At 60.5% G+C, this 42,781-nt stretch carries 38 protein-coding genes and 4 pseudogenes; 25 read left to right on the top strand and 17 right to left on the bottom strand.

Translation table 11 applies throughout. The annotated features are described in order from the left end of the window. Positions 1-649 (bottom strand): calcium-binding protein (locus tag SM764_RS21620; RefSeq protein WP_369002751.1); only part of this gene is annotated, 649 nt, incomplete at its 3' end. Positions 650-1,522: 873 nt separating this feature from the next. Next, positions 1,523-2,413, bottom strand: a complete 891-nt coding sequence (locus SM764_RS21615; RefSeq protein WP_369002750.1) for a LysR family transcriptional regulator — start codon at positions 2,411-2,413, stop codon at positions 1,523-1,525. 112 nt (positions 2,414-2,525) lie between these two features. On the opposite strand from SM764_RS21615, the gene SM764_RS21610 reads away from it, so the two are divergent. The 8 genes from SM764_RS21610 to SM764_RS21575 all read left to right on the top strand — a co-directional run bounded on the left by SM764_RS21610 (position 2,526) and on the right by SM764_RS21575 (position 11,530). Further along, on the top strand, positions 2,526-4,076 hold the full coding sequence (locus tag SM764_RS21610; protein ID WP_369002749.1) for a proton-conducting transporter transmembrane domain-containing protein: 1,551 nt from the start codon (positions 2,526-2,528) through the stop codon (positions 4,074-4,076). Positions 4,077-4,090: 14 nt separating this feature from the next. Further along, the gene (locus tag SM764_RS21605; protein WP_369002748.1) at positions 4,091-6,496 is read left to right on the top strand and encodes a YbcC family protein; all 2,406 of its coding nucleotides are present in this window, start codon (positions 4,091-4,093) and stop codon (positions 6,494-6,496) included. Between the two features lie 298 nt (positions 6,497-6,794). Then, on the top strand, positions 6,795-7,271 hold the full coding sequence (locus SM764_RS21600; RefSeq protein ID WP_237028426.1) for a polyketide synthase: 477 nt from the start codon (positions 6,795-6,797) through the stop codon (positions 7,269-7,271). A 205-nt stretch (positions 7,272-7,476) separates the two neighbouring features. Beyond that, on the top strand, positions 7,477-7,860 hold the full coding sequence (locus SM764_RS21595; protein WP_369002747.1) for a DUF2946 family protein: 384 nt from the start codon (positions 7,477-7,479) through the stop codon (positions 7,858-7,860). 146 nt (positions 7,861-8,006) lie between these two features. Further along, entirely contained in the window at positions 8,007-8,633 is a 627-nt protein-coding gene (locus tag SM764_RS21590) for a Crp/Fnr family transcriptional regulator (RefSeq protein WP_369002746.1), read from the top strand. A 25-nt stretch (positions 8,634-8,658) separates the two neighbouring features. Beyond that, positions 8,659-9,741: an ABC transporter substrate-binding protein gene (locus tag SM764_RS21585; RefSeq protein WP_369002745.1), complete on the top strand. Its 1,083-nt coding sequence runs from the start codon at positions 8,659-8,661 to the stop codon at positions 9,739-9,741. Next, complete coding sequence (locus tag SM764_RS21580; RefSeq protein WP_369002744.1) at positions 9,738-10,781, top strand: FecCD family ABC transporter permease; 1,044 nt, start codon at positions 9,738-9,740, stop codon at positions 10,779-10,781. The genes SM764_RS21585 and SM764_RS21580 overlap by 4 nt, the downstream gene beginning before the upstream one ends. Next, entirely contained in the window at positions 10,778-11,530 is a 753-nt protein-coding gene (locus SM764_RS21575; protein ID WP_369002743.1) for an ABC transporter ATP-binding protein, read from the top strand. Before SM764_RS21580 ends, SM764_RS21575 begins: the two co-directional genes overlap by 4 nt. Positions 11,531-11,769: 239 nt before the next feature. On the opposite strand, the gene cueR is transcribed toward SM764_RS21575, so the two are convergent. Next, positions 11,770-12,192 (bottom strand): Cu(I)-responsive transcriptional regulator, encoded by a 423-nt coding sequence (cueR, locus tag SM764_RS21570; protein WP_369002742.1) that lies wholly within the window; start codon positions 12,190-12,192, stop codon positions 11,770-11,772. A gap of 12 nt (positions 12,193-12,204) precedes the next feature. Next, positions 12,205-14,712 carry a heavy metal translocating P-type ATPase gene (locus SM764_RS21565; protein WP_369002741.1) on the bottom strand — a complete coding sequence of 836 codons (2,508 nt, stop codon included), beginning with the start codon at positions 14,710-14,712 and terminating at the stop codon, positions 12,205-12,207. Between the two features lie 163 nt (positions 14,713-14,875). Here SM764_RS21565 and SM764_RS21560 point away from each other — a divergent pair, with 163 nt between their 5' ends. Next, a complete protein-coding gene (locus tag SM764_RS21560) occupies positions 14,876-15,076 on the top strand; it encodes a heavy-metal-associated domain-containing protein (RefSeq protein WP_065271053.1) in 201 nt (66 codons plus the stop codon). 39 nt (positions 15,077-15,115) lie between these two features. On the opposite strand, the gene SM764_RS21555 is transcribed toward SM764_RS21560, so the two are convergent. From SM764_RS21555 to SM764_RS21515, 9 genes and pseudogenes are all read right to left on the bottom strand, one after another. After that, a complete protein-coding gene (locus SM764_RS21555; protein WP_274832323.1) occupies positions 15,116-15,847 on the bottom strand; it encodes a DsbA family protein in 732 nt (243 codons plus the stop codon). 1 nt (position 15,848) lies between these two features. Continuing rightward, the gene (locus tag SM764_RS21550) at positions 15,849-16,316 is read right to left on the bottom strand and encodes a c-type cytochrome (RefSeq protein WP_490363092.1); all 468 of its coding nucleotides are present in this window, start codon (positions 16,314-16,316) and stop codon (positions 15,849-15,851) included. Next, positions 16,313-16,420, bottom strand: a pseudogene (locus SM764_RS21545) (multicopper oxidase domain-containing protein); the annotation flags it as partial. The pseudogene SM764_RS21545 and the gene SM764_RS21550, both read right to left, overlap by 4 nt. A 14-nt stretch (positions 16,421-16,434) precedes the next feature. Continuing rightward, entirely contained in the window at positions 16,435-17,337 is a 903-nt protein-coding gene (locus SM764_RS21540) for a c-type cytochrome (protein WP_369002740.1), read from the bottom strand. A 2-nt stretch (positions 17,338-17,339) separates the two neighbouring features. Further along, complete coding sequence (locus SM764_RS21535) at positions 17,340-17,945, bottom strand: c-type cytochrome (protein WP_369002739.1); 606 nt, start codon at positions 17,943-17,945, stop codon at positions 17,340-17,342. 61 nt (positions 17,946-18,006) lie between these two features. Beyond that, on the bottom strand, positions 18,007-18,465 hold the full coding sequence (locus SM764_RS21530; RefSeq protein WP_369002738.1) for a c-type cytochrome: 459 nt from the start codon (positions 18,463-18,465) through the stop codon (positions 18,007-18,009). A 375-nt stretch (positions 18,466-18,840) separates the two neighbouring features. Next, positions 18,841-19,152 carry an SHOCT domain-containing protein gene (locus SM764_RS21525; protein WP_237028427.1) on the bottom strand — a complete coding sequence of 104 codons (312 nt, stop codon included), beginning with the start codon at positions 19,150-19,152 and terminating at the stop codon, positions 18,841-18,843. Continuing rightward, on the bottom strand, positions 19,149-20,540 hold the full coding sequence (locus tag SM764_RS21520) for an ATP-binding protein (protein ID WP_490363093.1): 1,392 nt from the start codon (positions 20,538-20,540) through the stop codon (positions 19,149-19,151). The genes SM764_RS21525 and SM764_RS21520 overlap by 4 nt, the downstream gene beginning before the upstream one ends. A gap of 14 nt (positions 20,541-20,554) precedes the next feature. Continuing rightward, positions 20,555-21,277 (bottom strand): response regulator, encoded by a 723-nt coding sequence (locus SM764_RS21515; protein WP_274829666.1) that lies wholly within the window; start codon positions 21,275-21,277, stop codon positions 20,555-20,557. Between the two features lie 170 nt (positions 21,278-21,447). Between SM764_RS21515 and SM764_RS21510 the strand changes: the two genes are divergently transcribed. Further along, positions 21,448-21,999, top strand: a complete 552-nt coding sequence (locus tag SM764_RS21510; RefSeq protein ID WP_369002736.1) for a calcium-binding protein — start codon at positions 21,448-21,450, stop codon at positions 21,997-21,999. Between the two features lie 428 nt (positions 22,000-22,427). Here the strand turns inward: SM764_RS21510 and SM764_RS21505 are convergent, their stop codons facing one another. Then, the gene (locus SM764_RS21505; RefSeq protein WP_369002735.1) at positions 22,428-23,273 is read right to left on the bottom strand and encodes a transporter; all 846 of its coding nucleotides are present in this window, start codon (positions 23,271-23,273) and stop codon (positions 22,428-22,430) included. Between the two features lie 674 nt (positions 23,274-23,947). Between SM764_RS21505 and SM764_RS21500 the strand changes: the two genes are divergently transcribed. The 4 genes from SM764_RS21500 to SM764_RS21485 all read left to right on the top strand — a co-directional run bounded on the left by SM764_RS21500 (position 23,948) and on the right by SM764_RS21485 (position 30,940). Further along, positions 23,948-25,735, top strand: coding sequence for an amidohydrolase (locus SM764_RS21500; RefSeq protein WP_369002734.1), 1,788 nt, complete (start codon positions 23,948-23,950; stop codon positions 25,733-25,735). A gap of 309 nt (positions 25,736-26,044) precedes the next feature. Next, a complete protein-coding gene (locus SM764_RS21495) occupies positions 26,045-27,712 on the top strand; it encodes an alpha/beta hydrolase (protein ID WP_369002733.1) in 1,668 nt (555 codons plus the stop codon). Between the two features lie 400 nt (positions 27,713-28,112). Further along, positions 28,113-29,039, top strand: a complete 927-nt coding sequence (locus SM764_RS21490; RefSeq protein ID WP_369002732.1) for an ABC transporter transmembrane domain-containing protein — start codon at positions 28,113-28,115, stop codon at positions 29,037-29,039. 377 nt (positions 29,040-29,416) lie between these two features. Further along, complete coding sequence (locus SM764_RS21485) at positions 29,417-30,940, top strand: amidohydrolase family protein (protein WP_369002731.1); 1,524 nt, start codon at positions 29,417-29,419, stop codon at positions 30,938-30,940. A gap of 450 nt (positions 30,941-31,390) precedes the next feature. Here the strand turns inward: SM764_RS21485 and SM764_RS21480 are convergent, their stop codons facing one another. After that, positions 31,391-32,215 (bottom strand): flagellin N-terminal helical domain-containing protein, encoded by an 825-nt coding sequence (locus SM764_RS21480; RefSeq protein WP_065271064.1) that lies wholly within the window; start codon positions 32,213-32,215, stop codon positions 31,391-31,393. Between the two features lie 479 nt (positions 32,216-32,694). Here SM764_RS21480 and SM764_RS21475 point away from each other — a divergent pair, with 479 nt between their 5' ends. Further along, positions 32,695-32,958, top strand: coding sequence for a hypothetical protein (locus tag SM764_RS21475; RefSeq protein ID WP_274832312.1), 264 nt, complete (start codon positions 32,695-32,697; stop codon positions 32,956-32,958). 761 nt (positions 32,959-33,719) lie between these two features. Then, positions 33,720-34,067 (top strand): annotated as a pseudogene (locus tag SM764_RS21465) (transposase); the annotation flags it as partial. 133 nt (positions 34,068-34,200) lie between these two features. Here the strand turns inward: SM764_RS21465 and SM764_RS21460 are convergent. Then, complete coding sequence (locus SM764_RS21460; protein ID WP_369002730.1) at positions 34,201-35,568, bottom strand: aminotransferase-like domain-containing protein; 1,368 nt, start codon at positions 35,566-35,568, stop codon at positions 34,201-34,203. Between the two features lie 292 nt (positions 35,569-35,860). Here SM764_RS21460 and SM764_RS21455 point away from each other — a divergent pair, with 292 nt between their 5' ends. From SM764_RS21455 to SM764_RS21420, 8 genes and pseudogenes are all read left to right on the top strand, one after another. Beyond that, a complete protein-coding gene (locus SM764_RS21455; RefSeq protein WP_274830929.1) occupies positions 35,861-36,343 on the top strand; it encodes an MSMEG_0572/Sll0783 family nitrogen starvation response protein in 483 nt (160 codons plus the stop codon). 89 nt (positions 36,344-36,432) lie between these two features. Next, positions 36,433-37,413: a Nit6803 family nitrilase gene (locus SM764_RS21450; protein ID WP_369002729.1), complete on the top strand. Its 981-nt coding sequence runs from the start codon at positions 36,433-36,435 to the stop codon at positions 37,411-37,413. Further along, positions 37,406-38,527, top strand: a complete 1,122-nt coding sequence (locus tag SM764_RS21445; RefSeq protein ID WP_369002728.1) for an MSMEG_0568 family radical SAM protein — start codon at positions 37,406-37,408, stop codon at positions 38,525-38,527. The genes SM764_RS21450 and SM764_RS21445 overlap by 8 nt, the downstream gene beginning before the upstream one ends. Beyond that, positions 38,524-39,075: an MSMEG_0567/Sll0786 family nitrogen starvation N-acetyltransferase gene (locus SM764_RS21440; RefSeq protein WP_369002727.1), complete on the top strand. Its 552-nt coding sequence runs from the start codon at positions 38,524-38,526 to the stop codon at positions 39,073-39,075. The genes SM764_RS21445 and SM764_RS21440 overlap by 4 nt, the downstream gene beginning before the upstream one ends. Next, positions 39,072-40,034: a sll0787 family AIR synthase-like protein gene (locus SM764_RS21435; protein WP_369002726.1), complete on the top strand. Its 963-nt coding sequence runs from the start codon at positions 39,072-39,074 to the stop codon at positions 40,032-40,034. Before SM764_RS21440 ends, SM764_RS21435 begins: the two co-directional genes overlap by 4 nt. Next, positions 40,027-40,314, top strand: coding sequence for an MSMEG_0570 family nitrogen starvation response protein (locus tag SM764_RS21430; protein WP_274832306.1), 288 nt, complete (start codon positions 40,027-40,029; stop codon positions 40,312-40,314). Before SM764_RS21435 ends, SM764_RS21430 begins: the two co-directional genes overlap by 8 nt. A gap of 11 nt (positions 40,315-40,325) precedes the next feature. Then, positions 40,326-41,606, top strand: a complete 1,281-nt coding sequence (locus SM764_RS21425) for an MSMEG_0569 family flavin-dependent oxidoreductase (protein ID WP_369002725.1) — start codon at positions 40,326-40,328, stop codon at positions 41,604-41,606. Positions 41,607-41,659: 53 nt separating this feature from the next. After that, positions 41,660-41,875: pseudogene (locus tag SM764_RS21420) on the top strand (IS5/IS1182 family transposase); the annotation flags it as partial. Positions 41,876-42,225: 350 nt separating this feature from the next. On the opposite strand, the pseudogene SM764_RS21415 reads toward SM764_RS21420, so the two are convergent. After that, positions 42,226-42,548: pseudogene (locus tag SM764_RS21415) on the bottom strand (HupE/UreJ family protein); the annotation flags it as partial. Positions 42,549-42,615: 67 nt separating this feature from the next. Between SM764_RS21415 and SM764_RS21410 the strand changes: the two are divergent. Then, positions 42,616-42,781 (top strand): transposase (locus SM764_RS21410; RefSeq protein ID WP_369002184.1); only part of this gene is annotated, 166 nt, incomplete at its 3' end.

Here is a 42,781-nt window from a genome sequence, read left to right as displayed (position 1 = left end):
TATCGGACCCCTCGCCGCCACGCAGCGTGTCATTGCCATCATCGCCGGAGAGCTGATCCGAGCCGCTTCCGCCAATCAGGCTGTCATCGCCCGATCCGCCGAACAGGAAATCCCCACCAGAATCGCCCGCAACCAGCGTGTCATTGCCAGCATTGCCATAGAGCTGATCAACACCACCGTCGCTGCCGACAATATAGTCATCCGTTGCAACACTATAGCTGTCCCCGACGATGGAGAAGCTCCCGTCGAACGTCCCGTTCTGCGGCAGAAACGAGCTGTGCAGGTGATAGTTCTGCAGCGTTACCGTGCTCTCATAGGAGGTGCCCGCCCCAAGGGTCAGGATCGTGTCGTTGCCCACATGCTCGAGCGAGATCGTCACGGCAGCACCCGGACCAAAGCTGTTCAACTCCAGCACATCGCCGTCAGAGAAATCCGTAATGACTTCGGCGCCAAACCCGTCGTAGTCCATACCGTTCCAGAGAAGATCCGCCTGGAAGGTGTCATTCCCGGCTCCGCCCGTCAGCGTGTCGTTTCCTCCGGCGCCGTTAAGGGTATCGTCAAACAATGACCCTTGGACTAGGTTGTCACCTTCGTCTCCAAACGCTGTGCCGCCAGCAGAAGGTGCGGTTACGGTGTTGGGTGATGTCATTAGTATCTCCAGAATTTAACATTTTGCAATCCAGGGTTGAACAACCCAAATATTAACAAATAGTTAAATCCTAAGCGCGTGCGTTAATATTTTCCGTTAGCGCTGCGCTCGATGCGATTAATTAAATGTAAAGTAAGATCATCTTTGCGTTAGGAATGCTCTGGTCAAGACGCGCATTGCGACAGTGCGCAACGCGCTCATTCATGTTGATCGCACAGTCGTTTTGTCTTTCCGCACTTGGTCAATGCAGCGGGATAAGTCAAAGCACTGCGCTTCGGGATGTCATGATCCCACATTGCAATGAGTACTGCCTCCCGCCGTTCTTCCGGTACCGTCAGGTTCGGCCTCCCTCTCGCAGCAATGGCGGGTCGGTAGCCTCCTTTCCCAGCAGGTCTTTCAAAACGACGTTGTCGAGCACTGTGTCTGCCTCATCTAACTGATCCAAATTGACTTTCACGGGCGTCCATCGCATCGCCAGATCCATCGACTTTTCACTTGGTGCGTCCTGCGCAACGCTGACCTTCAAGCCAAACGCACGTGTCCTTGCTCGGTGTCGCTGATCCGAAGGTCCGCTTCCAGAAAACCCAGCATGATCTATTGCGCCTGCGGCAGAACCTTCGCTGAACCTCTCATGCATGTCGTGGATGGGCGGGCTGACGCCATCCGGCGAAAAAGTCTGCCCGGTTTTATCTGCGATCGGGCAGCCGCGCCGCCGCACGTCCGATCTGCCCCTGCAGCGGACATGCTACGATCTCTCATTAAGAAAAAGCAGCCGTCTTGTCGACAAAACCAATGAAATCGAGTTTCCTGGAAGCATTACAAAAACAACCCTAGGAAGTTCGAAAGTCCGCAGATTGCACGCATGTTTGCACTTCAGGACAAGGCTGCGGAACCGGCATTCCTTTCGAGAAGATCCTGAACCAGAGCATTCGGAAACCGCCGTCGCTGGGTGATGGCGAAAAAGGTTTCCTTGATCCGGGGATGTTCTTTGGCCTCGACAAGCCGACCCGAGGTCAATTCGTCTTTCACGACGATCGGTGCGACCAGCGCCAACCCGATGTTTTCCCGGGCTAGAAGACGCATCATCGCCATATCGTCGACCTCGGCGGCGATCTGCGGACGTACGGACAACCGGCTGGCCATCGCGTCAAATGCGGTGCGCACGCTGCTGTCGGTGGTTGGCAGAATGAACGGTTGCTCGGCGAGCAAATCGCGGATCGGGCGCTCCGGATCAAGCCGCTCGGGCGCGCCGACGATGCTGACCTCCTGCTCTCCGATCTGATGGGTTTCGTAAGGCGTCAGACTGTCGTCCGGGGGCGGGCGGTTCATCAGCACCAGGTCAAGGTTTAGCGTTCCCAATCCTTCCAGCAATTCGGTCGGGCTGCCTGAACGCAGAATGACCTCGACATCCAGACGTGACAGGATCGGCCTAAGAAAGCCGATCTGAAAGTTGCGCGACAGGGTTGCAAGCGCGCCGACGCGCAGCGCCTTGCGATCCCGCACCGTGCCTTCAAGGGTCGCGACAAGTTCCTGTCCCGTCGAGAAAATTGCATCCGCGTGATCCAGCGCGATCCGCCCAGCTTCGGTCAGGTGCAATTGTCGCCCGCGCCGGTCGAACAGAGCGTGACCAAGCCGTTCTTCCAATTGCTTGATCTGAACTGACAAAGCGGATTGCGAGAGGTTCAGCCGCTGCGCCGTGCGCGTCAGGTTGCCGTCGTGCGCGACGGCCCAAAAGTAACGGAGATGGTGATAGTTCAACGGCATTCGTTAGATTTTATAGAACATACAATAAAAAACAATGAATTTTTACTATCAAGCAGACTCCCCTAAGCCATTGCGAAAGGTCGCTGACCGCGAATTTCAAAGGAGTCCGATGATGGCTTATCTGTTTTTACCCCTTCTGAGCCCGCTCGTCCTGCTGGTGGCCGCGTTCTATGCGGCGCGCCATCCCGGGAAACGCCCCAGACGGGTGCCTGCCCTGACCGAGGCCGCTGCATTCGCAGCATTCGCGATGGCGGCCGTGGCTGCAACGCTCCTTGTGGTCAAAGGCTCCGGCACCTCGGCCCTGATCGGGTTATTCGGTGTTGGACTGTCGGTGCGGCTCGATGCGGTGAGCGCGGTGATGCTGGTTCTGGTCAGCTTCATCGGCTGGATCGTGCTGCGCTATTCCAGGACCTACATGGACGGTGAGGATCGGCAAGGCGCCTTCACGGGCTGGATGTCTGCGACATTGGCCGCCGTCCTGCTGCTGGTCATGTCAGGCAATCTCTTTCAGTTGTTCGCGGCCTGGACGCTGACCAGCCTGTCGCTGAACCGGTTGCTGCTGTTTTATCCTGAACGCGCAACAGCGCAGCGCGCCGCCCGCAAGAAAGCCATCGTCGCACGGTTGAGCGAGGGCGCATTGGCCGGTGCCGTGATCTTGCTGATCGCGGCAACCGGGACCACTGATATCGAAACGCTTCTTGCCAGCGCTGAGGCCGATTGGCTGACTATGGGAGCAGCTCTCCTGCTTGCCCTGTCGGCCGTATTAGCCTCGGCGCAATTCCCGATACACGGATGGCTGACCGAGGTGATGGAGGCGCCCACGCCGGTTTCTGCCCTGCTGCATGCGGGCGTCATTAATGCGGGCGGCTTCCTGTTGATCCGCTTTGCCGACGTGATGCTGCTGGCCCCGGGTGTTATGGCGCTTCTCGTCATGCTAGGAGGGTTCACCGCACTGTTTGGTGGTCTGGTGATGCTGACCCAACCGGCGGTCAAGACTTCGCTGGCCTGGTCGACCATCGCGCAGATGGCTTTCATGATCATGCAATGCGGCCTGGCGCTGTTCCCGCTGGCTTTGCTGCATATCGTGGCGCATTCGCTCTACAAGGCGCATGCCTTCCTCAGCTCCGGTGAGGCAGTGCGCAATGTCGCGGCCATCGCCCGCCCTGGCCCGATTGCGGTTCCGAGCGCCCGCAACGTCCTGCAAGCCTTTGTCACTGCCATAGCGATCTATGGTCTGGTTGGCGTCGTTATTGGGTTTGATGGCAAGTCGGTTCAGGCCATCGCCCTGGGCGTCATCCTGATCTTTGGTGTCGCCTACTTGCTGGCGCAGGGCTTTGCCGATGCGGCGCCGCGCGCGCTGACGCAGCGCATCGTGGTCTACGCGCTGGTGACGTCGGTGAGCTATTTCGCCCTTCAGGTTATCGCCCAGTCTCTGACCGCTGGCAGCCTGCCTCCGACCCCAAACCCCGGCCCGCTGGAATGGGCGTTGATCCTGCTCGCTCTGATCAGTTTCGGAGTGGTCGCTGTGGCACAGGCGACCTTCCCCCTGTGGGCATCGCACCCGGCCGCAACAGGTCTGCGCGTGCACCTGACCAACGGCCTTTATGCCAATGCAATCTTCGACAAGCTTCTGGACGGATGGTCCAAGCGGTCTGCAGCCTGAAAGGAACCGACCTCATGTTTGCCAAACTCGAGACCTACCCCGCCGCCCTGCTGGAGCTCGTCGCAGAGGCCAACACGGCTGCCAAGGCGATCCCGCCGTTGTTCCCTCTATCTGCCAATGTCGCAGTGAACCCGTTTCTGGGTCAGAGCGATGAGCCGCTTGCAGTCACCGCCGCGCGTCTCGCGCGGGTCGGGGGCGCCCGGGCGATCCCACCACGTACGCATTGGGCAGGCAAAATCAACGCGGGCGAAATTTGCGACACAGATCTGAAGGAGGCATTGGCTTCGATCAAAGGCCAGTTCAACGTGCCAAGCCTGCAGGAGCTGAAAGCGTCTCTCGACGATGAGAGCCCCGCGCCCAAAGCCCTTCCTACCGTGGCAGAACTGGCAGCGGATGTCTCCGGCATCGACTGGCCCGGGCTTATTGATGACCGCATCGGCGTTTGGGCCGCCAGTCACTTCGATCAGGGGCAGGCACTCTGGAAACAGGCAGGCAGCGGTGGCCCCTTCAGGGCTTGGCGCGACTTCGCCTCGCGCGATCTGACGCCCGAGATTCAGGGGCTTACGGGCTTTTGCACTTTTGTTGCTGACACCAACCGTTCGCATTGGCGCGCTATTGGCCGCGCTTCGGAAAGGCTTGGCGTCACCACTGCTGCTGCGCCCACCGCGTTCCACCGCTGGCTGATGACGTTGGGCGGATGGGCGCAATATGGGCGCTATCTATTGTGGCAGGCGGAACTGGAAGGCACAGCGGACAGCAGCGTGACCGAACTTCTGGCCATCCGCATGGTCTTCGACGAAGCACTGTTCGAGCTCTACGAAGACCAGATTGCAGCACGTTGGGCAGATGTGGTCGCGGCCCATCAGAGCCCAGTTACTCCGCCCCGGGATCTTGTCATCGATGCGGTGCTGCAGGAGGCCGCAGAACGGGCCGAGCAGCGCGTGCTGGCCGACAGGCTGTCCTGCGGTTCAGCGCGCAAGGGCGAGGCGCGCCCGGCCGTGCAGGCGGCCTTCTGTATCGATGTGCGTTCGGAAGTCTTCCGCCGCGCATTGGAAGCGCAGGATGAAAGCATCGAGACGATCGGCTTTGCCGGTTTCTTTGGTCTGGCCAGCGCCCATAAGGCGGCCGGATCGGATGTGACAGAATTGCGCGGTCCGGTTCTCTTGCAGCCGGGGCTGAATTCACAGGCAGCCGAACCCGAAACGGCAAACCTGAACCGCCGCTATGGCGCCCGGGCCAAACGCGCCTGGGGCCGGTTCAAGCTGGCCGCAGTGTCGTCCTTTGCCTTTGTCGAGGCGTCGGGGCCGCTTTATGCAGGCAAGCTTGTCCGGGATGCTCTCGGCCTCGGCAATAAAACCGCGGAAGACCCTGCGCCGGTGATGGATCCTGCGCTTGATCTCGAAACCCGTGTTGGAATGGCGAAATCGGTGCTGACCGCCATGTCTCTCACGGATGAATTTGCGCCGATCGTATTGCTGGTCGGCCACGGCGCCGATGTCACCAACAATCCTCATCAAAGCGCCCTGCAGTGTGGCGCTTGTGGCGGTCACGCCGGGGACGTGAATGCCCGCCTGTTGGCGAGCCTGTTGAATAATCAGGACGTCCGGACTGGGTTGCGTGACGACGGGATCGATATCCCTTCGGATACGGCATTCCTGCCCGCGCTGCACCATACGACCACCGACAAAGTGACCCTGTTTGAACAGGATCTGTCGCCGGAAACGCCCATTGACCTTACCCAACTGAAGGCCTGGCTTGCCGCCGCCGGAGCGCTCGCCCGGGCGGAGCGTTCCCAGCGCCTGCCGCGCGCCGCGGGCGCAGCACATGTCGCGCAGCGGGCGCGGGACTGGGCCGAAACCCGCCCCGAATGGGGCCTGGCCGGATGCCGTGCCTTTATCGCCGCGCCGCGCCACCAAACCGATGGGGCAGATCTGTCCGGGCAGGCTTTCCTGCATAATTACGACTGGCGGCGGGATGATGGCTTTGGCGTGCTTGAATTGATCCTGACGGCGCCCGTCGTGGTCGCCAGCTGGATCAGCCTTCAGTATTACGGTTCAACCGTAGCGCCGGGCTTGTTCGGTGGCGGCAACAAGCTGCTCCACAACGTAGTGGGCGGTATCGGCGTTCAGGAAGGCAACACGGGCGCCCCGCGTCCGGGTCTGCCGTGGCAGTCAGTGCATGACGGCTACGGCTTTCAGCACGATCCGCTACGCCTGTCGGTAATCGTAGAGGCTCCGCGCGAAGCAATGTCCGAGATCCTGCGGCGCCATCCCGGCGTCCGCGCCTTGTTTGACAATGGCTGGCTGCACCTCATCGCAATGGATGACGAGGGCAAGCTGGCTTGGCGCTATTGCGGCGACTTGGAATGGTCACGCTTCAAGGATCAATCCGCCGACGCGCGCGCAATAGCAGCGGAATAGTCTGTTTCCCCCCGCCTGGAAATAGCTTTGGCGCACCTTCGTTCTGCTTCATGCAGAATGAAGGTGCCTCGCATTGGTTCTTATCGGTAATTTCAGGGGTCTAAGACGCTATAGGTACAGAGATGCAGCGAGCCAATAACTTCCCTGCACGCATTTTCCTCCATCTTGCCCCGCTGAACGGTCCATCTGACATGTTCCAAGGCCGCATGTGCGACGAAGGGCGCTTTTTTGATGCCGCCACGCGCCGAATAGGCCCGGCTTCAACCGGCTGAAAGGCTGAGTTTGCAAATGACGCTGTATGCGCCAAAGTTACCCCGGCGCACGGATCCGGGTCGCCCCTCGTGCCGATGTCCGCATTGTCGCAGCTGAAGTTGCGCGGTTGCGATTTACACCGGTTCTGCTATCGACCTTTGATATGAAGGTAATGCACTCCATCTGGTGGCTCCGCACGCTGGCCGTGCTGCTGACAGTTGCCTTGGCAACGTCGGGTTTTGCGCATCGCTTTGCAACACCGGAACAGCAGGCTGCACTGGATTATGCCCAAACCTATGGGCTGGACATCTCGTCGATCTGTGGAGATTTCGAGGATGCCGACAGCACGCAAACCTGTGACGCCTGCCGACTGCATTCGGCTATCTCCCTGCCAGAGCCAGCTGTTGCCCTCATCCTTGCCGAATTGTCTTGTGATCCGGCCGATTGGGTGCCGCAGCCACCTGTTCTGAACGCCCTCACCGCCGAAGCAGCACGCCCGGCACGAGCGCCTCCGACCGTCTGAATTTTCCCGACCTATTGGTGAAAAATCCGGCCCGTGCGCCGGAGCAGACTCTGGAGACATCCATGAATATCGCTCTTATTGCGGCTCTTGCCGCCACCTGTGACGTCACTGCGCGCTCTACGGGAATAAGGTAGAACCGGCGTTCATGGGCGATCCCGCCGACAGGCTGGGTCGTTCCTGAATGGACCATTTCGGCCCCTGATCCTTGTTCTTTCTCAGTCTCATAACACGCGCGCTGCTGCTCTTGGCGTTGCTCGGCTCGTCCACCGTGCCGGACGGGCTTATGCGCGCTCAAGGCCCCGAAGGCATGCGGTTGGTGCTTTGCACGCCCGACGGCACGCAGGAGGTCTGGCTCACCGATGCGGGCGAGATCATCCCTGCTGAGGATGATCAGCCTGCCCAGGACGATCACGGCGGGCCGCATTGCGTCCAAGTCAGCATCGCCGGGACCATGCCCTCTTCGAACGTCGGTCTTTTGATCCAAATGCCGCTTCGACCTTTGGCGCTGCCAACAGGTTCGGCGCAACGTCCAGTTTCGCTAGATCTTCCAAATCAACATCGCAGCCGCGCGCCGCCTCTTCCCGTCTGATCCTTCAGCCGGGGCCCCGCGCCCCTTGCCCGACAGTCAAAGACAAGGAAACCAGCATGACTGCGATGATACACCCGTGGCCTGACCACAGAGCCTTCAGAATTGCCTCAAGACTCGCCCTGTTCCGGGGAATGAGGTCTGCCGAGATGCGCAGTATCCAGCGCAAATTCACAACCGAAAATTACCGTGATGGCGAAGCACTGGCCTGCAAGGGCGTGGATGCGCCCTTCATGGGGATCGTCCGGTCCGGCATGCTGCGCGAGGACAGGCCGACGCCGCAGGGTCGCACGCATCTGCTGGCCCTGACCTTTGCCAACGAAGCGCTGGCGCCGCAGGGCTGCGTCCGTGCCAAATGCACGCTGACCGCCGTCGGTGAGACCGAGGTCATGACCTGCGACCAACGCACATTCGAGGAACTGGCCAGCGCCATTCCCCGGCTGCAGCTGAACCTCTTGCATCTGATACAGGACCAGTTGGCACAGGCGCAGGACTGGCAGCTGCTGCTGGGGCGCAAGACTGCCAGCGAACGCGTGGCCTCAATGCTGGTCTCCTTCCATCAGCGCCACGGGCGACCGGACGAGATGCACCTGCCGATGAGCCGCGCTGATCTGGGACAGTTGACCGGCCTGACGCTGGAAACCGTCTCGCGGCAGATGCGGGCGCTGGAAAAGGCGGGGCTGATTGCCATGCCGCTACCGACCCGCGTCCGCGTTCTGGATGCCGTAGCCCTTCACGAGCTGACCGGCGATGCGCCTGCACGCGTCGCCGCCTGACCTTTTCATGACACAGGGAGAAACCATGAAACTTGCACTGACAACCTGCATCGCCACGCTGCTGACCACCGCCGCATGGGCCGAGATCACCATCACCGACCTGCGCGACCGCACCCTTACGCTCAACGCTCCGGCGGAACGCGTGCTGCTGGGGTTTTACTACGAGGATTACCTCGCTGTCGTCGGCGACGGCGCGGTGGACAAGCTGGTCGGCCTGTCGCGCGGGCCTTGGGCCGACTGGCGCCCGAAACAATGGGACGCCTACACGCAAGTCTTTCCACAGCTGGCTGAGCTGCCCGATGTGGGCGACACAGAAAACAGCACCATGTCCATCGAGGCCGCCATCGCCGCAGACCCGGATCTGGTGATCCTTGCGGGCTGGCAGTACGACGCGCTTGGTGAAAGCGCGGCGCAGTTCGATACGGCGGATATTCCCGTACTCGTACTCGATTACAACGCCCAGACGCTTGAGGCGCACCTGGCCTCGACCCGCGCGCTGGGGATGGCGATGGGCACTGAGGAGCGCGCCGAGACGCTCGCGACGCTCTATGCCGAGATGACAGCAGACACTGCTGCGCGGGTAGAGCAGTCAACTGAGGCACCAAAAGTTTATGTCGAGCTGGCGCAGAAAGGGCCGGACGAGGTCGGAAACTCCTATGCAGGCGGCATGTGGGGCGGAGTTGTCGACCGGCTCAAGGGGCAGAACATCGCCAATGGCCAGATCGAGAACTGGGGGCCGCTTTCCCCGGAATACGTGCTGTCCCAAGCGCCCGAGGTGATCCTTCTCTCCGGCTCTGAATGGCTGAACCGTCCTGCCTCGGTCCCGTTGGGCTTTGGCGCGGACAAGGCGCTCGCGAACGAACGCATCGGTGCCTATCTCGGTCGCCCCGGCTGGTCAGACCTGCCCGCAGTCGAAAACGGCAAGGTCTACGGCATCTATCACGGCGGCTCGCGCACGCTGTCTGATTTTACCTATTTCCGTTTCCTTGGAAAGGCGATGCACCCGGCGACCTTTGCCGATGTCGACCCGCAGGCCGAACTGGCGAAGTTCTACGCCGACTGGCTGCCGATCACGCCCGAGGGCACCTTCATGATGCAGGCAGAATGAGTATCGCGGTAAGTGAAGGGAGCGGTTTCGACCGCACCCGCATCACCCGGATGGGGGCGGTCTGTGCCGCCCTCACCATCCTGGCGGCCCTGATGGTGGTGGACCTTGTGACCGGTCCCGCCGGTCTGCCTTTGTCCGATGTCCTGAAGGGCCTGCGCGATGGCCCGGATGCAGAGAACCGCCGCCTCGCGACTATCCTGTGGCATCTTCGCATGCCGCAGACCCTGATGGCTGCACTGGTGGGGGCTGCCCTGGGGATCGCCGGGCTGATGATGCAGACCATCCTTAATAACCCTCTGGCCAGCCCCTATACGCTGGGCTTTTCCGCCGCTGCCGGTTTCGGCGCAGCACTGGTGATCCTGTTCGGCACGGCACTGCCGGTGGCGATGTGGATCGGCGTACCGCTCGCGGCCTTTGCCGCCACGCTGGTCGCAGCTGGACTTGTCTACCTCGTCGCGCACCTGCGCGGCGCCTCGCCCGAGATGCTGGTACTGGCGGGCATAGCGGTGCTCTTCCTGTTCCAGTCGCTGCAATCGCTGCTGCAATTCATGGCGGCCCCCGAAGTGCTGCAACAGATCGTCTTCTGGCTGTTCGGCAGCCTGCTCAAGGCGACCTGGACGTCGGTTCAGGTTTTGTCCGCGATCCTTGCCGTGACCCTGCCATTGATTGCCCGTGAAGTGTGGAACCTGACCTCACTGCGCCTTGGCGAAGGCAATGCTGCAAGCCTTGGCCTGAACGTCGAAAGGTTGCGCCTGCGGGTGCTGGTGATAATCGCGCTTCTGACTGCCGGTGCCGTCAGCTTTACCGGCACCATCGGTTTTGTCGGCCTGATCGCCCCGCATGTCGGGCGCGCTCTGGTGGGCGAAGATCACCGTTTCGGCCTGCCGATGGCAGCGATCATGGGCGCTGTGGTGCTGGTCGCCGCCTCCGTACTGGGCAAGGTCATCTCGCCCGGTGCGGTCATTCCGGTGGGCATCATCACCGCCATCGCGGGTATTCCGATGCTGCTTGCAATCATTCTGCTGAAAGGGCGCACATGAGTTTGGTTCTGAAAAACTTCACCGTTGATGCCGGGCGCCGCCGCTTGCTGCGGATTGACAGGCTCGAGCTGCCCTCAACCGGGCTCGTTGCGGTAATTGGCCCAAACGGTGCAGGCAAATCCACCCTGCTGAAGGCTCTTGTCGGGGTTCAGCGCCACGGCGGCAGCAAGGCGCTGGACCAGAACTGGCCTGCGCCTGAACGCATCGGGTTCATGCCACAGGATTTTACCGTGAAGGCAGCCATGAGCGTCGCGGAATGTGTGCTGCTTGGGCGGCGCGAAAGGCTCGGTTGGCGCATCACAGCGCGGGAGCGCGCCGAAGTTGCCCAGATGCTGGAGATGTTAAACCTGTCACACCTCGCCGATCATCGGATGGATAGTCTGTCAGGGGGCCAGCAACAGCGCGTTCTTCTGGCGCAACGCCTGATCCGCGATCCCCGCCTGCTGATCCTCGACGAACCCACCAGTGCGCTGGACCTGCACCACCAGCTCGAGGTACTCGAACAGTTGCAAAGGCTTGCGCAGAGCAGACTCGTGCTCGCGGCCTTGCACGACCTGACCTTGGCAGCCCGTTATGCGGATCAGACGGTATTTCTTGAAACCGGCAGGCTGGCCGAGGCTGGACCAACCTCACAGGTTCTGCGGTCGCCCTGCCTGGACCGGGCCTATCACATCGACAGTGAGATTCTCCGTGATCGCGATGGCGGGCCAGTCTTCGTCGCGCACCAGGCTCGGTCGCCGAAATATTGAAGTATTGTAGATCAGCGCTCCCAAGTGTGAGCCCAAGACGCCGAAGGTTTGATCTAGCAGGTTGTCAATCTCGACGCGGCAGATCACTCAGATACCGCATGTACCCGCCGCACTAGCCTTTACCCTGCCGCATCCTTTGGTCGCGCTTTGAAAATGCCTTAGGGGTCTCGCGAAAACAGCACTTTCTCCGCGTCCGAAAGCCCACCCCATACAGCACCCGCGAATTCACGCTTGCCTCATCAACGCACCGCAGGCTCCCCAATGTTTTCCTCAGTCGTGTTTCGTGCCAGATCCTTCAGGATGGGGCAATCCGGGCGGTGATCTCCCGCGCAGGCATGCACCAGTTGATCCAGCGTGTCACGCATCGACTGGAGCTGAGTGATCTTCTCGTCGATCTGGGCCAGATGCTCTTCGGCAATGCGCTTGACCTGCGCGCTTTCCCGGCCCTCGTCCTCGTATAGCGCCATCAGCGCCCGGCAAGTGCCGATGGAAAAACCAAGCGCCCGGGTGCGGCCGAGGAAGGCAAGCTTGTGCAGGTCCTGTTCACGGAATCTGCGATACCCGTTTTCGCTGCGCTGCGGGCAGACCAGGCCAATATCCTCGTAGTAGCGGATCGTTTTTGCGGGCAGTCCTGATCGCCGTGATACGTCACCGATATTCATCACAGACTCCCCTCATTCCGCCGGAACCGGCGCCTTGCTTGCGCGGGCACCGCTGACCCCGGCTTTTTCGTCCATGGCTGGCGCCACCCGGCGCAGGCGCAGCGCGTTGGTCAGGACAAAGACCGACGACAGTGCCATCGCACCTGCCGCCAGCATCGGAGACAACAGCACACCGAAGGCGGGATACAGTACGCCCGCCGCAACCGGCACCAGCGCGGTATTGTACCCGAAGGCCCAGAACAGGTTCTGGCGAATGTTGCGCATAGTGCGGCGAGAGACCTCGAAGGCGTTGACCACACCGCGCAGGTCACCCGACATCAGCACCACATCAGCGCTTTCGATGGCCACATCCGTGCCGGTACCGATGGCGATGCCGACATCGGCATGGGCAAGCGCAGGCGCGTCATTGATGCCATCCCCGACAAAGGCGATCTGGCGCCTCTGCCGCAACTCATCGAGCGCCGAGACCTTGCCGTCGGGCAGAACCCCTGCGATCACGTGGTCGATGCCCGTTTCGCGGGCGATGGCTTCGGCTGTCTCGCGCTTGTCGCCGGTGATCATGGCAACTTTCAGCCCCTTTTCATGCAGCGCAGCGATGGCCGCGCGGCTGGCCGGTTTCACCGGGTCGGCCACGCCGATCACCGCCGCAAGCCGCCCATCAACTGCCGCGTAGAGCGCCGTACGCCCGCGTTTGGCAAGCTCGGTCTCCTGCGCCGCCAGCGCCGCCGTGTCGATGCCTTCGCGTGTCATGAACCGGTCGGCGCCGACCAGCACCTGCGCCCCGTCCACCATGGCGCGCACGCCGTGGCCGGTGACCGAGGTGAAATCGCCCGCCTCAGCGCGTGGTGCGCCCTCGGCGCGGGCGGCGCGGACGATGGCTTCGGCGATCGGGTGCTCCGAGCGCTCCTCCACTGCGGCGATTTTGGACAGCACCTCCGCCCGTTCAAAACCTGTCGCGAGAACAAGGTCGGTCAGTTCCGGGCGGCCCTCGGTCACGGTGCCGGTCTTGTCCAGCGCCACGACCTCGACCGTGTCCAGCTGTTGCAGCGCGTCGCCCTTACGGAACAACACGCCCATCTCAGCGGCGCGGCCGGTGCCCACCATGATCGAGGTCGGCGTGGCCAGACCCATGGCACAGGGGCAGGCAATGATCAGCACCGATACACCTGCGACCAACGCCAGCGTCAGCGCGGGCGACGGGCCGAAGATCAGCCAGACGAGGATGGTTAGGGTCGCGGCGGCCATCACTGCGGGCACGAACCACAGGGTGATCCGGTCAACCAACCCCTGGATCGGCAGCTTGGCGCCCTGCGCCTCTTCGACCATGCGGATGATTTGGCTGAGGGTGGTGTCACCGCCAACCCGCGTGGCGCGGAACTGCAGGCTTCCTGCGCCGTTCACGGTACCGCCGGTGACGGCATCACCAGCGGTCTTTTCCGCTGGAACCGGCTCGCCCGTCAGCATGCTTTCGTCGACGTGGCTGCTGCCCTCGATCACCTCGCCATCCACGGCAATGCGCTCGCCCGGGCGGACGACGATAATGTCGCCCTGCACCAGCTCATCGACAGAGACCTCGGTGCTCTCGCCGCCCCGCATCACGCGGGTGGTGCGCACCTGCAGCCCCAGCAGTTTCTGGATCGCGGCGCCGGTGCGCCCCTTGGCGCGCGCCTCAAGGAAGCGCCCCAGCAGGATCAGCACGACGATGACTGCTGCCGCCTCGAAATAGACCGCACGCACCGCGTCCGGCAAAAGCGCAGGCAGGAAGGTTGCGACAACGGAGTAAAGATAGGCCGCCCCGGTACCCACCGCGACAAGGCTGTTCATGTCCGGCGCGCCCTTCAGCAGCGCGGGCAACCCTTTGAGATAGAAAATCCGACCTGGCCCGATCAGCACCAGAGTCGTCAGTGCGAACTGCAACAGCCAGCTGGTCTGCTGACCGATGGTGGCGTTGATCCAGTGGTGAAAGGTCGGAAACACATGGCCGCCCATCTCGACCACAAAGACCGGCAGCGCGAGGGCGGCGGCATAGGCCATGCGCCGGGCAAGGCTGCGGGCCTCCTCCGCCTTGCGGGCGGTGCGATCCTCTCCGCCCGCCGCCTCTGCCACGGTTGCGGGATAGCCGGCGTCCTTGCTGGCCGCGATCAGTTCGGCGGGGGTGACCGCGCCTTCGGCATAGCGCACGGTCGCGGTTTCCGATGCGAGATTTACATTGACGTCAAGCACGCCCGGCACCGCCTCCAGCGCCTTGTCGACGCGCCCCACGCAAGAGGCGCAGGACATCGATTCCACGTTCAGCGTCACCGACGCCACCCGCGCCGGGTAACCAAGCTTGTCGAGCGCCGCGATGGCGTCTGCGATGCGATCCGGGTTGTCAGCAACCAGTCGTGCGGTTTCAGATGCAAGGTTGACCGAGACGTCATGGATGCCCTCAACCGCCGTCAGGCCGCGGTCCACGCGCCCAACGCAAGAGGCACAGGACATGCCTTCGACGGACAATGTAACAGGGGTTTGTTCGGGCATGACAGCCTCCTCGATTCTGTGTGGCTGTGCCTTACATGGTGGTTCTAGTCACTGGAAGGTCAAGGGCGCGTCAAAATTTTATCACAGGTCAGATCACGTCTTGACCTTCCCCTAACTGGAAGCCCCATCTCTCGCCCTGCAACCAAACCAGAGAGGGTTCGAAATGGAATTCAAGGTTCCGGACATGAGCTGCGGCCACTGCACTGCCGCCATCGAAAAATCCGTCAAGGCCGCCGATCCGGCCGCCACGATTGCCTGCGACCTCGGCGAACGCCTGGTGAAGATCGACAGCGCACTGTCGGCTGATCAGCTTGCCGCCGTGATCAAGGACGCGGGCTACGACTCGCAGCCCGCTGCCGCCTGATCCAGTCCCGCGTCGGCCCCCTCCGGCGCGGGATCCCCGTTATTCGGCGCGGTCCCGGGCTGTGCTCACAAGTTCCGAAAGCTGGTCCTTTTCAACAAATCCCGGCACCAGCGCATCCCCGACAACGAAGGACGGCGTTCCGTTGAAGCCAAGCGCCTGGGTCAGACGCATCGATGTGGCGATGTGTTCAGCCACTTCCGGCGCCTCCATGTCTTTTTTCAGCTGCTCAAGATCCAGCCCGACCTCTTCGGCGACGCGCAGGACCGTGGCCTCCTGGGCGCGGCCCTTGATCGCCATCATCGCCCAGTGGAATTCTTCATATTTTCCCTGCGCCCGCGCCGCGAGCGCGGCTTTGGCGGCAAAGACCGAGCCGTCGCCAAGAATGGGCCATTCTCGGTAGACAAGTCGGATATTGGGATCTTCCTCGATCAGCGCCCGGACCTCGGGTTTTACCCGGCGGCAATAGGGGCAGTTGTAGTCGAAGAACTCCACCACGGTTACATCTCCCTCCGGATTGCCGAGGACCGGCGCATTCGGATCGCGTTCAATCAGGTCGCGCTGACTGCGCAGCACCTCTGCCTGAGTTTCTGCCTGTGCATCCGCCTGTTGTTTTTCCAGCAGAGCAACGGCCTCCATGACGATCTCGGGGTTCTCCCGTATCGTCTCCAGGACCAGCTCCCGGACGCGGGCCTCGTCGAGTTCCTGCGAGAGTGCGGGTATCGGCAGCAACGTGGCCATCGCCAGTGCAAGGATCGGTGCCTTAAGGGTCATGTCAGTTCTCTCCATTTTCCGCAGTGGTTCGCGCTTTCTGAGCTTCCTTTACATGCTCCGGCCAGGTGGACCGGATATAGCCCAGCACGTTGCGGATCTGCTGATCCGTCAGGCTGTCGCCAAACCCCGGCATACCACTGTCAAACTCCATGCCCTGCTGGGCCATAAGGGCCTTGCCGCCCAGCTTGGTATAGTTGAACAGCAGGCTGTCCGAATGATGCCAGGTGTGCCCCGTTTCATCATGCGGGGGGGCGGGCAGACGCCCGTCGGGGCCGCGTGTGCGCCAGTCCGGCTGGCCTTCCAGCTGAGCCCCGTGACAGGCAGCGCAGGCTTCGGTGTAAAGGGCCTCGCCCTCGGCAATGTCCAGCCCCTCGGCGCCGGAGGCCACCGCCGGATCCTGTCCTTGCAGCATCCAAACGCCTCCAGCCACTGCCGATGCCAGCACGGCGATGATGACTTGCACCCTCATGTGACCCGCGCCCATGTCTTCATGCCCGAGGCCGCATGGGTGAGCATATGGCAGTGCAACAACCGGTCGCCGGGATTGTCAGCGGCAAAGGTAAGGGTGCGCGTTGCGTCCACATCGTTCATTCGGCTGCTCCCCCATCAGCGTCGAGCAGATAGGTGGCGATGGCTTCACGGTCCTTTGGAGTCAGGAACCGGGTGCCTTCGCGGACTACCTCGGCCATGCTGCCGCCAAAGGCATCGCCTGATGGCGTCAGGCCCGTCTGCAACGCGTAGGACAGCGACGAGACTGTCCAGCCGTTCTTGGCTAGATCAGCGGCCCGGATCGAGGGTGCCTTGCTGCCGCCCGGAAGCGCGTCATTGCCGGCAAAGGCTGCGTCAGGATCGCGGCCCCCCGCCAGATTGCGCGGCGTATGGCAGGCCCCGCAATGGGCCGCACCGCGAACCAATTCCCTGCCCCGGTTCCAGGCCGCACTGCGCCCCGGCAGCGGTTCCGTCCCCGGATCGTGGAAAAACGCGGCCCGCCAAAGCTTCAGTCCCCAGCGCTGATTGAAGGGAAAACCGACCGCATGATCCGGCGCGGCCTCAGGCACCGGTGCCACGGTCTGAAACGCGGCCCACAGATCGGCGATATCCTGATCGGGAAACTCTGCGTAGAAGGGGTAAGGAAAGGCCGGGAAATAGGGTTCCCCATCTGGTCCGATCCCCTGACGGATGGCTTTTGCAAAACTCTCGGCAGTCCAGCCGCCGATGCCATGTTCGGGATCGGAGGTCAGATTCGGCGGATAGAAGGTGCCGAAATCCGTCTTCAGCGGCGCCCCTCCCACCAGCGGGGCGCCGCCCGCTTCGAAATTCGAATGACAGGCGATACAGCCGCTGGCACGTGCCAGGTAAGCACCCCGGTTAACGTCGCCCTCGGTCGTGATCGGCTTCGGAGCACTGCCGACGGGCCACGCGATTACCGCGGTCAGGGCAACGGCAACACATGCCGCAGTCCCGCCAGACAAAAATGCGACCCGGCGCATGCTCAGTGGTCTTCCGCCCGGAACCGGGAATGACAGGCCGAGCAGACCTGTGTCGTCATCGCAAAGGCCGCATCTACAGGCATCGCGGCGATATCTTCTGCACGCATCATCCCGGCACCGCCGCCCATCATACTGGTGCCTGACCCCATCATGGATCCGTTGCCCATCATCGACCCCGATCCCATTCCGGAGCTATTCCCCATCATCGACCCTGCGCCCATTCCTCCGCCACCAGCGAGGCCATTCCCGGCAGCGCCCTCCAGGCCCTCGGCGTAGATTGCCAACTGCCGTGCCAGCGCCGCGAACCGATCCCAGTCTGACCAGACCGCATCCTTGGCCTCAGAAGGGGCACCGCCAGACCCTTTCGGGAAAAGATCGGTCAGGGCCTCGCCTGCGTGTTTCTGGAAAATCCGGGCTGTGTTGCGCATGGCTGCGGCATCATAGGTCCTCTCGCCGCGCATCATCGGGGTGACCGCCTTCACGGCATCCCCCATCGCTTCCATCGATTCCATCCGATCCCTGACGATACCCTTGGCATTGCCGTGCGCAAAGGCTGCGACTGCTGTGCCGGTGATGACGATTGCTGCCAGAATGGGTGTTTTCTTCATCGTATCAATACTCCGTTGATGCTGAATTTTGCTGCCCTTGGAGATCAAGAACCCAGGTGCATCACTCGATCCCGTTCGCACGTTGCAGTTCACGCACGTAGGCAATGACCATCTTGACATCACCTGGCGTGACCCCCTCGACCGGTGGCATATTGCCAAAGGGCCAATGATGGGCGCGCACCCCGTTCTGCGCAGCCAGGACAAAGGCCATGTCGGAATGGTGGCTGGGTTCATAGACCTTATGCACCAGCGGCGGCGCAACCCCGTTCTGCCCTGCTGCGTTTTCCCCGTGACAGTCGGCACATTTGGCTTCGAAGATGGATTTTCCAAGCTGGGCATTGCCAGAGAGTTCTGTCGGCAGCGCGACCGTTGCAATCGGAGCGCCAGGGGCAAGCGCGCCCGTGTCAGGCGACGCCATCGAATGACCCACCGGTGCGGCCTCAGGTTGCAGGTACTGCCAGCCACCGACTCCGATTCCCCCAGCCAGAATGACGGCTACCACAACAGTCAACTTGTTCATTTCGTGTCTTTCTTTCGCTTTTCCTAGTGCAGATGAGGCCCGACCTGCGTTCCGGCGGACGCTCTTTCGACTGCTTGGGGCGTGCCTGCCCTCTGCCTGCTTTGAATAAGTGAATATCGAAGGCACCCCATGCGGCAAGCTGGGACGGCCGCAAGAAATGTATCGGTTTGTATCCTTGACCAGATCCGGCGGCGGGACGGCCTGACGAGCACAGCTTTTCGGGAGCATGATCACATCCATGCTGGCAAAAAACCAATCTAGCGACCCTGACCGCAACCGGGTTCTATGACACGCGTGAGGATCAGCCTCACCGGTCCTGCCTCCTAGAGCTGCGCCCAGCCTGTGCTGTTCGAACGTTTGACCTGTTGGGTCCGGTCATTCCTCAAGCGTGGCCTTGCGACGGCGGAATTCATCCTCATCGATTTCGCCCTTGGCGAGCCGTTCCCGCAGGATATCGAGCGCATCGGAGGACCGGGCGCCACCCGGGCGGCTGTCCCTCAGCCAATGCACGGCCAGCACGATCAGGGCGATGACAACGCCCCAGAAGACCAGCATCATCAGCCCGCCGAATACGCCATAGCCGCCGCCCCACATCATATGCCCGTCCCAGTGGCCTTCGGGATCTGCCATCGCTGTTGAGGCGAAAAGGCCCGCAGCAGCAGTCATACTCCAGAGTTTCAGGGTCATCTTTCTCTCCTTTCATCGGGTGTTTCTCCGGCAAGCGGGATCGTCACGATGGCGCGTAGCCCGCCTGTTTCACGGTTCCTGAGGGTGATGTCGCCGCCATGCGCCTGGATGATCGTCCGCGCAATCGACAGGCCCAGCCCATGCCCCCCGGTTTCCAGCGATCGCGACGCCTCAAGCCGGTAGAACGGGTCAAAGACTTTCTCGGCCTCGTCCTCCGGAATGCCGGGGCCGTTGTCGTCAACCGTCAGGACAACAGTATCGCCCACGCGCTGCCAGCCCACCGAGGCGCCGCCGCCATAGCGATTGGCGTTTTCGACAAGATTGCGCAGCGCCCGCCGGATGGCATTGGGCCGCAAGCGCGCCCTTGTGTCAGGCCCGGCGCCAAGATCGAAACCGCCTGGTATGTCGGCGCGCAAGGCCGAAAGAAAATCATGCAGTTCTATGGTTTCAGGGCGTTCGGATCCGGTCAGCCCTCGGGCAAAGGTCAGCGTTGCATCGACCATGCCCTGCATTTCCTGTACCGAGGCCACAAGGCTGTCGCGGGTTTCCTCATCATCGACCATCTCGGCGCGCACCCGCAGGGCGGTCAGCGGTGAGCGTAGGTCGTGCCCCAAAGCGGCAAGCATCCGCGTGCGGTCCCCTACAAAGCGAGTCAGGCGGTCCTGCATCCGGTTGAAAGCACGGGTAAGATCGCGCACCTCGCTTGGGCCTGCGACGGGCAGTTCGGCCACATCTTCGCCGCGTCCAAGACTGTCGGCCGCTCGGGCCAGCCGCCTGAGGGGGCCAGTCAGGCGCGCCATCACGAACCAGATTACCACGACCAGCAATACCGCCGCCGACAGGGCGAAGGTCAGCATCGAATAGATCGGCCACTGGATCGGAGGCCGTTCAAAACGAGTGCCCACGTTCAGCCATTGACCGCCACGGATCGCGATAGAGAGGTTCATCTCCACCGCCGTCAGCTCACCTCGCATCATCGCCATATGCATGTCCGTCATTTCCGGCGACAGGTTGGGCAGCGGCATCAGCTGCCCTTCGATCTGGTGCAACTCGACGCGGATATCCCGGCTGTAACTGTCGTCCAGCAAGGTCCGGATACGGGCTTCGACCAGGCCGCCGTCAGAATGGTCCATGTGCTGGACCGACGCGATATCGGCCAATTCGAAACGTACCAGCGGCGAGTTCGCGGCCCGCAGGATCGAAGCATGCAGATCGGGTGGCGCTTCCTCGATCAGCCGCGCCACATTTGCCGCGCGCCCGGCGGCTTCAAAGCCAAGCGCGGCGCGGATCGCGAGGCTGCGTTCATCCGCGAACAGGAACAGGCTGAGCAGTAGCGCTGCGACCAGTGCCGCAACGACCAGCAGGGTTAGCTGCACCCGCAGCGACATCCGGCGGCGTAATATCACGCCTCCTCCTCCACATCCGTGGCCAGGCAGTACCCGCCGTTGCGCACCGTCTTGATGATCCGGGGGCGCAGGACATCGGGCTCGATCTTGCGTCGCAGGCGGCTGATCTGGTTGTCGATGGTGCGGTCCAGGGGACCGGCAGTTCGCCCGGCCGTGAGATCAAGCAGTTGATCGCGGCTCAGCACCATGCGCGCCCGTTCCAGCAGGACCACCAGCAGCCGGAATTCCGAACTGGTCAGCGGGATTTCATCTGCGTTGTCATCAATGAGGATCTGCCGGTCGGTGTCGAGCACCAGATGTTCGAACCGCACCCTGTGCCCCGCCAGCCGCCCGGCCAGAGGGTCCTGCCGCCTGCTCCGCCGCAGGACCGACTTGATCCGGGCCAGCAGCTCGCGCGGATTGAATGGCTTTGCAAGGTAATCATCTGCACCGATCTCAAGACCGGAGATACGGTCGCTCTCTTCGCCAAGCGCGGTCAGCATGATGACTGGTACGGTGCCGTCATCGGCCAGCCTCCGACAGGCAGACAGGCCGTCTTCACCGGGCATCATCACGTCCAGCACAACCAGATCGAAATGCCCCGCCGCAAGCTGCACGTCCATATCGGCGGCGTCCTTGGCCGCTGTCGCCCGCATCCCGTTCTTTTCAAGGTAGCGCGTCACGCTTTCACGGATCTGCGCGTGATCGTCGACGACAAGGATATGCGGCTGGGGTCCCATGCTTTTGTCCTACCGGAAAGACCGTTTGAATTTCACCATCGCAATTGTAGCGGATTGTATCAGACAGTCGGCTTGCGACAGACCGTTACAATTCTGATGATGCGACGGCCTTCCATTCTGCGCAATCATCCCGAGGTGATGGGTATCGACCCGAACCAAAGGAGGATTTCATGCCGACATTTGTGAAAACCGCAAGCATTCTCGCCGTTTCCCTGCTCACCGCCGGCAGCGCTCTGGCCGACAGCCGCCATCACGGAGGCAATACCGGCGGGGCCCATATGGGGGATGAAAAGCCTCAGATGGAGGGCAACCGCCACGAGATGATGATGAAACACATGATGCATAAAATGATGCAGATGCACGGCGGCGGCGCCGAACGGCACGGCATGTCCCGGATGGACCGCGACATGATGCGGACCATGATGGGGGCGGACATGATGGATGGCATGCCTGGCAAAAAGATGCAGGCGGGCCTGAAAGACTATGACGCCGACGGTGATGGCACCCTGTCCCTTGACGAATTTTCGGTCTGGCACGCCGCGATGCTGCGCGAGACGATGGTAGACCGTTTCCAGCATCTGGATGCGGACGGGGATGGCGCCATCACCTCTGATGAAATGAGCGCCATCGCCAATCGGATGAAACGGATGCACGGGAAAGGCATGCATGGGACAGGCATGGGCGGGCATCAGATGATGCAGGGCATTTCAGAACAAGAGTAATCCTGCATCGGCGCCTTTACCTTGGGTCCGGTCGCATTGGCCGGGCCACTCCCCTATCGCTCGGGAACCGTTCGATGCGCCCTCGGCACGACCGCCGTCTGAGTGACAAGCCCGACGAAAAGACAAGACATGACCAAGCACCGCGAACAGCGAAGGCAGCGCAGCCTCGGAACCGTTGCCGCGACCTTGCGCTACACCCAGGCAGGAGAGGGTGATGCGGTTCGCGCGAAGACCAAAGCTTCAGAAGATCCGTGCGCAGAATGCCCTTCCATAAAACCTGCCATACTCCTTTCAATCAAGATGTCTCATTCTGTTCATGTTCGGTGCAATTTGCCAGATGCCTCCCAGCACCAGCTAATAATTTACCCACCGCGCCAAGCACCTGCGCGGTTATTCCTGCTAGGCATAGGAAAGCTATTAAGGGCTTTTTACTTTGGAAAAAGGAAGGTGAAGTTGAACCTGGCACCCCAGCCTTCTGGGCCGTTCCCGGGTGATGCGGCCCAGTACCTGACACCGCCCCCTATGGACACGGGCTGCGAGCCAATCGTGAAGACCTGTGTCACGACAACACCGATTGGAACTGACCATTCCTTGACCTCCCAGTCGTAAGTTGCCTCGGTCTGCAGAGCGTAGCTGGTCCCTGTAGGCGTAGTGTAAGAGAGGAATGGGTTTAGAAACGTTGAGTTGATCTTAGTCCCTGGATTGTCGTCAAGCGACCTGAGGTGGTTGGCAAGGCCGCCGTAGGTCCAGGGACCCCGCTGGCGGAGAGCCACGGCTGTTGGGCCTGCAGCAAAGGTGTCGGCAGACACCCCGTCCCCACCAGTGGGGTAGAGAAAAACCGGACCGGCCCCCCAGATCCAGCCCCCCGCCGTTGGTACCTTCGGTGACAAGAAGAAGCTCTGGACAATGTCGCCGACGCCATTCTGGTTGATGCCAGGCCCATCCAGAGAGACGACGGGTATTATCGTGCGCGTTATCAGGTTCAAGTCATCCCCAAGATCAAAGGGGATGACCGGTTGGATGTTCAGGAGATACCGATCAGTATGGCCGCCATAGCGATCGTAATTGAACTGAAGCGGTACGCTGATCAGATCTGCGACCGGATTGGCGAGTTGCTTGGCGAGGTCATCTGTGTCCTGCGAAAGGACTCTGCCGGGGATTATCAACGCTGTTATTGCGGCGAATAGCCCGGTCAATGACATCCTTCTCCATCCGGGGTGAAAGCTGCCATCGGCATGTCGCGCCTGGTCAGTACGGAAGATATCGATCCTCATAATCAATCCTCTTATTGGACAATGCGCCATGCGGGAAAATTCCTCTGGCCGCCTGCTATTAGGCTACCTGAGCTGAGTGCAACAAATCGCGGCATTGGAGCAGACAAGAGACAATGCCGCGCCCTGCTGGCGATCACATGAAGTACTTTGGAAAACAGCTTGAACGTGTTTTGAGCTATTGGCGTTGATTTGCGTCAAAACCACCAATCGAGAACACTGCTATTCTGCGAATGATTTTTATGGGGCATAAGCGCAATGAAGCTGCCTTCTCATTTTCTAGGGACGCTTTGTTCAGGACGCCGCACGTCGCCTCGCATGCCCGTGCTGACGAAATTCCGTTCACAAAGTAGGCTCGCGATGGCTGCGCCGTCGAAGATGTGCATTGTTGGCGTGAATGCCTACAGTTGGCGAAAGCCTTCGCGATCCCGCCATCTTTTGGCTAGTCTAAACGGAGCGCTGGAACCAGGTTGCAGCAGATCGGGTCGTGATATCTGGCACCTCGGAGCCTTGGAGCTCGTCGCAAGACCGCAGCTGAACCGCTGCAATATTGTGCAAGACCGACTTTTCCTTCCTGCAATGCCAACAACTTTAACGGACCGAAAAGGAATGAGCCCATGACCCAAGACAAGTTTGGTTGCCCGTGCTGCAGTGGCACCTTTGGAAAGTTGTTTGAAGTGAGCCGAAACGTCAGCAAGCTGAAAGCCGCGGCTGAGAGTGGCACAGGCTGGTCCTGCAACTGGGGTATCAACTGGACCAGCATGGGGCGTCGGGATTTCATGAAGACGAGTGCCGCCGGTGTAGGGTTGGCAGCCGTTATGGGAAGGGGCGCCAGAGCGCAGTCGCAGTCAGTCACCGTCTTCACCAACGGCAATGTGCTTACCGTCGATGATGATTTCTCCGAGGTCGAAGCGATTGCTCTTCGCGGTAACCGTATTCTGGCAGTGGGAACCGACGGTGAGGTTCGCGCAGTGGCTGGCGCGGATGCCAAGATCGTCGACCTTGAAGGTAAGACTGTCTTGCCCGGCTTCATCGATGCTCACTCCCATGTTATTTCCGGTTCCGTGGTGGACTCCATCATGGACTATGTCGGCATGGCCCGCTTCACGACCGCCGCCGAAGTGCTGGACCACATCGCAAAGCGCGCAGCGGAAACGCCTGCGGGTGAATGGCTGGTTTTCCGCAACTTCGACCCTGCGGTTCAGGAAGGACCGGATGCGCTGACCTTTGCCGAGCTGGATCCAATCTCAACCGAGCACCCGATTTTCGTTTTAAACGCCTCGGGGCACCTGGCCTATGCCAACTCCAAGGCCTTCGAAGTCTCCGGGATCCCCAATGACATCGAAAATCCTTCGGGCGGAGAGTTTGTCCGCGATGCTGAGGGTAACCTGAACGGCTTCATGAAGAACAACGTGGCGTTCCTGCAGGTTGCCTCGCACTACCCGGGCATGATGGAGGCCGATCCGGTGGAAGGCCTGATTGGGCTGCTGGAAAAATGGGGCGCGGTCGGCCTCACGACGGTCTCGGAACTCAGCCTTGGCGCGCTAGCGCAGTCGCCTGCGGACGCGCAGGTGATGGCTGCAGCGGCGCAATCCGGGCGCCTCAAGGCGCGAATCCGCGCCTATCCTTTCTATACCTTGGGAACCGAAGCCTGGGACGAGGCGGGTATCCATCAGGGGGACGGGGATGCCATGGCCCGCATCGCGGGCTTCAAACTGGTGGCAGATGGCTCGAACCAGGGGTTCACCGGACTGCAGCGCGAACCATACCTGAACAGCGAAGACCGGGGCCTTGCCTATATGGAACCTGATGAATTGACCGCAATGGCGCTTGAGCGGGCCGGGAAGGGCTGGCACCTTGCGATCCACGGCAATGGCGATGCGGCGATCGATAATGTGCTGGACACCTGTCAGGCGCTTGTTGATGCTGGTGTCGACATGTCCCGGGTCCGTCCGCGGATCGAGCATTGCTCGATACTTCACGACGACCAGATCGAACGGATGCAGCAGCTCGGTGTGTCGGCGAGCTTTCTGATCGGTCACGTTCACTACTGGGGCGTCGCGATGCGTGACGAGGTATTTGGGGAGGAAAAGGCGCAGTTGCTAGACCGATGCCGAAGCGTCGAAGAAGCCGGGGTTGGTTTCACTCTGCATTCGGATTTCATGGTGACCGACCCGAACCCGCTGCACATGATTGAGATGGCCGTCACCCGGCGCACCTGGAAAGAGCCGGATTACATTCTGGCGCCGCAGGAGACGATATCGGTTGAATCTGCGATCCGGGCGCTCACCTCCGAGGCCGCATGGCAACTATTTTCCGATCACGAGGTCGGCAGTCTTGAACCGGGCAAGCTTGCCGACATGGTCATCCTCGAAAAGGATCCGCGCGATGTACCTCCCGACGCTATCAAAAACATCAGCGTTCTCGAAACCTGGATGGATGGTAGAAGGGTCTACTCGTCCTGAACGCATCACCAAGCATTTTGGGCCCGCTCCTTTGGTCTTCATCGTCCTGCCCCTCGTTTCCAAGTTTTTTATTGACCTCGCCAATGTACTGCTCGTCGGCGTGTTTGCCGCTCTTTAGCTGGTCAAAGCGATGGTTCTGATGTCCTGTGGATCGAACAGCCTGGTGCGATTGGCGCTTCGGCCAGCAGACACGCAGCTGGGCCTGTTGACGGAATGGGCACCGCCCCAGTTTCGCAAGCAACCGACACTGGCTAGGTTTTGCGAAAGATCAGTTCTGCAGCCGCGCGTTGGCACCAAGGACAAAGTTGGATGACTAAGAGAATCCTTTCACTAATCTTCGGCCCGATTTCAGTTCCTTGCCTTCTGCTTGGCCTGTTGTTCTTCGCGGCCTCTCTGACGCCGTCCCTGATTCCACGTGGCCCCGAGTTGCAGGGCGTGCTTGGCGGGTTGGTCACGGCGCTCGGATATCTGGTCGGCCAGATCGTTGCACTCATGTGGAACGCCGGTGACCTGCCGCGCTTGTCGCGCGGTCCGGCGAATGTGCTGATCTGGATCGTGTCCGGGGCGATTGTTGTGATGTTCCTGTGGGTTTTGGCTTCCAGTCTGACTTGGCAGAACGATCTCCGCCAGAAAATGGGGATGGAGCCAGCCGACGCTTTGCACCTCGCGTGGATCTCGATCATTGCGGCCGCGACACTCGTCTGCGCCTTTGTGCTCGGGCGGCTCGTCGCATCGCTGTTCCGGCTGATCCGGGCGCGCTTCTATCGGGTGATGCCGCCACGAAGGGCGAATGTGTTCAGTCTGATCGCAGTCGTACTGATCCTCTTCGTGGTCACACGAGATGGCATTCTGGACCGGACCATCGCAGTCCTTGATGAAAGCTATGAAGCGGCGCAGGCTCTGTTCGATGACGCCCCGCCACCGCCGACCGACCTGTGGAGAAGCGGAAGCACAGCTTCCTTGATCGACTGGAAGGCAATCGGAAAGCCGGGCCGGGATTTCATTATGTCGGGGCCTGATGCAGAAGGCATAACTGCATTCACGGGACGGTCAGCGCGCGATCCGATCCGGGTGTATGTCGGCCGTGCCAATGCGGCCACGCCCCGCGAACGTGCGGAATTGGCACTGGCTGAACTGCGCCGTCTGGGCGCCTTCGAGCGTGAGGTTCTGATCGTGGCGAGCCCCACCGGAACCGGTTGGATGGACCCTGGGTCGCATGATCCGGTCGAATACATGCACAACGGTGACATCGCCACGGTTGCCGTACAGTATTCGTATCTACAGTCGCCACTGGCGCTGATCCTTGAGACCAGTACCGGTCTCGAGCAAGCTACTGCGCTTCAGGAGGTTGTTCACCGGTACTGGAAAACACTTCCAGAGGGCGCCCGTCCGCGGCTCTACATGCATGGCCTCAGCCTCGGTGCCTGGTCCTCAATGCATGCAACCAATCTTTTTCGGCTGCTGGACGACCCGATTGATGGGGCTTTCTGGGCAGGTCCGCCGTTTCCCTCGAATTTTTGGAACTACGTCCAGAAACATCGCAATCCTGGCAGTTCCTGGGTTTTACCGCAGATCGGAGATGGTTCGCTGGTGCGCTACGCTTCACGCACCAGCGATGCGTCCGGGTCACCTTCCGCCTGGGGCCCTATGCGCATTGTCTTTCTGCAGTATTCCAGTGATCCGGTCGTCTTCTACGATCCGGCGTCTCTTTGGCGTCGACCTCAATGGATGCGTGACCCGCCCGCGGATGATATGTCCAAGCACTTTTTCTTTATGCCTATAGTGACCCAGTTTCAGTTGGCTTTGGATCTGGCGCTGTCCTTCGGCTCGCCGCCCGGGCACGGCCATGCCTACTATGCACAGGACTATATCGGCCCGTGGGTGCAGGTTACCGAACCCAAGGGCTGGACAAGCGACGATACCCAACGTCTGAAAGCGCATTGTGACAACGGATTTCAGAGAGGCTGTTCGAACTGAAATGGGCCGGGCTGCTTGGGACAAGCACTTCGTTGGCGTGGCCAGTTCAGACAAGCCGTTTGGCGCCACCGGACTATTCCGCCAAGGCAGAGAGCGTGGCGCTTCGTTTGTTTCCATGCCGGGTTCGGATATCCGTTTTCCATTTTCCGCACTTCGCTCACGCGTAAGCGAAGTGCGGAAAATGGACATTGCCAATCCGTCCCTATCGTCAAATTGGCAACTCTTTGCTTGGCAGCTGTGCCAGGTGTGGGCCGTTCTCACCCGTAACGCACCCTACAATCCACATTGCGCCTAGGGGGACAAACAGGCCGGTTGGTGAAGGGACGCGAATGATTCAGAGTTGTGCTATGCCGACCTTGGCGCGACTGTGTCTCTGGCCGACCACGCAAAGGGGGGCAAGATGCTTCAGCTTTATTCCGCGATTTGGCGCGTAAGCGCTCCGCGCCAGATTGTACTGATCCTGCTTTCTCTGTCCATAGCCGCACTCGCGGCCGCGCCGCTCAAGTTTCAGCAGGACATCGTGAACCTTCTGACCGAAGGCTCTTTTGACACGTCGGAGCTCTTCATTCTCGGGGGCGGCATGATGGGCGTGGTCCTGCTCAGCCTTGGCCTGAAGTGGCTTATGGGATACCGATCTCAGATCCTTGGGGAGGACGTCATTCGTCTACTTCGCAGCAGACTGCTGGATGGGGCCGTCAGTGAACAAGGAATAAACGGTCGTGTTCGCACCGGCGCACTGTCGACCGCGATTTCGGCCGAAGCCGAAGAGCTTGGCATGTTCACCGGGTCCGCCATCTCGGAACCGGTGATGCAGTTGGGGACCTTGATCAGCGTGATCGGCTTCATCGCATCAACGCAACCCGTGCTGGGTGTCGTAGCGCTTTCGATGCTGGTTCCGCAGATCGGGATCGTGGTCTTCTCTCAGAGCAAGGTGAACATGTTGCTAGCCAAGCGGGTGAAGATCCTGCGGCGCGCGGCTGACCAGCTGACAGAGACTGGGCTACGCGCTGTCGTGACTTCGGTGAAGGAAGACTTCGACCGTATCTATGAAACCAGACGCACCATGTTTCACTGGAAGCTGTCGACGAAGTTCATTCTGAGCGCCATCAATGGTGCAGGCACGGCCTTTGTCTTCATGCTGGGCGGAGTGCTTGTTCTTGAGGGTAGAACGGATGTCGGCACGGTCGTGGCCGCGACCCTAGGATTGAGTCGACTGCAAGCGCCGACGGCATTTCTGATCGCCTTTTATCGCCAGGTCAGCGCTAATCGCGTGAAGTTCGAACTGCTTCGTACGCTGCCTTTAGGACAGGCTGCAGCAAGCACATGAGCATTGTGGGCTGCGGGGAACAGCCCAAAGCAACCATTCAGCCAGCGCCCTTACGCAGCTGGTGTTTAGCATCCTTGTTGAGGCAAAAGGGTCAAGAAAGGTGGAACGAACCGAGATCATGCGTGGCAGTGAACATGGCGCGCCGAGCTGACCGGATCCCACATCGGTCCTGTTGCTGATCAAGCGGTTTGATCTCGGTCAAAGTCCCGCCTCAGTACCACAGTCTAATGTTGAAGCGAACAAAACTCACATCGCCCTTTTGGGGTGCGGTCCAGTGTTTGGATTCTACACGGTGGCTGCTGCTCGTTCACATACAGATTTGCTGGACTTCGCCTGTCGGTAGTCCGCCCATTTTTCTACAAGCTTGGAGATTTGATATGATACGTACGATCACCATGGCCGTCGCCATTGGAGTGATGTCTAATATTGTTTCAGCAGAGGAACGTTACGATCTAGTCATCACTGGCGCGCGCGTCGTCGATCCCGAAACGATGCTGGACCAAGTTCGCAATATCGGCATTTCTGGCAACGAGATCGCCATCGTAACACCAAACGCGATCAGCGGTGCTGACGTGATTGACGCCAGCGGGTTGATCGCCGCTCCGGGTTTCATCGATTTTCATGCCCATGGCCAGGACCCCTACAGCGAGAAGGTTTCCATCTTCGACGGTCGCACGACACAAATGGACCTTGAAGCGGGCGCCCTGCCGCTTTCGGACTACTATGAAGCCAAGGCTGGAATCTCGCTGGCGAATTATGGAGCGTCGGTTGGCCATGCTTCTGCCCGTCTATTGTTGATGGATGGCGTAGAGTCCCACGGCAGCCCAATGATGACCCACGCTCTGCAAAAGGCGGGTAAGACTGGCAATCAATGGTCCGTCAACCAAGCCACGGATGAACAACTGGATCAGATCGATGATTTGGTTACAGACGGAATTCATAATGGTGGACTCGGGATTGGCGTCATGGTCGGATACTATCCATCCGCCCGCAGTGAAGGTATCGCTCGGATGGCGCGCGTTGCGTCTGACAACCACAGTTTCCTGACCACTCATCCCCGCTACCTTAGCAACATTGCCCCTAGTGGAGTGTTAGGGCAGCAAGAATTCATTGCCTTGTCGATGGCATATGACGTGCCACTGGTATTGCACCACATTCCGACAAACGCCCTATCCGATACAAAAGCCGCGCTTGCCATGGTTGACCGGGGCAACGCGAATGGCGCGACGATCCTGGGAGAAGCCTTTCCCTATGTGAAAGGTTCAAGCTTCATCGCCGCCGAGATACTCTCTCCGGGGTGGCAGGAACGGACCGGCATGGACTATTCGGATTTAATTTGGGTCGAAACCGGGGAAACGCTGACCGAGGAGACTTTCAACAAATATCGCGCCGAACGTCCCGATGGCTTCTTCGTGATGGAGCACATAAAAGAACCCGACATGATGGCCGCCATCTTGCATCCGGACATCATCATCGGCAGCGATGGTATGCCTCTGGTTGATGATGACGGGCATTCATTGCCTTTTGACGCACCATTCGGAGCTGGTCTTGGCCACCCACGCAGCGCAGGCACGTTTGGCAAATACCTCAGGATCGCGATCGACGATGGCACCCTGACCATGCCGCAGATCATCGCCAAAACAGCCTATTTGCAAGCTGAATTCCTTGAGCCTTTCGCCCCGTCAATGGCAAAACGTGGTCGGCTTCAAGCGGGAACATTCGCTGATATCACTATCTTCGATCCAGACGAAGTGAATGGAATGGCAGGGTACGACGCTGGGACGAACAGCCTCGCCTCCAAAGGCTTCGTACATGTTATTGTCAACGGACATCCGGTGATCCGTGATGGAGAATTGAACGCGGATGTTCATCCCGGGGAGGCAATTCGCGCCGGACAGTGAGCGATGGAACACTGAATAGGTCGTGCCCGGTATCTGAAACGACGTTCTAAAGTGGTCAATTCAAGCGACCACGTCGGTCGAGGCAGCCGATGCGTAGACCTCTGGCTGAACGGTAGCTTTCGGTCGCTATGCCCTACTGCATGGCACTCATTACATACTTTGCAAATCCGCTTCTTGCGCTTCGCTGACCTTGATGCCGGGCGCAGCATCCCCTGGGTCAACTGAGCAGACTTGAAGGTCCGCCTTCAGGAAGCCTTTCGCGCACGCAGCAGTGCCTTCGCTGTGCCTTGAATGAATGTCGTGATTGGGGCTGGAGCGCCGCCCCGCAAGACTGGCAGAAACTATTCCAGCGCCTAAACTCTGGTAAGGGCTGCTATGAACAGCCCAAGTCATCGGTGAGGGGCTGGGGTAAAGACCGGGACGCGCTTGGCGCGCCCCGGATCAGATCGCTTAACGGAACAGCTGCTGCAGTGTCTGTGGCGCCGAGTTGGCAATCGACAGAGCCTGTACACCCAGCTGTTGCTGGGTTTGCAACGCCTTCAATCGGGCGGATGCTTCTTCCATATCAGTATCGACCAGCGCACCGATGCCGCTCTTCATCGCATCAGACACCTTTGAGACGAATTCGGACTGCTTCTCGATGCGGGCTGCCGAAGCCCCCAGGGCGGCGGCGCCGTCAACCGCAGTCTGAATCAGAGCCTCAATGTCGTCGATGGAAGCTTCAGCGTTTGCGGCAGTGTCGACCACTACGGTTGTCAGGTCCAGGCTGGCTTCAAAATCAACCGAGCTTACGGTGATGTTCGACGCGGTGACTGTACCCGTGGAATCGCGGTCCAGCGAGGACAGAACGGTCAGATCGCCGCCAGCGGTGTTCAGCAGGTTCGCACCATTAAACTGCGACCCTGTGATGATCGAGGTGATCTGGTTTTTCAGCTCGGTGACTTCAGCTTCGAGTTTCCCGTTGTCCACGTTCTCCCCAGTTGCATTGACCACTTTTTCCTTCATTTCCTTCAGAAGGTCGGTGATCTGTTCGGCCCCGGCCGTTGCCACCGCCACCGTGGATTCACCCAGAGCCAGCGAGTCGCCCACGGCGTTGAAACCTGCAACATCCGATTCCATGACTTTCGAGATCGCCCAGATGGCCGAGTTGTCCTTGGCAGTTGCGACGTCCTTACCGGTGGAAATCGCGTTCTGGGTGCTCTCCAGGTTCATGTTGATGGAGTTCAGAGTCTGCAGAGCGACCATTGCGCCGTTGTTCGTCAGAATGCTGGTCATAGCTTTTATTCCTTTAGCAATATGAGACGTTTCGTCTCGCGTGTTTGATGCCCCGAAGGGCGTCTCTGACGTCTTTCTGACTATGCGTTAAGCCATCCGGCTTCCGCGCCCCCCCGTTTCCCAAGGCGCGAGGGAACATTACCGTGAGGTTTGCTAAGGAAGTGCTAAATTGGAGACCAAGCTTATGTGAAATCCCTCAAGGGCTTTGTGACCTTGCACATACATAAGGGCTGGCTGGCATTTGATGGCGGGGACCAGGTGCGATATCGCTACGCGCCCCTTGCCGCAGCGGCGCAGGTCCGGTGTCGAGCCCGGAGCGGTGCTTGCCTCCCAGAAATTGCGTCGTCATAGTTTGAAACATGGAATATCCGCCTTGGTTGCCAGCCCCGGAAAACACACACGCAGGCAGAATTCTTGCGATCGCCCGCTGCATCTTTGACATGCACTTCTGCATAGAAAACCCACGCGGAAGCGGGCCGATGAAGGTCTTTGACAATATGTGCAGTGGCGACCTTGAAAAATCTGCGACAGTTCTGAACCTTGCGGGCTTCACAGAATTTATTGATGACTTTGGGCGAAGGAGTATTTTTTCCTGTGAACCAAAGGACTTCTCCGTAATAGCCAATTCCGAAAGAGCCCTAAACGTTGATCCCAAACTTGTTTCGGAAGCAGTCGTTCGCCTCGCCAGCGGTTCTGTTTTCTCAAGCGAGGAAATCCAGTATCTAGCCAAGGAACTGGAGTAGGGGCCTTGAGTTCAAATCACCGCTTTGTCCGCGTTCCCGCCGTTCGAAGGTGGTCGGCGGCTGCGCCTGCGGCGAAGGTCAGCTCTTCCTTGCGCGCCTGCGGCATGGATCCCTCGCCATGTCGCCAGATCCGCCGACTTTGCAAAGGTCGCTATCTGCGCTTAGCCGACGGTCGTGCAGGATGCGTTGACGGGCAGCTGAGCTACTCCCCATCTCTTGGACATGATCTGGCGTAATTTAAGCTACCCGTTGCACCTGCTGATCGGGTTGGTAGATGTCATTTCTCTGCCAGTAGACCAGCGCCGGAGGCTTGCCGCCAAGGGCTGAATGAGAGCGCTGGTGGTTGTAGAAGGTCATCTATTTCCGGATGGCCGCTTTCGTTTCCGAACCGGTCTCCCAAGCGTGCAGGTAGACGCATTCGTATTCCAGTGTCCGCCATAATCTCTCGATGAAGATGTTGGTCCGCTGCCCGGCAGGGCATTGCGCAGCAATGTCCCGAGAGGGGAGGCCCCCCCTTTCCGCCCATTGAGATCCGCACGCCGCATCGGCGAAGCCGGTCCGTCCAAGCAAAGGAGGTAAACTGAGATCCTTGATCGGTATTCATTATCTCGAGCGGGCCGAACTTGTGGATGGCCTTGTTCAGCGCGACCTTCGCCTTGAACTTGGGTGCGTGCTGTTTCCGTTTCGACATCTCTGATCTCTTTCTCGTCGAAGATCTGCAGACTGCAAGTCGTAGCTTATGTCAGTGTCCGAATTTCGGGGGGAGCTCAGACACGCGCCGGTGCCACAGCGCGATCCTCGCGCGCGGCGCGGTGCCGATCATTCCGATCCGCAAGAATGGTCGATTGTGGAAGGAAGACTGCCCGGCAGCATGCGTCCGCAACGAAACCCTGCGCGCCATCCGATACTATGGCCGGGCCTTCTGGAAGCGCTGGACGGGCTATCAAGCCCGAAGTCGGGTCGAAGCGAAGATGCGCTGCCTGAAAGCCTTCGGAGAACGCATCGACGCCAGAGACCCCGACTGCCAGACCGCCAAAGTCCACATCCGCATTGCCCTTATGAACCGCTTCTCGGCCCTCGGCACCGCCGAGGTCCAACGCGTGTCATAACGACAACGGAGTAAGGGGAAGTCACCTCTCACGCGTGGGTAATGCAACAACGCCCGCCGACAGCCAGAGTTCGACGCCCCAGTCGCGCCAGCAACAACACGAACGGGCTGATTATTCCTGATGGGCGCCCTGCTCATCCCATAAAGCTATTGGGAGAGAGAGCATTTGCCAGAAAGTGCAGGTTCTCCCGCAGGTTTTCACGCGACGCAGGCCCACCAAGGGAAACACGCAGCTGTTCGCCCGGACTGCCCAAAACGGTAAAGGCATCCGAGGGCATCACCCCGATCTGGCGCCGGGCCATTCGAGCGACCACTTCGGCGCGGTTCAGGCCCTCAGGCAGTTCAAGCCACAGATTGAAGGCATTGTCGGCACTGCAATATTGGACACTTGTCAGAACCTCGGCCGCAATCGCCTGCCGCGCAGCGCTTTCGTACCGGATAAAGCGGCGAATGCCATCTGCGGTACCGTCCTCGATCCACTGGGTAACCAGGGCCATAGACAGAGGTGAGGGCATCACCGACAGCGCCCGGATCGCCTGCGCCAAATGATAGGCACAGCGCGGCGTCGGCGCGATCGTAAATGCCAGGCGCAAACCTGCCCCGATGCATTTCGCAAGCCCCCCGATATGCCAGGTCAGCTCCGGTGCCGACAGTGCGATGGGCGCAGGCCCTTTGGCCGGGATAAAGCCGTAGGCATCATCTTCGATCAACATAAGCTGGTGCCGCTGCAAGACCGCGGCCACATCCAGGCGCCGGGCTTCAGGCATGGTCAGCGTAGTGGGGTTCTGAAGCGTCGGGTTGAGGTACAGCATTTTGGGCCCGTGTTCGCGGATGGCCGCATCCAGCGCATCCGGCAGAATGCCGTCCTCATCCATCTCGATCCCGACCAGACGCAACCCGAACCGCCCGGCCACGCTGCGGAAACCCGGATATGTAATGGCCTCGCAAAGCACCGTATCCCCGGGCTGGGTATTGATCGACAGAATAGCAGCCATTGTTGCATGGGCGCCGGGAGTGACCGCAACGCGTTCCAGCGCTGGCACCATGCCCCGCATGCTGAGCCAGCTTGAGGCGGCCACCCGATCGCGCTCCGACCCGGTCGCGCTTTGATAGCGCAGCAGATCAATAAGATTGGCCGATACATATCCCAGCCCCTCCTGCATCCGGCGGCGCAGGCCGGGATCGTCGGGTTCGGGCGGCATGTTCATCAGCAGATCCGCCTCTCCGGCGCGCGACGGATCGGGGCGGTCTGTGATCACATGGTTTTTGACGAAGGTACCGCGTCCAACATGGCTTTCCACCAGTCCACGCGCCTGGGCCTCGGCATAAGCGCGCGACACCGTGGTAAAGTCGATCCCCAGCGCCGCCGCCAGCCGTCGCTGCGGCGGCAGCCGCTTGCCATCCCCCAGCCGCCCGCTCCGGATGTCCTCTGCGATCGCGTCTGCAATGGCCTGGTAACGGGGTTTGCCGCTTTCGAGCGCGTCGGGAATCCAGTCGATCATCTGTGTCCTGCCCTTAGGGGTATGAGGTCATATGCGATGCCCCTGTAAAATTGATGGGACAATTGTATGCCTTCATGGAATCATTGACCGGATGAGCGCAACTCCCGCGCTGCGTTTGAACCGTATTTCGGTCAAATTCGTGGATTCCTGGAGCGTAATTGCTCAAAATTCCAGCATAATGCCTGAAGATGTACCCGCTTTGCGTCTTTTATTGTATGCAGATTACACTGCTTATTGATGCAATCAATTTGGCCGCGCCATCCCTGTAGACACCATCAACAAGGAGGCCACAATGCCTGAAGTCACCAAGGAAGCGCACAAGGACGGAGATTTCTTCGTCAACTACGAAGAAAAAGTCTTTGAAGACGTCAAAGCAAAAGAAGGCGAGAAGGCCCTTGTCACCTTCCACACCGTCGCCTTCGAAGGCTCCATCGGCCTGGTCAACATTCTCAATGCCATCCGCTTGAACCGCAAAGGCTACGAGACCTCGATCCTGCTTTACGGTCCCGGCGTGACCCTGGGGATTCAGCGCGGTTTCCCGACTCTGGGTGACGAGGCCTTCCCGGGCCATCAGAACTATGCCGCGAACATGAAGAAGTTCATGAGCGAAGGCGGCAAGGTCTATGCCTGCCGGTTTGCGCTGCAAGCGCTCTACGGCCACGGCGAACCCTCGCTGCTGCCCGGCATCACCCCGATCGCTCCGCAGGACGTGCTCGACTGCATCCTGCTGCACAAGAACGCCGACGCGGTCATCCTCGACACCTGGACGGTTTAATCCACGACACCACGGGGGCCTTGTTCGGTCCCCGGCCCCGAGCCGTCTATTCCGGCGGCTCGGCTCCTCCCGAAACCAGAGGCACAGCCATGCGAACCGACACCATCCGCGCCGCCGCCGTCCAAATCGCACCGGACCTGTCCGGTCGCGCAGGCACCATAGAACGCGTGCTCAACGCAATTGCCGACGCCGCCGACAAGGGCGCGCAGTTCATCGTCTTTCCCGAAACATTCGTGCCCTATTACCCCTATTTCAGCTTTGTGCTGCCACCGGTCCAGCAGGGTTCCCCTCACCTGGACCTGATGCAGGAAGCGGTCGTCGTGCCCTCGCGGGAGACCGAAATCATTGCCGATATCGCCCGCAAGCGCGGCATTGTCATCGTGCTGGGCGTGAACGAACGGGATCACGGCTCGCTCTATAACACGCAGCTGATCTTCGACGCCGACGGCACGCTGGCGCTGAAGCGCCGCAAGATCACCCCCACCTATCACGAGCGCATGGTCTGGGGTCAGGGCGATGGCGCCGGGCTCAAGGTGGTCGACACCAAGGTGGGCCGCGTTGGCGCCCTCGCCTGCTGGGAGCATTACAACCCGCTCGCCCGCTACGCGCTGATGACCCAGCACGAAGAAATCCACGCCGGTCACTACCCCGGCTCTCTCGTCGGCGACATCTTCCGCGATCAGATTGAAGTCACTATGCGCCATCACGCGCTCGAATCCGGTTGCTTCGTGGTCAATTCCACCGGCTGGCTCAGTGAAGAACAGATCAGCCAGATTCACCCGGATCCGGCGTTGCAAAAGGCCATGCACAGCGGCTGCATGACCTGCATCATCTCGCCCGAAGGCCGCCATCTGGCCGAACCTCTGACCTCTGGTGAAGGCATCCTGATTGCCGATCTCGACATGAAGCTCATCGCCAAGCGCAAGCGGATGATGGACAGCGTTGGCCATTACGCCCGCCCCGAGCTGCTGTCCCTCAATCACAATGCCCAAGTCACACCAACACGCCACGTTACCGAACACGTAAGCGAACACACCCCGGACCCGCAGGAGGAATGTGAGGATGCTTGATCACGCCGAACTCATCACCGAATTGCAGACCCACGGCATGCGTCTGGTCGATCCCCGGGCCGGACAGGAAAGCCGCCGCGGCGGTGCCGGACCGTCGGATCACAAGGCGATCACCATTGGTGAGCGCACGGTGATGATCCCGGTGCATACCGCACCGAGCTTCGACAGCCCCTATATTGTGGACGCCCCCGACCCGACCGGCGCAGCCCGCGTCACCCGTGACGGGGTTGCCATTGCCGAGGTGCGCTTTCCCACGGCAGCGAAATTCTACCAGCTGAAGACGGCGGACGGCATCCCCTACAGCCACATCGCCGCGCTGCACTCCAAAGACGTGCTCGCGACCACCGTGCTGCAGACCTGCATCCGCTACGAGAGCCGCAAGAAGACCTGTCAGTTCTGCTCCATCGGCCAAAGCCTCGCCGCCGGGCGCACCATCGCGCACAAGACGCCGGACCAACTGGCCGAGGTGGCCAAAGCCGCAGTCGAACTCGATGGCGTGACCCATATGGTGCTCACCACCGGCACCCCTGCGGGCAAGGATCGCGGCGCCAAGGTGCTGTGCGAAAGTGCCGAAGCCATCAAGGCCGCCGTCGACCTACCGCTGCAGGGCCAATGCGAGCCGCCCGAGGACGACGCCTGGCACCAGCGCATGTTCGATGCGGGGATCGACACGCTGGGCATGCATCTGGAAGCGGTGACGCCCGAGGTGCGCCAGCGGATCATGCCGGGCAAGGCATCGGTGCCGCTGGAGAAATATTTTTCCAGTTTCGAGGCGGCAGTGAAGGTTTTCGGCCGCGGGCAGGTCTCCACCTATATTCTGGCCGGACTGGGCGACAGCCGCGAGGCGATCCTCGATATGGGCGAAAAGCTCTGCGCGATGGGCGTCTATCCCTTCGTGGTGCCCTTCGTGCCGATCTCCGGCACGCCGCTGGAAAGCCACCCGAGCCCCTCTTCGGAATTCATGGCGTCGATCCTGCGTCCGCTAGGCCAGATGATCGCCTTGGCCGGGATCCGTTCGTCCGAGATGAAGGCCGGCTGCGGCAAATGCGGTGCCTGCTCGGCACTATCCAGTTATGAAAAGCTAAAGGTACCCGCAAAGGGAGCCCCGGCATGATCGAACTTGAACCACGTCATTTTCAATGCCCAGGCTACTATATCCGCGCCGCCTCAAAGGCCTTCGAGGCCGAGGGCGCAACCGCACTGCGTCACCGGGTGTTCGTCAAGGAGCAGGGAATTTTCCCGGATCACGACCGGGATGATATCGACCTGATTGCCACCCATCTGGTGGCGCTCTCTACCTATGCCCACGAAGCCGATCAGGTGGTCGGAACGGTGCGCATTCACGAAGAGGCACCGGGGCTCTGGTGGGGCTCGCGCCTAGCCGTGGACCGCGATTTCCGCGCGGTTGGGCATCTGGGAGCGGAGCTGATCCGTCTTGCGGTCTGCTGCGCCAATGCGCGGGGCTGTGATCGTTTCCTGGCCCATGTGCAGATGCAGAATGTGCCTCTGTTTCACCGGATGCACTGGCAGTCTTTGGAAGAGGTCACCATTCACGGCACGCCGCATATGAAGATGGCCGCCGACCTCGTTCATTATCCGCCTTGCCCGGATCCTGTCTCTGGTTGGTATCACCGTCCGCGCGTGCGGGAGCATCTGTCATGACGACGCCCGCAGAGCTTGTCGAACGGTTGCGCAGCCATCCCTCCATCCGCTCCAAGCTAGGCATCGCCCATGCCACGCGGGTGCTGGAGCTGACGTCGCAGACCGCCGGGCGGCCTGGCGACGATGCCGCCGCCCTGCCCTGCGACGGCAGCTATGACCTCTTCGCGGGTGAGGGCTTCATCCCCGCCTTTATCGCGGATGATCCGTGGTTTGCCGGCTGGTGCGCGGTGATGGTGAACCTTTCGGACATCGCTGCGATGGGCGGGCGCGCCACCGCAGTGATCGATCAGGTCTGGGCCCCGGATGCTGAGGCGGCGAAACCGCTGCTTGAAGGTATGCGCGACGCCTCAGCTGTCTATGGCGTGCCGCTGGTTGGGGGGCACACCAATCTCGCCGCCCCCGCCCTTGGCCTTGCGGCCTCGGTGCTCGGAAAGGCGCAGCGCCTGATCACCAGCTTCGACGCAATGCCCGGCGATGTGCTGATCGCCGCAATAGATCAACGCGGCGCCTACCGCAATTTCGACAATTTCTGCGCCGCTTTAGAGGCCCCCTCCGACCGGCTGCGCGCGGACTTGGCGCTACTGCCTGCACTCGCCGAAGACGGGCTGGTGCGCGCAGGCAAGGATATCAGCCAGGGCGGCATCGTGGGCACCGCGCTGATGCTGGCGGAATGCTCGGGCGTCGGCCTCGACATCGACCTGACCGCAATCACGCCGCCCGCTGGTGTGCCGCCGGAGCGCTGGCTGCGCAGCTTCCCGAGTTTCGGCTTCCTCCTCACCGCGCCCGCCGATCAGGCAAAGGAGGTGTGCCAGCGATTTGAAAGCCGCAACATAACCGCAGGCGTGATGGGTCGCATCAGGTCGGGCTCTGCTGTCACCCTGAGCGACACGGAAGAGACCGCGCTGTTCTGGGACCACGCCCAAACCCCCTATCTGGATCTTGGAGACCACCATGCCTGAAACATTCTGGACCGTCCGCTGGCCGGACGGCAGCGAAGAAAAGCTCTATTCCCCCTCCAGCGTGGTGGCAGAGCTGTTTGAAGCCGGTCAGACCTATCCGGTCCCAGACTTCCTGCACCGCTCCCGCATCGCGCTGCAACGCGCCTCCAACCGGGTGGAGCGGAAATTCGGCTACGCCTGCAGCTCTGCCATGGCCCAGCTGGACCGGATCGAGGCGAAGATAGACGCCCTTCCGCAACAGGACGGCGCCAGCATCACATGCCTGAACATCACGCAATGAGGAACAGCACCATGAAAGATACCCAGATCCCCCATATTCCGGTGGTCATCGTCGGCGGCGGTCAAGCCGGGCTTTCGACAGCCTATTGCCTCAAACAGAAAGGCATCGAGAGCATCATCTTCGAACGCCATGAGAAATTCCACTCCTGGCGTAACAACCGCTGGGACAGCTTTTGCCTTGTCACCCCCAACTGGCAATGCCGTCTGCCCGATTTCCACTATGACCGGGAGTACGGCGGCACCGATCCTGACGGTTTCATGCTGAAGGACGAAATCACCGCCTATGTCGATGCCTTTGCAGAGATGACCCAGCCGAACCTGCGCGAAGGCGTGGATGTCACCCGGGTGGTGCCGCGCGACGATGGCTTTACCGTCGAGACCTCGGTCGGCACATGGACCTGCGAGCAGGTGGTGATCGCCACTGGCGGATACGACACGCCCATCGAACCGGCCTATGCCAAGAACCTGTCTCCCGAAATTTTTCAGATGCACTCGGTCGACTATCGCAACGTCGAGCAGTTCCCCGAGGGCGGCGTTCTGATCGTCGGCACCGGCCAATCCGGCGTGCAGCTAATGGAGGATTTCACCCGTGCGGGCCGCGACGTCCATCTGGCAGTCGGCCCGGCGCCGCGCAGCCCCCGCAAGTACCGGGGCCGTGATGCCACCGACTGGCTTTATGACGCGGGGCACTACAACGTCACCATTGCCCAGCACCCGGACCCGCACAAGGCGCTGACCCAGACCAATCACTACATGTCCGGACGCGATGGCGGCAAGGAGATCGACCTGCGCAAGTTCCATGTCGATCACGGTGTGGAACTTTATGGCTCCCTTGCGAACATGGACGGTACATCGGTCAAGTTCCTGCCGGACCTCACCAAAAACCTTGATGACGCGGACCGCTCCTACGTCGGCATCCGCAACCAGATCGACGCCCATATCCAATGGGAAAGCATCGATGCCCCGGTCGAACCGCCCTTCGAAAAAGTCTGGGAGCCCGCAGAGGAACGCACCGAGATTGATCTGGCGGAGGCGGGAATTTCTTCCGTGCTCTGGGCCATCGGGTTCCGGCCCGATTATTCCTGGATCGAAGCCGATGTGTTCGACGCGCGCGGCAAGCCTGTCTTTGACCGCGGCGTGACTGCGCAACCAGGGCTGCATTTCATCGGTCTTGGCTGGCTTAACACCTGGGGGTCAGGACGGTTCCTCGGCATCGAAGAAGACAGCCGCTATCTGGCAGATCAGATCGCGGAGCAGATCCTCATCGGCGTCAAGCAGTCTGAGTATGCGTAAATTACGCCCCCGGCTGGAGCACCTGCATCGGGTGCTCCGGCTTGGGCATGGGGAGGGGCCTCCACTACTATGGCCGGGCCTTCAGGAAGCGCTGGACGGGCTATCACGCCCGAAGTCGGGTCGAAGCGAAGATGCGCTGCCTGAAAGCCTTCGGAGAACGCATCGACGCCAGAGACCCCGACCGCCAGACCGACGAAGTCCACATCCGCATTTCCCTCATGAACCGCTTCTCGGCCCTCGTCACCTCCAAGATCCAACGCGTGTCATAACGACAACGGAGAAAGTGGAAGTCACATCTCACGCGTGGGTAATGCAACAACGCCCACTTGAACGGACTACATCACAGAAAGTATTCTAATCGCAAAGGCTTGCAAGGTGCGTATGTCCTGTGTGGATGGCTCCTGCATTGCAAGCGATTTTTGCGATTGCGATGGTCTGTCAGTACAGTCGTGTGTCCGGCCTGTTTGCGTGGCTATTGCCACTGGCCCTGATGAGTTCCGCAAGCGAGGTTCCTATCGGCTCAACGACCACTGGGGGCCGCGACATTCGTCGGAGTGTCCTTGCTCTTGGTTGACTTCGTTTCGCATCATCACATCAAGCGTCTTGCATCTCTTGGCAGGATCAGGCGATCGGCTGCCGGGTTGTAGTCAAGGATTTTGGTTGCCAGCCCTGTACCGTGGAAAAAGCCAAAGACCAGCGTTGCAACCTTGGTATTGGGTTGAACCCCGAACCAGCGCTGGTATGCTCCGAGGTTATCGAGTTCCTATAGACGACGGACAGGCCGATAATGGCATCCACGACATAGGCATTCACGCCCCAGCCGAACCATACCCCCATCAGCATCGTGGTCGAGTGACCAAGCGCGAAGAGGCTGACGTAGATGGCCACGTCCTTCATTTTGTAGAGGAAGAAGACGACGCCCACCAGGAACAGGATATGGTCTGACCTGCCCCCCGCAAAATCCCTCACCATGAAGTAGAGTCTGCCCAACCTATGTAGGAGCAGACAAATGCGTAAGAGCCGTTTCACCGAGGCGCAAATCATCGGGATGATTAAAGAGCAGGAAGCCGGGATGCCGACGGCGGAGGTGTGCCGTCGGCACGGCCTGAGCCCGGCGACCTTTTACAAGCTGAAGTCCAAGTATGGCGGCATGGAGGTGTCGGAGGCCGCACGGC

This window comes from Pseudophaeobacter sp. 1A16562, assembly GCF_041008785.1.
Lineage (GTDB): Bacteria > Pseudomonadota > Alphaproteobacteria > Rhodobacterales > Rhodobacteraceae > Phycobacter > Phycobacter gallaeciensis_A.
Note: the sequence above shows the minus strand (reverse complement) of the source record. Positions and strands in the feature narration are given on the sequence as shown.

Coding starts and splice junctions, on each gene's coding strand:
- SM764_RS21615 (WP_369002750.1), bottom strand. CDS start 2,413: ATGCCGTTGAACTATCACCATCTCCGTTACTTTTGGGCCGTCGCGCAC.
- SM764_RS21610 (WP_369002749.1), top strand. CDS start 2,526: ATGGCTTATCTGTTTTTACCCCTTCTGAGCCCGCTCGTCCTGCTGGTG.
- SM764_RS21605 (WP_369002748.1), top strand. CDS start 4,091: ATGTTTGCCAAACTCGAGACCTACCCCGCCGCCCTGCTGGAGCTCGTC.
- SM764_RS21600 (WP_237028426.1), top strand. CDS start 6,795: ATGCGCCAAAGTTACCCCGGCGCACGGATCCGGGTCGCCCCTCGTGCC.
- SM764_RS21590 (WP_369002746.1), top strand. CDS start 8,007: ATGCGCAGTATCCAGCGCAAATTCACAACCGAAAATTACCGTGATGGC.
- SM764_RS21585 (WP_369002745.1), top strand. CDS start 8,659: ATGAAACTTGCACTGACAACCTGCATCGCCACGCTGCTGACCACCGCC.
- SM764_RS21580 (WP_369002744.1), top strand. CDS start 9,738: ATGAGTATCGCGGTAAGTGAAGGGAGCGGTTTCGACCGCACCCGCATC.
- SM764_RS21575 (WP_369002743.1), top strand. CDS start 10,778: ATGAGTTTGGTTCTGAAAAACTTCACCGTTGATGCCGGGCGCCGCCGC.
- cueR (WP_369002742.1), bottom strand. CDS start 12,192: ATGAATATCGGTGACGTATCACGGCGATCAGGACTGCCCGCAAAAACG.
- SM764_RS21565 (WP_369002741.1), bottom strand. CDS start 14,712: ATGCCCGAACAAACCCCTGTTACATTGTCCGTCGAAGGCATGTCCTGT.
- SM764_RS21560 (WP_065271053.1), top strand. CDS start 14,876: ATGGAATTCAAGGTTCCGGACATGAGCTGCGGCCACTGCACTGCCGCC.
- SM764_RS21555 (WP_274832323.1), bottom strand. CDS start 15,847: ATGACCCTTAAGGCACCGATCCTTGCACTGGCGATGGCCACGTTGCTG.
- SM764_RS21550 (WP_490363092.1), bottom strand. CDS start 16,316: ATGAGGGTGCAAGTCATCATCGCCGTGCTGGCATCGGCAGTGGCTGGA.
- SM764_RS21540 (WP_369002740.1), bottom strand. CDS start 17,337: ATGCGCCGGGTCGCATTTTTGTCTGGCGGGACTGCGGCATGTGTTGCC.
- SM764_RS21535 (WP_369002739.1), bottom strand. CDS start 17,945: ATGAAGAAAACACCCATTCTGGCAGCAATCGTCATCACCGGCACAGCA.
- SM764_RS21530 (WP_369002738.1), bottom strand. CDS start 18,465: ATGAACAAGTTGACTGTTGTGGTAGCCGTCATTCTGGCTGGGGGAATC.
- SM764_RS21525 (WP_237028427.1), bottom strand. CDS start 19,152: ATGACCCTGAAACTCTGGAGTATGACTGCTGCTGCGGGCCTTTTCGCC.
- SM764_RS21520 (WP_490363093.1), bottom strand. CDS start 20,540: ATGTCGCTGCGGGTGCAGCTAACCCTGCTGGTCGTTGCGGCACTGGTC.
- SM764_RS21515 (WP_274829666.1), bottom strand. CDS start 21,277: ATGGGACCCCAGCCGCATATCCTTGTCGTCGACGATCACGCGCAGATC.
- SM764_RS21510 (WP_369002736.1), top strand. CDS start 21,448: ATGCCGACATTTGTGAAAACCGCAAGCATTCTCGCCGTTTCCCTGCTC.
- SM764_RS21505 (WP_369002735.1), bottom strand. CDS start 23,273: ATGAGGATCGATATCTTCCGTACTGACCAGGCGCGACATGCCGATGGC.
- SM764_RS21495 (WP_369002733.1), top strand. CDS start 26,045: ATGACTAAGAGAATCCTTTCACTAATCTTCGGCCCGATTTCAGTTCCT.
- SM764_RS21490 (WP_369002732.1), top strand. CDS start 28,113: ATGCTTCAGCTTTATTCCGCGATTTGGCGCGTAAGCGCTCCGCGCCAG.
- SM764_RS21485 (WP_369002731.1), top strand. CDS start 29,417: ATGATACGTACGATCACCATGGCCGTCGCCATTGGAGTGATGTCTAAT.
- SM764_RS21480 (WP_065271064.1), bottom strand. CDS start 32,215: ATGACCAGCATTCTGACGAACAACGGCGCAATGGTCGCTCTGCAGACT.
- SM764_RS21475 (WP_274832312.1), top strand. CDS start 32,695: ATGAAGGTCTTTGACAATATGTGCAGTGGCGACCTTGAAAAATCTGCG.
- SM764_RS21460 (WP_369002730.1), bottom strand. CDS start 35,568: ATGATCGACTGGATTCCCGACGCGCTCGAAAGCGGCAAACCCCGTTAC.
- SM764_RS21455 (WP_274830929.1), top strand. CDS start 35,861: ATGCCTGAAGTCACCAAGGAAGCGCACAAGGACGGAGATTTCTTCGTC.
- SM764_RS21450 (WP_369002729.1), top strand. CDS start 36,433: ATGCGAACCGACACCATCCGCGCCGCCGCCGTCCAAATCGCACCGGAC.
- SM764_RS21445 (WP_369002728.1), top strand. CDS start 37,406: ATGCTTGATCACGCCGAACTCATCACCGAATTGCAGACCCACGGCATG.
- SM764_RS21440 (WP_369002727.1), top strand. CDS start 38,524: ATGATCGAACTTGAACCACGTCATTTTCAATGCCCAGGCTACTATATC.
- SM764_RS21435 (WP_369002726.1), top strand. CDS start 39,072: ATGACGACGCCCGCAGAGCTTGTCGAACGGTTGCGCAGCCATCCCTCC.
- SM764_RS21430 (WP_274832306.1), top strand. CDS start 40,027: ATGCCTGAAACATTCTGGACCGTCCGCTGGCCGGACGGCAGCGAAGAA.
- SM764_RS21425 (WP_369002725.1), top strand. CDS start 40,326: ATGAAAGATACCCAGATCCCCCATATTCCGGTGGTCATCGTCGGCGGC.